At 63.3% G+C, this 52713-nt stretch carries 65 protein-coding genes (2 of these 65 only partly in view); 46 read left to right on the top strand and 19 right to left on the bottom strand.

Annotated elements, in window-relative coordinates; genetic code table 11:
• The 5 genes from EZV60_RS19565 to EZV60_RS12525 form a co-directional block, all read left to right on the top strand.
• On the top strand, window positions 1-471 hold the 3' portion of the coding sequence (locus EZV60_RS19565) for a c-type cytochrome (protein WP_425353571.1). The gene continues 84 nt to the left of window position 1, outside the view; 471 of the gene's 555 nt are visible here — the last part of the coding sequence; its start codon lies off the left edge, out of view; it ends in the stop codon at window positions 469-471.
• A 164-nt stretch (window positions 472-635) separates the two neighbouring features.
• Complete coding sequence (locus EZV60_RS12540) at window positions 636-2585, top strand: extracellular solute-binding protein (RefSeq protein WP_135505937.1); 1950 nt, start codon at window positions 636-638, stop codon at window positions 2583-2585.
• A gap of 9 nt (window positions 2586-2594) precedes the next feature.
• On the top strand, window positions 2595-3680 hold the full coding sequence (locus EZV60_RS12535; RefSeq protein WP_135505936.1) for a microcin C ABC transporter permease YejB: 1086 nt from the start codon (window positions 2595-2597) through the stop codon (window positions 3678-3680).
• A 4-nt stretch (window positions 3681-3684) separates the two neighbouring features.
• Window positions 3685-4791, top strand: a complete 1107-nt coding sequence (locus EZV60_RS12530; RefSeq protein ID WP_135505935.1) for an ABC transporter permease — start codon at window positions 3685-3687, stop codon at window positions 4789-4791.
• Window positions 4788-6377, top strand: a complete 1590-nt coding sequence (locus EZV60_RS12525) for an ABC transporter ATP-binding protein (RefSeq protein ID WP_135505934.1) — start codon at window positions 4788-4790, stop codon at window positions 6375-6377. The genes EZV60_RS12530 and EZV60_RS12525 overlap by 4 nt, the downstream gene beginning before the upstream one ends.
• 93 nt (window positions 6378-6470) lie before the next feature.
• Here the strand turns inward: EZV60_RS12525 and EZV60_RS12520 are convergent, their stop codons facing one another.
• Window positions 6471-6698: a DUF1150 family protein gene (locus EZV60_RS12520; RefSeq protein WP_135505933.1), complete on the bottom strand. Its 228-nt coding sequence runs from the start codon at window positions 6696-6698 to the stop codon at window positions 6471-6473.
• A 5-nt stretch (window positions 6699-6703) separates the two neighbouring features.
• Entirely contained in the window at window positions 6704-7117 is a 414-nt protein-coding gene (locus EZV60_RS12515) for an Hsp20 family protein (protein ID WP_135505932.1), read from the bottom strand.
• Window positions 7118-7284: 167 nt separating this feature from the next.
• On the opposite strand from EZV60_RS12515, the gene EZV60_RS12510 reads away from it, so the two are divergent.
• From EZV60_RS12510 to EZV60_RS12490, 5 genes are all read left to right on the top strand, one after another.
• Entirely contained in the window at window positions 7285-7509 is a 225-nt protein-coding gene (locus tag EZV60_RS12510; protein WP_135505931.1) for a YdcH family protein, read from the top strand.
• A gap of 48 nt (window positions 7510-7557) precedes the next feature.
• Window positions 7558-8046: a 5-(carboxyamino)imidazole ribonucleotide mutase gene (gene purE / locus EZV60_RS12505; protein WP_135505930.1), complete on the top strand. Its 489-nt coding sequence runs from the start codon at window positions 7558-7560 to the stop codon at window positions 8044-8046.
• Complete coding sequence (locus EZV60_RS12500; protein ID WP_135505929.1) at window positions 8039-9109, top strand: 5-(carboxyamino)imidazole ribonucleotide synthase; 1071 nt, start codon at window positions 8039-8041, stop codon at window positions 9107-9109. The genes purE and EZV60_RS12500 overlap by 8 nt, the downstream gene beginning before the upstream one ends.
• A 61-nt stretch (window positions 9110-9170) precedes the next feature.
• Window positions 9171-10373, top strand: a complete 1203-nt coding sequence (locus tag EZV60_RS12495) for an MFS transporter (protein WP_167853524.1) — start codon at window positions 9171-9173, stop codon at window positions 10371-10373.
• Window positions 10374-11225, top strand: a complete 852-nt coding sequence (locus EZV60_RS12490; protein WP_135505927.1) for a DMT family transporter — start codon at window positions 10374-10376, stop codon at window positions 11223-11225.
• Here the strand turns inward: EZV60_RS12490 and EZV60_RS12485 are convergent.
• A complete protein-coding gene (locus tag EZV60_RS12485; protein ID WP_135505926.1) occupies window positions 11222-11662 on the bottom strand; it encodes an NUDIX domain-containing protein in 441 nt (146 codons plus the stop codon). The genes EZV60_RS12490 and EZV60_RS12485 overlap by 4 nt on opposite strands.
• A 63-nt stretch (window positions 11663-11725) precedes the next feature.
• Between EZV60_RS12485 and EZV60_RS12480 the strand changes: the two genes are divergently transcribed.
• Window positions 11726-12457 carry an alpha/beta fold hydrolase gene (locus EZV60_RS12480; RefSeq protein WP_135505925.1) on the top strand — a complete coding sequence of 244 codons (732 nt, stop codon included), beginning with the start codon at window positions 11726-11728 and terminating at the stop codon, window positions 12455-12457.
• Window positions 12454-13599: an alpha-D-ribose 1-methylphosphonate 5-triphosphate diphosphatase gene (locus tag EZV60_RS12475; protein WP_135505924.1), complete on the top strand. Its 1146-nt coding sequence runs from the start codon at window positions 12454-12456 to the stop codon at window positions 13597-13599. Before EZV60_RS12480 ends, EZV60_RS12475 begins: the two co-directional genes overlap by 4 nt.
• Window positions 13600-13619: 20 nt before the next feature.
• Here EZV60_RS12475 and EZV60_RS12470 read toward each other — a convergent pair whose 3' ends face one another.
• From EZV60_RS12470 to rpmB, 3 genes are all read right to left on the bottom strand, one after another.
• On the bottom strand, window positions 13620-14081 hold the full coding sequence (locus EZV60_RS12470; protein ID WP_135505923.1) for a copper chaperone PCu(A)C: 462 nt from the start codon (window positions 14079-14081) through the stop codon (window positions 13620-13622).
• A 46-nt stretch (window positions 14082-14127) separates the two neighbouring features.
• Window positions 14128-14478: a hypothetical protein gene (locus tag EZV60_RS12465; RefSeq protein ID WP_135505922.1), complete on the bottom strand. Its 351-nt coding sequence runs from the start codon at window positions 14476-14478 to the stop codon at window positions 14128-14130.
• A 101-nt stretch (window positions 14479-14579) separates the two neighbouring features.
• The gene (gene rpmB / locus EZV60_RS12460; RefSeq protein WP_135505921.1) at window positions 14580-14870 is read right to left on the bottom strand and encodes a 50S ribosomal protein L28; all 291 of its coding nucleotides are present in this window, start codon (window positions 14868-14870) and stop codon (window positions 14580-14582) included.
• Window positions 14871-15094: 224 nt separating this feature from the next.
• Here rpmB and EZV60_RS12455 point away from each other — a divergent pair, with 224 nt between their 5' ends.
• The gene (locus tag EZV60_RS12455) at window positions 15095-15493 is read left to right on the top strand and encodes a (R)-mandelonitrile lyase (protein WP_135505920.1); all 399 of its coding nucleotides are present in this window, start codon (window positions 15095-15097) and stop codon (window positions 15491-15493) included.
• Window positions 15494-15524: 31 nt separating this feature from the next.
• Window positions 15525-15983 carry a hypothetical protein gene (locus EZV60_RS12450; RefSeq protein WP_135505919.1) on the top strand — a complete coding sequence of 153 codons (459 nt, stop codon included), beginning with the start codon at window positions 15525-15527 and terminating at the stop codon, window positions 15981-15983.
• Here the strand turns inward: EZV60_RS12450 and EZV60_RS12445 are convergent.
• The gene (locus EZV60_RS12445; protein ID WP_135505918.1) at window positions 15970-16689 is read right to left on the bottom strand and encodes a DUF1194 domain-containing protein; all 720 of its coding nucleotides are present in this window, start codon (window positions 16687-16689) and stop codon (window positions 15970-15972) included. The genes EZV60_RS12450 and EZV60_RS12445 overlap by 14 nt on opposite strands.
• 41 nt (window positions 16690-16730) lie before the next feature.
• Entirely contained in the window at window positions 16731-17705 is a 975-nt protein-coding gene (locus EZV60_RS12440; protein WP_135505917.1) for a glutathione S-transferase family protein, read from the bottom strand.
• Between the two features lie 291 nt (window positions 17706-17996).
• Between EZV60_RS12440 and EZV60_RS12435 the strand changes: the two genes are divergently transcribed.
• The 8 genes from EZV60_RS12435 to EZV60_RS12400 all read left to right on the top strand — a co-directional run bounded on the left by EZV60_RS12435 (window position 17997) and on the right by EZV60_RS12400 (window position 25327).
• Window positions 17997-18209: a DUF6732 family protein gene (locus EZV60_RS12435; RefSeq protein ID WP_135505916.1), complete on the top strand. Its 213-nt coding sequence runs from the start codon at window positions 17997-17999 to the stop codon at window positions 18207-18209.
• A gap of 4 nt (window positions 18210-18213) precedes the next feature.
• Window positions 18214-19425 carry a sirohydrochlorin chelatase gene (locus EZV60_RS12430; RefSeq protein ID WP_135505915.1) on the top strand — a complete coding sequence of 404 codons (1212 nt, stop codon included), beginning with the start codon at window positions 18214-18216 and terminating at the stop codon, window positions 19423-19425.
• Between the two features lie 68 nt (window positions 19426-19493).
• Window positions 19494-20132 (top strand): precorrin-8X methylmutase, encoded by a 639-nt coding sequence (locus EZV60_RS12425; RefSeq protein WP_210115089.1) that lies wholly within the window; start codon window positions 19494-19496, stop codon window positions 20130-20132.
• 60 nt (window positions 20133-20192) lie between these two features.
• Window positions 20193-21395 (top strand): precorrin-6y C5,15-methyltransferase (decarboxylating) subunit CbiE, encoded by a 1203-nt coding sequence (cbiE, locus tag EZV60_RS12420; RefSeq protein ID WP_135505913.1) that lies wholly within the window; start codon window positions 20193-20195, stop codon window positions 21393-21395.
• Window positions 21396-21428: 33 nt separating this feature from the next.
• Complete coding sequence (gene cobI / locus EZV60_RS12415; RefSeq protein WP_135505912.1) at window positions 21429-22142, top strand: precorrin-2 C(20)-methyltransferase; 714 nt, start codon at window positions 21429-21431, stop codon at window positions 22140-22142.
• Window positions 22133-23962: a precorrin-3B C(17)-methyltransferase gene (cobJ, locus tag EZV60_RS12410; protein WP_135505911.1), complete on the top strand. Its 1830-nt coding sequence runs from the start codon at window positions 22133-22135 to the stop codon at window positions 23960-23962. The genes cobI and cobJ overlap by 10 nt, the downstream gene beginning before the upstream one ends.
• A gap of 135 nt (window positions 23963-24097) precedes the next feature.
• Window positions 24098-24868 carry a precorrin-4 C(11)-methyltransferase gene (gene cobM / locus EZV60_RS12405; RefSeq protein ID WP_135505910.1) on the top strand — a complete coding sequence of 257 codons (771 nt, stop codon included), beginning with the start codon at window positions 24098-24100 and terminating at the stop codon, window positions 24866-24868.
• Between the two features lie 108 nt (window positions 24869-24976).
• Window positions 24977-25327, top strand: coding sequence for a hypothetical protein (locus EZV60_RS12400; RefSeq protein WP_135505909.1), 351 nt, complete (start codon window positions 24977-24979; stop codon window positions 25325-25327).
• Window positions 25328-25333: 6 nt separating this feature from the next.
• Here the strand turns inward: EZV60_RS12400 and EZV60_RS12395 are convergent, their stop codons facing one another.
• The gene (locus tag EZV60_RS12395) at window positions 25334-26521 is read right to left on the bottom strand and encodes a MalY/PatB family protein (protein ID WP_135505908.1); all 1188 of its coding nucleotides are present in this window, start codon (window positions 26519-26521) and stop codon (window positions 25334-25336) included.
• Window positions 26522-26618: 97 nt separating this feature from the next.
• Between EZV60_RS12395 and def (EZV60_RS12390) the strand changes: the two genes are divergently transcribed.
• Window positions 26619-27137 carry a peptide deformylase gene (gene def / locus EZV60_RS12390; protein WP_135505907.1) on the top strand — a complete coding sequence of 173 codons (519 nt, stop codon included), beginning with the start codon at window positions 26619-26621 and terminating at the stop codon, window positions 27135-27137.
• The gene (gene def / locus EZV60_RS12385; RefSeq protein WP_135505906.1) at window positions 27137-27631 is read left to right on the top strand and encodes a peptide deformylase; all 495 of its coding nucleotides are present in this window, start codon (window positions 27137-27139) and stop codon (window positions 27629-27631) included. The genes def (EZV60_RS12390) and def (EZV60_RS12385) overlap by 1 nt, the downstream gene beginning before the upstream one ends.
• Window positions 27632-27657: 26 nt before the next feature.
• On the opposite strand, the gene EZV60_RS12380 is transcribed toward def (EZV60_RS12385), so the two are convergent.
• Window positions 27658-28083: a VOC family protein gene (locus EZV60_RS12380; protein WP_135505905.1), complete on the bottom strand. Its 426-nt coding sequence runs from the start codon at window positions 28081-28083 to the stop codon at window positions 27658-27660.
• Window positions 28084-28184: 101 nt separating this feature from the next.
• Here EZV60_RS12380 and fmt point away from each other — a divergent pair, with 101 nt between their 5' ends.
• The 4 genes from fmt (at window position 28185) to EZV60_RS12360 (ending at window position 30245) form a co-directional block, all read left to right on the top strand.
• Window positions 28185-29087, top strand: a complete 903-nt coding sequence (gene fmt, locus EZV60_RS12375; protein ID WP_135505904.1) for a methionyl-tRNA formyltransferase — start codon at window positions 28185-28187, stop codon at window positions 29085-29087.
• Window positions 29088-29201: 114 nt separating this feature from the next.
• Complete coding sequence (locus EZV60_RS12370; RefSeq protein WP_135505903.1) at window positions 29202-29645, top strand: YybH family protein; 444 nt, start codon at window positions 29202-29204, stop codon at window positions 29643-29645.
• A 119-nt stretch (window positions 29646-29764) separates the two neighbouring features.
• Window positions 29765-30001, top strand: coding sequence for a hypothetical protein (locus EZV60_RS12365; RefSeq protein ID WP_135505902.1), 237 nt, complete (start codon window positions 29765-29767; stop codon window positions 29999-30001).
• A gap of 64 nt (window positions 30002-30065) precedes the next feature.
• On the top strand, window positions 30066-30245 hold the full coding sequence (locus EZV60_RS12360) for a GlsB/YeaQ/YmgE family stress response membrane protein (protein WP_135506093.1): 180 nt from the start codon (window positions 30066-30068) through the stop codon (window positions 30243-30245).
• A gap of 6 nt (window positions 30246-30251) precedes the next feature.
• On the opposite strand, the gene EZV60_RS12355 is transcribed toward EZV60_RS12360, so the two are convergent.
• From EZV60_RS12355 to ispH, 7 genes are all read right to left on the bottom strand, one after another.
• Window positions 30252-30875 carry a trimeric intracellular cation channel family protein gene (locus EZV60_RS12355; protein ID WP_135505901.1) on the bottom strand — a complete coding sequence of 208 codons (624 nt, stop codon included), beginning with the start codon at window positions 30873-30875 and terminating at the stop codon, window positions 30252-30254.
• Window positions 30872-31336, bottom strand: coding sequence for a ribonuclease HI (gene rnhA, locus EZV60_RS12350; RefSeq protein WP_135505900.1), 465 nt, complete (start codon window positions 31334-31336; stop codon window positions 30872-30874). Before rnhA ends, EZV60_RS12355 begins: the two co-directional genes overlap by 4 nt.
• Window positions 31329-31934: a class I SAM-dependent methyltransferase gene (locus EZV60_RS12345; RefSeq protein ID WP_135505899.1), complete on the bottom strand. Its 606-nt coding sequence runs from the start codon at window positions 31932-31934 to the stop codon at window positions 31329-31331. The genes rnhA and EZV60_RS12345 overlap by 8 nt, the downstream gene beginning before the upstream one ends.
• Window positions 31931-32383: a DUF3429 domain-containing protein gene (locus EZV60_RS12340; RefSeq protein ID WP_135505898.1), complete on the bottom strand. Its 453-nt coding sequence runs from the start codon at window positions 32381-32383 to the stop codon at window positions 31931-31933. The genes EZV60_RS12345 and EZV60_RS12340 overlap by 4 nt, the downstream gene beginning before the upstream one ends.
• A complete protein-coding gene (locus EZV60_RS12335; protein WP_135505897.1) occupies window positions 32380-32994 on the bottom strand; it encodes a LysE family translocator in 615 nt (204 codons plus the stop codon). The genes EZV60_RS12340 and EZV60_RS12335 overlap by 4 nt, the downstream gene beginning before the upstream one ends.
• Before the next feature lie 67 nt (window positions 32995-33061).
• Window positions 33062-33862, bottom strand: coding sequence for a GNAT family N-acetyltransferase (locus tag EZV60_RS12330; protein ID WP_135505896.1), 801 nt, complete (start codon window positions 33860-33862; stop codon window positions 33062-33064).
• 13 nt (window positions 33863-33875) lie between these two features.
• Entirely contained in the window at window positions 33876-34826 is a 951-nt protein-coding gene (gene ispH, locus EZV60_RS12325) for a 4-hydroxy-3-methylbut-2-enyl diphosphate reductase (protein ID WP_135505895.1), read from the bottom strand.
• Window positions 34827-35053: 227 nt separating this feature from the next.
• On the opposite strand from ispH, the gene EZV60_RS12320 reads away from it, so the two are divergent.
• Together EZV60_RS12320 and EZV60_RS12315 are read left to right on the top strand one after the other, a co-directional pair.
• Window positions 35054-35917 (top strand): tyrosinase family protein, encoded by an 864-nt coding sequence (locus tag EZV60_RS12320; RefSeq protein ID WP_135505894.1) that lies wholly within the window; start codon window positions 35054-35056, stop codon window positions 35915-35917.
• A 12-nt stretch (window positions 35918-35929) separates the two neighbouring features.
• Window positions 35930-36457, top strand: a complete 528-nt coding sequence (locus EZV60_RS12315; RefSeq protein WP_135505893.1) for a hypothetical protein — start codon at window positions 35930-35932, stop codon at window positions 36455-36457.
• Between the two features lie 63 nt (window positions 36458-36520).
• Here the strand turns inward: EZV60_RS12315 and EZV60_RS12310 are convergent, their stop codons facing one another.
• Window positions 36521-37093: a LabA-like NYN domain-containing protein gene (locus tag EZV60_RS12310; protein WP_135505892.1), complete on the bottom strand. Its 573-nt coding sequence runs from the start codon at window positions 37091-37093 to the stop codon at window positions 36521-36523.
• A 141-nt stretch (window positions 37094-37234) separates the two neighbouring features.
• Between EZV60_RS12310 and folK the strand changes: the two genes are divergently transcribed.
• From folK to rnc, 11 genes are all read left to right on the top strand, one after another.
• Window positions 37235-37810 (top strand): 2-amino-4-hydroxy-6-hydroxymethyldihydropteridine diphosphokinase, encoded by a 576-nt coding sequence (folK, locus tag EZV60_RS12305; RefSeq protein ID WP_135505891.1) that lies wholly within the window; start codon window positions 37235-37237, stop codon window positions 37808-37810.
• Window positions 37811-37973: 163 nt separating this feature from the next.
• The gene (gene rpoZ / locus EZV60_RS12300) at window positions 37974-38327 is read left to right on the top strand and encodes a DNA-directed RNA polymerase subunit omega (RefSeq protein WP_135505890.1); all 354 of its coding nucleotides are present in this window, start codon (window positions 37974-37976) and stop codon (window positions 38325-38327) included.
• Window positions 38328-38361: 34 nt separating this feature from the next.
• Window positions 38362-40506 carry a RelA/SpoT family protein gene (locus EZV60_RS12295; protein ID WP_135505889.1) on the top strand — a complete coding sequence of 715 codons (2145 nt, stop codon included), beginning with the start codon at window positions 38362-38364 and terminating at the stop codon, window positions 40504-40506.
• A 12-nt stretch (window positions 40507-40518) separates the two neighbouring features.
• A complete protein-coding gene (locus EZV60_RS12290; RefSeq protein ID WP_135505888.1) occupies window positions 40519-41241 on the top strand; it encodes a DUF2062 domain-containing protein in 723 nt (240 codons plus the stop codon).
• A gap of 165 nt (window positions 41242-41406) precedes the next feature.
• Window positions 41407-42159, top strand: coding sequence for a pyridoxine 5'-phosphate synthase (locus tag EZV60_RS12285; protein ID WP_135505887.1), 753 nt, complete (start codon window positions 41407-41409; stop codon window positions 42157-42159).
• A complete protein-coding gene (locus EZV60_RS12280) occupies window positions 42159-42602 on the top strand; it encodes an ABZJ_00895 family protein (RefSeq protein WP_135505886.1) in 444 nt (147 codons plus the stop codon). Before EZV60_RS12285 ends, EZV60_RS12280 begins: the two co-directional genes overlap by 1 nt.
• Window positions 42599-43219: a LysE family translocator gene (locus EZV60_RS12275; protein ID WP_135505885.1), complete on the top strand. Its 621-nt coding sequence runs from the start codon at window positions 42599-42601 to the stop codon at window positions 43217-43219. Before EZV60_RS12280 ends, EZV60_RS12275 begins: the two co-directional genes overlap by 4 nt.
• Window positions 43220-43253: 34 nt before the next feature.
• Entirely contained in the window at window positions 43254-44675 is a 1422-nt protein-coding gene (locus EZV60_RS12270; protein ID WP_210115088.1) for an esterase/lipase family protein, read from the top strand.
• A gap of 13 nt (window positions 44676-44688) precedes the next feature.
• On the top strand, window positions 44689-45141 hold the full coding sequence (gene acpS, locus EZV60_RS12265) for a holo-ACP synthase (protein ID WP_135505884.1): 453 nt from the start codon (window positions 44689-44691) through the stop codon (window positions 45139-45141).
• A 23-nt stretch (window positions 45142-45164) separates the two neighbouring features.
• Window positions 45165-46001: a signal peptidase I gene (gene lepB, locus EZV60_RS12260; RefSeq protein WP_135505883.1), complete on the top strand. Its 837-nt coding sequence runs from the start codon at window positions 45165-45167 to the stop codon at window positions 45999-46001.
• Between the two features lie 19 nt (window positions 46002-46020).
• The gene (rnc, locus tag EZV60_RS12255; RefSeq protein ID WP_135505882.1) at window positions 46021-46704 is read left to right on the top strand and encodes a ribonuclease III; all 684 of its coding nucleotides are present in this window, start codon (window positions 46021-46023) and stop codon (window positions 46702-46704) included.
• Here rnc and EZV60_RS12250 read toward each other — a convergent pair.
• Window positions 46701-48116: a helix-turn-helix domain-containing protein gene (locus EZV60_RS12250; RefSeq protein WP_135505881.1), complete on the bottom strand. Its 1416-nt coding sequence runs from the start codon at window positions 48114-48116 to the stop codon at window positions 46701-46703. The two genes, rnc and EZV60_RS12250, sit on opposite strands and share 4 nt — an antisense overlap.
• Before the next feature lie 317 nt (window positions 48117-48433).
• Here EZV60_RS12250 and EZV60_RS12245 point away from each other — a divergent pair, with 317 nt between their 5' ends.
• From EZV60_RS12245 to EZV60_RS12225, 5 genes are all read left to right on the top strand, one after another.
• Window positions 48434-49612: an acetyl-CoA C-acyltransferase family protein gene (locus EZV60_RS12245; protein WP_135505880.1), complete on the top strand. Its 1179-nt coding sequence runs from the start codon at window positions 48434-48436 to the stop codon at window positions 49610-49612.
• A gap of 61 nt (window positions 49613-49673) precedes the next feature.
• Entirely contained in the window at window positions 49674-50378 is a 705-nt protein-coding gene (locus EZV60_RS12240) for an adenylate kinase (protein ID WP_135505879.1), read from the top strand.
• 29 nt (window positions 50379-50407) lie between these two features.
• Entirely contained in the window at window positions 50408-50668 is a 261-nt protein-coding gene (locus EZV60_RS12235; protein ID WP_135505878.1) for a DUF4212 domain-containing protein, read from the top strand.
• Between the two features lie 18 nt (window positions 50669-50686).
• A complete protein-coding gene (locus tag EZV60_RS12230) occupies window positions 50687-52474 on the top strand; it encodes a sodium:solute symporter family protein (RefSeq protein ID WP_135505877.1) in 1788 nt (595 codons plus the stop codon).
• Window positions 52475-52543: 69 nt separating this feature from the next.
• Window positions 52544-52713, top strand: the start of a protein-coding gene (locus tag EZV60_RS12225) for a DUF294 nucleotidyltransferase-like domain-containing protein (RefSeq protein WP_245306292.1). The gene runs 1651 nt beyond the window's last position; 170 of the gene's 1821 nt are visible here — the first part of the coding sequence; its start codon is at window positions 52544-52546; the stop codon falls past the right edge of the window.

Raw genomic sequence — 52713 nt, 5'->3', positions numbered from 1 at the left:
TCGGAAGAGCCCGCTTCGGAAGAGGCTGCAGCCGAAGAGACCGCACCTGCCGAAGAGGAAATGGCCGCTGCCGAGGACACGGGCGCTGAGGCAGAAGAAGAGCCTGCGGCCGAAGCAGAGCCTGCTGCGGACGAGGCATCAGGCTTTGCCGCGATGGTTGCGGCAGCCGATCCTGCTGACGGTGAAAAGGTTTACCGCCAATGCGCCGCCTGTCACGTGGTCGACGACACGGTGAATCGGGTCGGCCCGCATCTGAATGGTGTTGTCGGACGCGATATCGGATCGGTTGACGGCTTCAACTACTCTGACGCGCTCGCAAGCCATGGAGGTGTTTGGGATGTTGACGCGCTTAACGCGTGGCTGGAGAACTCCAACGACTACATCCCCGGCAACAAGATGAGCTACCGTGGCCTGCGTGACGAGGCAGACCGTGCAGCTGTGATCCGCTATATGCAGTCCGTCGCAGAGTAATCCTGAGCTCAGCTAATTGAAAACCGCCGTTTCCGGAAGGAGTCGGCGGTTTTTTCATGCCTAGACCGACGTGGACCTTTCGCCGCTTGAATCCCCTCGCGCCCCTCCATAGCTTGCCAAGCAGATATTCGGACCCACATCAGGACACGAAAGAGGAGACATCCATGACCCGACCCCAGAGCCGGGCCAAGGCCCGGACGTTTGAGGCCCGACCAGCCCGTATCCTGATCGCCGCCCTGACCGGTTTGTCCATCGCGGTCTTGGTTGCAACGACTGCACCAGCAACTGAGACCGAAGGCAGCGATGGCATGATCCGTAGCCACGGGTATTCCTATTTCGGAGAACTCACCTATCCCGAAGACTACGCGCATTTCGATTACGTGAACCCCGATGCGCCGAAGGGCGGCACAATCTCGATCGCTCAATCAGGCACCTTCGATTCGATGAATCCGTACACCCGCCAGGGTCGCCGCGCGGCGCTGTCATGGATGATGTATGAAAGCCTGCTCGGCGACAGCCCGACCGCCTCGGCCGCCCCTGCGGATGTTCTAGGCGAGCAATACGGTCTTCTGGCTCATACGGTCGAATATCCCGAGGACAAGGCCTGGGTGATTTTCCACATGCGGCCCGAGGCGCGGTTTTCCGACGGCACGCCGGTGACTGCTCATGACGTGGCCTTCTCACACAATCTACTGCTCGACCAAGGTCTGCAAAGCTACGCCGAAGCGGTGCGCAAGCGTATCCCGAAAGTCGAAGTTCTGGACGACCACACCATCAAGTTCTATTTCGCCGAAGGCATTTCCCGCCGTAGCTTGATCGATCAGGTAGGCGGTGTGCCGGTCTGGTCCCAAAAATGGTTCGAGGAGACCGGTGCCCGCATCGATGAGCCGCGTCTGGAGACTTCGCCAGGCTCGGGGCCGTATGTGGTCGACGAGATAGAGGTGAACCGCCGCGTCGTCTATAAGCGCAATCCGGACTATTGGGGTTGGGATCTGCCCTTCAACAAGGGCCGGCACAATTTCGATGAGATCCGGATTGAATATTTCGCCGACGATACCGCTGGGTTTGAAGCATTCAAGGCCGGAGAGGTAACCTACCGCACCGAAAGCGACGCCAAGAAATGGGCCTCTGCCTATGACTTCCCCGCCGTTAACAATGGGTACGTGAAACTGGAGGAAATCCCGGACGGCACGCCGCCTGCCATGCAGGGGATCGTTTTCAACCTCGGCAGTGAGCCTCTTAAGGACAAACGCGTGCGAGAGGCCATTGCGCTTATGTTCAATTTCGAGTGGACCAACAAATCGCTTCTTTACGGTCTTTTCGATCAGCAGCCGTCCTTTTCGACCGGTACAAAACTTCAGGCGACGGGCCTGCCCGAGGGTGAAGAACTTGCGTTCCTGCAATCTCTCGGTGACGTCGTTCCCGAAGAGATCTACACGTCCGAGCCATGGACCCCTCATGAAAGCGATCCTGACCGTTTGACGACGCGCAAGAATCTGCGTGCGGCGCTACGCCTTATGGCGGAAGCCGGCTATGAGGTCGGGGACAACGGCATGATGCGCGACGCGAGCGGCGAGGTGCTGCGCCTCGACTTTTTGTTGAACGCATCTGGGTCGCCAACGGATAAGGCGATTGCCGAAAACTTCGTGCGTAATCTGCAACAACTTGGGATCGACGCTCGGCTGGAGGCGGTTGACGCCTCGCAATACACCAAGCGTGAGCGCGATCGCGATTACGACCTCGTCTTCGATGGCTATCCCGCGATCCTCGGGACCGGCACAGGCCTTTTGCAAAGGCTCGGCTCCGAGGCTGCGGCGTTCAGCCTTTTCAATCCCGCCGGCCTCGCAAGCCCTATGGTCGACGCGATTATCGAGGCCTCGCTTCTCACGGAAAGCCAGGAAGACGAAGACATGACCATGCGCGCCCTTGACCGGGCGCTGCGCTATGAGTTCTTCGTCATTCCAGATGGCTATGCCCCTGATCACTGGGCCGCATATTGGGATATGTACGGCAGGCCCGAGGACATCCCGCCCTTCGCGCTCGGTGTCCTGGATTTCTGGTGGTACGACGCGGACAAAGCTGAGGCGCTCAAGGCCGCAGGCGCGTTGCGGTAACACGACCCCATGGGCGCCTATATCCTCCGACGCTTGCTGCTCGTGATCCCGACGCTGATCGGGATCATGATCATCAATTTCGCGCTGGTGCAGTTCTTGCCAGGCGGTCCGGTGGAACAGGCGATTGCCGAGATCCAGGGTCAGGGAGACGTCTTTGGCGGCTTCGCAGGTGGGCAGAACGACAGCGCTTTGGGCGGTGGTGAGGAAAGCGAAGGATACCTTGGGTCCCGCGGATTGCCGCCCGAATTCATCGCCGAATTGGAGGCGCAGTACGGTTTGGACAAGCCGCCGCTGGAACGCTTTTTCACCATGCTCTGGAACTACGCGCGCTTCGATTTCGGTGAAAGCTATTTCCGCAAGATCACGGTGGTTGATCTTGTGCTTGAAAAGATGCCTGTCAGTATTTCGCTGGGGCTTTGGACCCTTCTGTTGTCCTACCTGATTTCGATTCCTCTGGGGATCCGCAAGGCTGTGCGCGACGGCACGCGCTTTGACACCTGGACCAGTGGGATCATCATCGCGGCCTATGCCATTCCCGGCTTTCTTTTCGCGATCATGCTGCTCGTGCTTTTCGCGGGCGGATCTTACTACCAGATTTTTCCTCTACGCGGTCTGACTTCGGACGGATGGGAGGACTTCACGCTATTGGGAAAGATCGCAGACTACCTCTGGCATATCGTTTTGCCGGTCACGGCGCTTTCGATTTCGGGCTTTGCGACGCTGACATTGCTGACCAAGAATTCCTTTCTCGACGAGATCAAGAAGCAATACGTGATTACCGCCCGGGCCAAGGGATTGGGAGAGCGCAGGGTGCTCTACGGCCATGTCTTCCGCAACGCGATGTTGATCGTCGTGGCCGGGTTTCCGGGGGCATTCATTGCGGTGTTCTTCACCGGCAGCCTCCTCATCGAGACGATCTTTTCGCTCGATGGATTGGGCCGGCTTTTCTTCGAGGCGGCGGTGGGTCGGGATTACCCCGTGATGTTCGCCACGCTTTACCTCACCACGCTGATCGGGCTGGTGGTGCAGCTCATCAGTGATCTGATGTACGTTGCCATCGACCCGCGCATCGACTTCGAACGGCGGGCAGGGTAGGCAGATGCGGCTTTCCCCCCTTAATCAGCGCCGCTGGCGTAACTTCAAGCGCAACCGACGCGCGTGGTGGTCGCTTATTATTTTCTTGATCCTGTTTCTGATCTGCCTGCCTGCCGAGTTCATCGCTAATGACAAGCCGCTTCTGGTCAGCTATCGGGGCGAGCTTTATACGCCAGTAGTCAAATTCTACCCCGAAACGGCTTTTGGCGGCGATTTCCGGACAGAGGCGCCCTATGGTGACCCCGAGGTGGAATGCCTGATCGTCTCGGGCGGGCTCGAAGATTGCTTCGACGATCCCGAAGGCATCATCGAAGACGCGCAGGACGGTGTCGTGAAGGGCGAGTCGATCGAGAAGGGCTGGACCCTCTGGCCGATCATTCCCTACAGCTATGACACGCCCGTGGACCGCCCGGGCGCGGCACCCCTGCCACCCAACGAACAAAACTGGCTCGGCACCGATGGCACCAAGCGCGATGTGATGGCGCGCGTGATCTATGGTTTCCGTTTGTCGGTTCTGTTCGCCTTGATCGTGACCCTGCTCAGTTCGGTCATCGGCGTCGCGGCAGGGGCGGTGCAAGGCTATTTTGGTGGACGGACCGATCTTTTCTTTCAACGCTTCATTGAGGTCTGGGCAGGCACACCGCAGCTTTACGTGATCATCATCCTGTTCGCGATCCTGCCACGAAGTTTCTGGCTTCTTGTCGGCATCACCGTCGCCTTCGGCTGGATGGGCCTGGTGGGCGTGGTGCGCGCCGAATTCCTGCGAGCGCGAAATTTCGAGTATGTTCGCGCGGCCAAGTCGCTCGGGGTCAGCAATATTACGATCATGTACCGGCACATGCTGCCCAACGCGATGGTCGCCACGCTGACTTTCATGCCCTTCATCATCACAAGCACAATCAGCCTTCTTGCAACGCTCGATTTCCTCGGCTTCGGCTTGCCCGCCTCCGCACCCTCTCTTGGGGAACTGACCCTTCAGGCCAAGCAGAATCTGCAGGCGCCCTGGCTGGCCTTCACGGCGTTCTTCACCTTCGCCATTATGCTGTCGCTTCTCGTCTTCATCTTCGAGGGGGTTCGTGATGCGTTCGACCCCAGAAAGACCTTTCAATGAGCCTACTCGAGGTCAAAAACCTGCGGGTGGCTTTCCGCCAGGACGGGGTTGAGAAAGAGGCGGTCCGGGGCGTCTCCTTTTCCGTCGACCGGGGTGAAACCGTGGCCATCGTCGGCGAAAGCGGCTCGGGGAAATCCGTCACCGCACTATCCACCGTCTCTCTGCTAGGCGAGGGCGCGCGTGTGCAGGGCAGTGTGACCTATGACGGCAAGGAAATGATCGGTGCCTCGGAACAGCGCCTGCGAGAGGTGCGTGGCAACGACATCTCTTTCATCTTCCAGGAACCGATGACCTCGCTCAATCCTTTGCACACGCTGGAAAAGCAACTGCGAGAGTCGATTGAGCTGCATCAGGGCTTGCGCGGGCCGGCCGTGCGCGAGCACATCCTCGACCTCATGCACCGGGTCGGGATCCGCGACCCCGAAAGTCGGCTTGGCGCCTATCCCCACCAGCTTTCGGGTGGCCAGCGCCAGCGCGTCATGATCGCGATGGCACTTTCGAACAAGCCAGATATCCTAATTGCAGACGAGCCCACAACGGCGCTGGACGTCACGATCCAGGCGCAGATCCTGCAGCTTTTGGCGGATCTCAAGCGAGACGAGGACATGGGCCTTCTTTTCATCACGCATGATTTGGGGATCGTGGAAAAGATCGCCGACCGTGTGTGTGTGATGAAGGACGGTGAGATCGTCGAGACAGGGCCCACGGCGGAGATCTTTTCCAAACCGGCGCACGCCTACACGCGCAAGCTTCTGGGCGCATCTCCGACCGGATCACCGCAGCCCCTGGAAAAGTCGGCGCCGCGACTTGTCGAGGCCGAGCATCTCAAGGTTTGGTTTCCGATCCAGAAAGGTCTGCTCAAGCGCACCGTGGGTCACGTCAAGGCTGTCAACGACGCCAGCTTTACCCTCCATGCCGGCGAAACCCTGGGCATCGTCGGGGAAAGCGGGTCCGGCAAGACGACCCTGGCGCTCGCGTTGATGCGGCTTATTCAGTCCGAGGGCCGGATGTTCTTTGAAGGTGAGAACATGCGCGGCTGGTCGACCGGAACGCTGCGCCGCCGCCGCGCAGATATCCAGATTGTCTTTCAGGATCCCTATGGCAGCCTAAGCCCCCGAATGACCTGCGAGCAGATCATCGCCGAAGGTCTGGGCGTGCACGGCAACACGAGCGGGCGCAGCGCGCGCGACCTTGTGGCCGAGGTCATGCAGGAGGTCGAACTACCTCCCGAAACGATGGATCGCTATCCGCACGAATTTTCCGGCGGGCAGCGGCAACGGATCGCCATCGCCCGGGCCATGATCCTGCGTCCCAAGCTTGTTGTCTTGGACGAACCGACAAGCGCGCTGGACATGACAGTGCAAGTCCAGATCGTCGACCTTTTGCGCCGCTTGCAGGTGAAATACGGTCTCGCCTACCTGTTTATTTCCCACGATCTGAACGTGGTGCGGGCCATGAGCCATCAGGTAATGGTGATGAAGGAAGGCGATATCGTCGAGATGGGCCGTGCCGAAGATATTTTCGAGCGCCCGCAGACGCCCTACGCCAGAACGCTTTTGCAGGCTGCCTTAGATTTCGCAGTGTGATCGGCCTGTCTTGTCCTAGAGTATTTCTGGACAGTTTGAGGGGCGACGCCCCTCAATTCCGTTCTGCGCGTGCGGCTTAGGTCAGACTAATGATCAGTGGACAGTCACCGGCGTCATGTCGTTTTGGCGCGCCAGAAGGAAGGCCAGCTTGCGGTCCTTGACCAACGCCAGGCGCTCGCCCTCGGCGGTATGGACCGCGTAAAGCGTCTCCAGCCCGCCCACCTGTTCACGAACGTCTTCGGGCAGATCCTCTGCTTTGACGGCGCGCACATATACGATCGGGCGATCCATTTCGGTGTTGAATGAGTACTTGGTTTCCATGTCGCTTACCCCTTATTGATCTTGATCCGCTGCACCACGGTTTCAGGCCGCGCACGGGTCAAGTCTACGTGCAGCAAGCCGTTTTCCATGATCGCCTCGCCTACTTCGACGCCGTCCGCGAGGACGAAACTGCGCTGAAACTGTCGCGCGGCGATGCCACGATGCAGGAACACGCGCCCGTCGCTGTCATCGCGCTGCCGGCCCCGGATCACCAGCTGGCGGTCTTCCAGCGTGATGTCGAGATCGTCTTCGGCAAAGCCTGCAACGGCCAGCGAAATGCGGTAGGAGTGCTCGGAGGTCTGTTCGATGTTGAAGGGCGGATAGCCTTCGTTTCCAGATTTCGCGCTGCGTTCCAGCAGGCGCTCAAGTTGTTCGAACCCCAGCATGTAGGGATGCGACCCCAGGGATATCTTGCTCATGGGCGTGTCCTTGTTACGTCAAAGCGACAGTCCGTTTTCGTGACACCCCCGAAGGCTGCGTCACGAAGGTAACATGGGGGCGCATACCCCGCTGTGCAAGGTCTTTGCGCCCGGCGGCAATGCGGGTATATCTTGTGCTCTCTGATGAAAAAGGGAATCGGATCCGCATGAATATGTTTCGCGATCTGTCCATGGCCTCCGACGAAGTTTTGCGCTACGAATTGGAGGAGTTTCGTCGCCAGCACCGCGATCTTGACGAGGCAATCACAGCGCTTGTCGAAAAGGGCACCGCCGATACACTGACGATCAAGCGTCTCAAGCAACAGAAACTGCGTCTGAAAGACCGCATTTCCTGGATCGAGGACAGGCTCTATCCAGACATTATTGCGTAAGCCCGCGCGTTGCGTATAGTGCGCCTTCCGTGAAGAGAAGGGCGCGATATGGGCAAGGTTGAGGTCGGCATCATCATGGGCAGTCAGTCCGATTGGCCGACGATGCGCAAGGCTGCGAATATCCTCGAAGAACTCGGCATTCCTTACGAGACCCGTATCGTGTCGGCTCACCGCACGCCTGACAGGCTTTGGGAGTACGGACGCGAGGCGGCGGGACGTGGATTGAAGGCGATCATCGCCGGCGCGGGCGGGGCCGCGCATCTGCCCGGCATGATGGCCTCAAAGACCCGTGTACCAGTGATCGGCGTGCCGGTGCTGACAAAGGCCCTCTCTGGCGTCGACAGCCTGTATTCCATCGTACAGATGCCCAAGGGATTTCCCGTCGCTACCATGGCCATCGGCGAGGCGGGCGCCGCTAATGCCGGGCTGATGGCGGCCGCGATCCTTGCGACGCAGGACGCCGAACTGGCGGAGCGGCTCGACCGATGGCGTGCGGAACTTGCCGCCTCGATCCCTCAGGAGCCCGGCGATGAGTGAGCCTTTACAGCAGGGATCTGTGATCGGGATCCTTGGCGGCGGTCAGCTGGGCCGCATGCTCTCGGTCGCGGCAAGTCGTTTGGGCTTCAAGACCTGCATTTTCGAGCCTGGCGCTGATTGCCCGGCAAGTCACGTGGCGAATTTTCATCTGAAAGCCGAATACACAGACGAGGATTCTTTGCGCAAATTCGCAGGCGCCGTTGACGTGGTGACTTATGAGTTCGAGAACATTCCGACCTCCGCGCTCGACCTGCTGGAAGGCGAGGTGCCGATCCGCCCGGGCCGTGAGGCGCTTCGGATCAGTCAGGACCGCCTGACCGAAAAAACCTTTCTGCGCGACCTCGGGCTCGCGACCGCGCCCTTTGCCGCCGTCGACGATCTCGACGCGCTAAGCGCCGCGATCCACAAGATCGGCCTGCCTGCAATCCTCAAGACGCGGCGTTTCGGCTATGACGGCAAGGGACAGACGCGGATAACCGAGGCGTCGCAGGCCAAAGCCGCAATGGACGATATGTCGGGCGCTCCCGCGATTCTCGAAGGATTTGTGGATTTTACACACGAAGTGTCTGTCATCGGGGCACGCGGCGCGGACGGCGCGGTGGCCTGTTTCGATCCCGGCGAAAACGTGCATCGCGACGGTATCTTGCGCACGACCACGGTGCCTGCGCGCTTGAATGCGACCCAGCGAGCCGACGCGGTGCTGCTCACGGGTCAGATTCTCAACGCACTCGATTACATCGGCGTTCTGGGGGTCGAACTTTTCGTGACGTCCGGCGGGCTTATCGTGAACGAGATTGCACCGCGCGTGCACAATTCCGGCCACTGGACGCAGCAGGGCTGTGCCGTGGACCAGTTCGAACAGCACATCCGCGCGGTGGCGGGCTGGCCGCTTGGCGATGGGTCGCGTCATACCGATGTGACTATGGAAAACCTGATCGGACGGGATATGGATCAGGTGCCCCGGATTGCCGAAGAGCCGGGAGCGAGCCTGCATCTTTATGGCAAGGCCGAGGTTAAGGCCGGACGCAAGATGGGACATGTGAACCGCGTGAAAGCGCCGTAACGCGTGGATGCACCGCCTGACCGCGCAGCATTGCGGACAGGATGTTTGGAAAGGACCGCAGATGCAGCGTTGGGCGATTCTGCTGGCTTTGACGCTGGCGCGCATCTCAATGGGGGTGCAGTTCCAGTCCATCGCGGCTCTGGCGCCGCAGATCAGTACGGCCACCGGGTTCAGTCTTGCGGCCATTGGGGCGTTGATGGGTGCGTATCTGCTGCCGGGCGCGGTTGCGGCACTTTTCGGCGGGTGGGCCGGTCAGAAAATCGGCGATATCCGGACCGCGCAGGCGGGTCTTGTTCTGATGGTGATCGGCGGCATGGCCGGGGCGCTTTTGCCCGGGTTCGACGTACAACTTGTCGCGCGATCTCTGGCCGGGCTCGGCGCGGTTGCGCTTAATGTGATGCTCAGCAAGATGGCGGGAGATTGGTTCCAGGGCCGGTCGGACTTGCCGCTTGCCATGGGGCTTCTGGTGTCCAGTTGGCCGGCGGGTCTGGCTTTGGCTATGCTGCTGCTTCCCATCCTGGCTCAGGATCTGTCCCTTCAGACCTTGCGACTGTTGCCAGCCGCGCTTTGCGCGGTATCCCTTGTCCTGCTGACAATTGTTTGGCGTGCGCCCAGTGCCGTGACACCGGCAGGCGGCGCTGGCCGTCTTGGCGCTGCCCGCTTGTCTCGCTCCGAGGTGCTGCTCGTCGGCATGGCCGGTATTCTTTGGGGGTTTTACAATGTGGCCTTCATTGCCGCGATCAGCTGGAGCGCGGACCGGCTTGCCGCAGGCGGCGCGGAGGCTGTTGAGGCCGCCACCGCAGGAAGCCTTGTCGGCTGGGCGGCGATCATTTCGGTGGCGGGCGGCGGTTGGCTTGCACGGGGGCTCACGCGACCCGATTTGGCGGCGCTCGGTTGTTTCGCGGTCTCAGGACTTGCCTTAAGCTTCTTCGCCCTGGGCGCGGACGGGCTTGTGGGCCATCCCGCCTTTCTCGTGACGCTGGGCTTGTGCCTCGGACCGGCCGCGGCGATGATCATGACCTTGCCTGTCGAAGCTGCGCGACCGGAAGTTCGGGCACTCGCGATGGGGATCTATATGGCGATATACTATGCGCTAATGGGCCTTGCGCCTCCGATCCTGGGTGCGGTGCGCACAGCCACGGAAAGCGCCGCGGCACCGCATTTGTCCGCAGCGGCGATTATGGCCGCATGCATCTGCCTTTGGATCGGGTTCCGCTATGTGCAGCGTCAGGCAAAAATTGGCGCGTCGAACGGACGGTCATGAATGCGGCTTTTCCTCCTCACTAGCCTGACCATGATTGCCTTCGCGGCCAATTCCGTTCTCAATCGTATGGCGTTAGCCGGCGGACATATCGAGGCGGTTCAATTCGGTACGATCCGCCTGGTCGCCGGGGCGGTCATGTTGGCGGCGCTGTGCCTTCTGATGCGAGGAGCGCTCCGGTTCACCGGTACGGGGCAAGCGATCGGCGTTGCCGCATTGGTGACGTATATCTATGGATTTTCGCTGGCCTATGAGGCGCTTGATGCGGGTCTTGGGGCGCTGATCCTGTTCGGTATGGTTCAGATCACCATGTTCGCCAGTGCCGTGCTCGGCCGAGAAATCATTCCTCTGCGCCGATGGATCGGGGCCGGCCTCGCTCTGGCGGGCCTCGCGTGGCTGATGTGGCCAGGGGCAGGTGCACATGTCAGCCTTCTACACGGTGCGCTCATGGCGCTCGCCGGCATTGCTTGGGGCGTCTACTCGCTGGTAGGGCGCGGTGCTGTTGACGCGTTGGGTGCAACGGCGGCGAATTTCGTACTCGCGGTTCCTGTTGGACTTTTTGCCTTCCTGGTGCTGCCCGCCGCGCCCGACGCAGCGCGGGCGACAATGCCGGGTGTCGGACTGGCGACCCTTTCGGGCGCCGTAACGTCGGGACTTGGCTATGCACTTTGGTATCTGGTGCTCCCCCGGCTGCAAGCTTCGGTGGCGGCCGTGGCGCAGCTTACTGTGCCAGTGATCGCGCTGACCGGTGGGGTCGTGTTTCTGGACGAGACGGTGAGCTTGCGCATCGCGCTGGCCTCAGCGCTTGTGCTTGGGGGCGTTGCGCTTTCGGTTCTCTGGAAACGCGGCGCTTAACCCGGAAGGATAACCTCCAGCGGATCATACCCGAACCCTCGTCCGAAGGCGACATGGGACAGGCTGTCGGGTTTGACGCGCAGCTTTGCCATCTCGTCGCGTGTCACGAACCGACGTTGCGTCACCACGTTTTCCGGATCCTGCCAGTCGGTGCTCAGGCGACCCGAGAGAAGCGAGCAGCGAAAGAAGAGATCGACCTGATGATAGCCGCTGTCCGGATCGTGGAACTCGTTGATCAGGCAAGGCGGACCGACCTTGATCTCCAGCCCGGTTTCTTCGTGCACCTCGCGCCGCAAATTGTCGGGCAGCGAGGCGCCCGGCTCTGCCCCGCCGCCGGGCGCGCACCACAGATCGCTGGTGCCGCCGGGAAAGGCATTGACCAGCAAAAGGCGGCTTTCGTGGACAAGAACGGCACGCGTGGCAAGGCGGATCGGCATGTAGGTCCTCTAGCTGGCGATAGGGGCTGTCATAGCGTGGCTTTTGCGCCTATCTCAAGAATTATGAAAGCTATTCTCGGTCTTCTCCTTGCTGCTGGCTTCAGCTGGTCCGCCGCACCGGCAAGAGCCGATTGCGTGGTGCTGCTTCATGGTCTGGCCCGAACCGACACATCGATGATCGTGATGGAGGAGGCGCTTCTGGCGCAGGGCTACACGACGTTCCGGCCGGATTACCCGTCGACCGAGCTGCGGATCGCACAGTTGGCTGAGGATGTCTTGCCTTACGCCCTGCGGGTCTGCGGCGAGGCCGATATTCATTTCGTCACCCATTCGATGGGCGGCATCCTGTTGCGGTTTTGGTTGCGAGATAACAGGCCGGAGCGGCTTGGCCGGGTGGTGATGCTCAGCCCGCCGAATCACGGCTCGGAACTGGTCGACGAATTAGGCGGACTCGAACTTTTCGAATGGATGAATGGCCCTGCAGGCATGCAGCTAGAGACCGGGGCGGACGGCTTTGTCGAGCAGTTGCCCCCGGTCGATTTTCCGTTGGGAGTGATCGCGGGATCGCGCTCGCTCAACCCCTATTTCTCGGCGTTGATCGACGGACCGGACGATGGCAAGGTTTCCGTTGCGTCCACGCGGGTCGAAGGGATGGCAGATCACATCACTCTGCCTGTCAGTCACACTTTCATGATGAACAATCCTCTGGTGATCGCGCAGGTGCTCGCGTTTCTCAAGACCGGAGCGTTCGATCATGATCTGGACATTGGCGATTTGATCTGGGGTGGTGAATGATCCCGGACCTGCGGCTGACCGGTGCCAAGGTCTTGCGACCGGGCGGGCTGTCGGATGCACCTTTGTCCCTCGCAAACGGGCGGGTTGCCGACGCAGGGGGACGCGAGATCGACCTGTCTGGCTATCTCGTTCTTCCGGGGATCGTCGATGCACATGGTGATGCGTTCGAAAAGCATCTCGCACCGCGGCGCGGCGCCATGAAAGACCTAGACCAGGGGCTTCTTGCAGCCGAGGCCGAAGTGGCCGCCAATGGCATCACCACGGCGACGCTTGCGCAATTCTATAGTTGGGAGGGCGGCATGCGCGGCGCGGATTTCGCCCATCGCGTTTTCGCCGCGCTTGATGAGGTCCGCCCAAGGCTTGGGACCGATTTGCGTGTGCAACTCCGCTTCGAACTCTCGATGGTCAACGACTATGATGCCGTGGCCGACATGGTCGACCACTTCGCCATTCCCTACCTTGTCTTCAACGATCACCTGCCGCACGTGGCGCTGGCGATGGGCAAACGCCCGCCGCGCCTGACCGGGCAGGCCTTACGCATCGGAAAGAATCCCGAAAAGCACCTCGCCGATCTTCAGGCGCTTTACGCGGGCCTTGCGGCGGTGCCCGCCGCGCTTGATTGTCTGATCCCGCGGCTGGCCGCTCGTGGCGTTCTGCTGGGAAGCCATGACGACCGCAGCCGCGACGACCGGGCCGGCTGGCGCGCGCGGGGGGTACGTGTGGCCGAGTTTCCCGAAACCCTCGAGGCGGCGGAGGCCGCAAAAGCCGACGGAGACCCCGTCGTCCTCGGCGCTCCCAATTTGGTGCGCGGCGGATCGCACAAGGGCAATGTCTCCGCGCTCGATCTGGTGGCGATGGGCCTTTGCGACGCCTTGGCCTCGGATTACCACTACCCGTCGACGCGAAGAGCTGCGTTCCTTCTGGCGGATGCTGGCGTTTTGCCGTTCGAAGGCGCTTGGGGACTGATCGCGGACGGCCCGGCCCGGATGCTCGGCCTAAAAGACCGTGGCCGGCTGGAGCCCGGAATGCGCGCCGACGTCGTTGTGCTCGACGAGGTCAGCCGCGATATCTGCGCCACCTTCGCCGGGGGGCAGGTCACCTACATGAAAGGCGACGTGGCGGCGCGTTTTCTGGCCCGCTAGTTCGCCTCGCCGACTGTTGATTAGTTGCTGTGGCCCCCGCCGGTGGGCATCCGCGTAAGGTCGACCGGAACTTCGATCTCCATCTTGCCGGCCGTTTCGAACATGAGCGTCAGCGGGACCGTGTTTCCCTGTTCGAATGGATTGGTCAGCCCCATGAACATCACGTGGTCCCCGCCGCGCGACATGGCGATCCGCCCGCCTTCGGGCAAGGCAAAGCCCTCTTCGACATGGCGCATTTTCATGATGCCGTCTTCCTCGATATGCGTGTGCAATTCGACCCGGGCGGCCGCGGGTGAGGCGACACCGACCAGCCGATCCGAAGGTCCGCTGTTTTCGATCACGAGAAATGCCGCACCGGTTTTTGCTGCGGGTGAGGCGGACCGCGCATAGGCATCAGTCACGGTTATATCACCGGCCAGAGCGGCGGTGGCGGACACGGAAAGGGCGGTGAGGGCGACAATCGCCCGGAGTTTCGTGAACATGCTTCTGTCCTGTCGTAGATGTGATTTGGGAATATCGGAATGTGACTCACTCTTCGACAGGCGGCGCGCGGGCGCGGGAAAAGAAAAGGATGTTACCCTCCGGCAGAGGCTTTCGGGCGTTCATCCTGACGATGCAGGGATGAGCAAGTCGGCGTGGTAACTCCACCTTGCCTGGCAAGCTTGCCTCGAAAAGCCCTGTGGCGCAGTCGGGGCAGACATGCACCGCGTCCATCGGCACACCGTCCTCGTCCACCAGGACCCGCACCGGCCCGTCGCCCGTGCACACGACCATACTGCCCGATGGACCGGGGGCGGTGCGTGCGATCGCCATGCTCTGACCGGTGACGATCAGAAGGAGCGAAACGATCAATGCAAACGTGGGACGCAGCCAAGCCATGGGATCGGTATAATCAGGCACGGAATTGCGGACATCGCGACAAAACGCAACAGCCCCGCCGGTTCGGGCGAGGCTGTGAAACGGGGCGCGAAACGAAAGGATCAGGCGGTTGCGGCCTGCGCCTTCATGATTTCCTTCTTCACTTTCAGCGCATTCGCCGAGAGCTCGGAATCCTTGGCTTTCGCAAGGTAGCCGTCCAGCCCGCCACGGTGATCCACCGAACGCAGCGCAGCTGCTGTAATGCGCAGCTTGATGCCACGGTTCAGCGTTTCCGACTGCAGCGTCACGTCGTTCAGATTCGGCAGGTAGCGACGCTTGGTCTTGTTGTTGGCGTGGCTGGAGTTGTTGCCAACCATCGGCCCTTTTCCGGTCAGTTCGCAGCGGCGCGACATTGGTTCATTCCTCGTCCTGGGCGGGGCGCGGTCTGGCCCCTCTCAATACAAACGGGCACCGCCATAGGCCGTGCCCCGAAATCCGTTTGCGGTCTTTACGGCGTCAGGTGCAGGGCGTCAAGGGATTCGCACCCGAAAAGATGGGTGTACAAGAGGTGCTTTTCGCGCTCGACTTGGGCAGAGACGGCCAGCGATGGCGCGAAAAGACGGAAAGGAACATGCCGATGCGGATATTCAAGGCGGCAACGCGGCAATCCAAGCTGGCGAATGCCGATTATTTCACGGGCCGCGTCTGGCAGGAGCCCGTGGTTGAAGCCGAAGCGCCGGCACGCTTGCGTGCGCTTCGCGTGACATTCGAACCCGGCGCGCGCACAGCGTGGCACACCCATCCCTTGGGACAGACTTTGCACGTACTTTGGGGAACTGGTCTTGTGGCCTTGCGCGGTCAGGCGCCGCAGACCATTGGCGCCGGCGACACCGTCTGGATCCCGCCGGGCGAGGAGCATTGGCACGGTGCGGGTCCTGATACGCAGATGTGTCATCTCGCCATGCAGGAGGCCGATGAGGCCGGTCGCGTCGCCGACTGGTTGGAGCAAGTCTCGGAGACCGACTACTCCGGCTAGTCCAAGCCGCGTTCCGGAATGGGAGGAAAAGATGAAAACGATCAGAACCATCACATGGGCCGCGTGCTTTGTTAGCGGCGCGTTTCTTTCCGGGTTTGTCAGCGCGGACGATCAGGTATCCGGCAAGATCGGCGCCGGCAAGCCCGAGGATATTTTCCTTGAAATCACACGTGCGGCCGATGGCGGCGTGGCTTTGTCGCAGACTGAACTTCGGCTGGCGCTTGGCGGGTATTATCGGCTCAACGTGGTCTGCCCAGAAGATGTGAAGCCCGAAACCGGGTTCCATTTCGAAGCGCCGGAGCTATTGGCGAACGCCGAGAGCGAGATGGAGTTCTACATGCAGGGCCTGAGCTTCCGCGCGATCCAATGCGATGGAAAAGGCAGCGCAAGGTTCAGCTTTCATCCCATGCGTAAGGGCAGCTACTCTTTCGTTGCACGCGATCATGCGGAGCCGCCGAAAGAGACTCGTGGCACGATCATTGTCGACTGACGCGTTGGGCTATCCTGGCGTCCGGGATCTCGCCCGAGATCTCTAGAATGAGTTTGCGCCGGATCGCCCGCGCGAGGTCATTCTCGTCGGCGGCAGCCACGACAAAGGCGCCCGGCCCGCCGATGATGCGGTCCGCATAAATCTTGTCGAGATCCGGAAACCGCGCAAAACTGTCGCAAAAGCGGCAAAGGATCGGCAGCGCGTTGATCGTTATACCGGCCGCCACGACAGCGTCGCGAGCCTGCTCTATCGGAGGACCGGAGAAGTTATTCGGGCTGTCGCCTGAAAAGTCGATGACCTTGCGCCAACCTTCGTAGCCATTCGTCTCAATCAATCGCTTGCCATCAAGCAGCGCCCCGCCGATGGCATTATTTCCGTAGGCCTGACGCGGTGGCACCAATAGCGCCTGCGCGAAGACCGCTGCACTTTCAGCCCCGTCGATGAGGTGCCAGTCAACCACAGGTGCAGTATGCGCGGCCCATTCAACATAGGTCACGGCGATGACGCCGTAGGCTGTGTTCTCGATCGCCCATAGCACATCGGGGTGCGTGATCGCGGCGGCGTACCCCTCACGCTGGAACCGGATTTCCTCGTCCGAAATGGAACCGGACGCGTCGGCGAGCAATACAAGCTCAAGCTCCACCATTTCCGCTGCGGCGGCTTTGGTGACCGTTAGCAAAGCCAGAACGAGAATCAGACAGCGCATCCCAGCATTCTACCCCGATTCGGTACTACTCTCGGCAGGCTCTAACCGCGACCATGCGGCGCAGACAGGTCGAGCGCCGGACCTATCGGGATAATCCTGTTCGGACTCACCATGTCGTGGCTGTAGTGGTAATGTCGCGTGATGTGGTCGAAATTCACCGTCTCTGCCACACCCGGGCATTGGTAGAGCTCGCGCAGGTAGCCCCAAAGGTTGGGAAAATCCACAACCCTCGCGCGGTTGCATTTGAAATGCCCGTGATAAACCGTGTCGAAACGGATCAACGTGGTGAACAGCCGCCAGTCGGCTTCGGTCAACCTGTCGCCCATGAGATACCGACGCTCGTTCAGCCGAACCTCCAGCCAGTTCATCGTCTCGAAAAGCGGTTGAACCGCTTTGTCGTAAGCCGCCTGGCTTGTCGCGAAGCCGGCCTTGTAGACCCCGTTGTTGAGGGTCTCGTAGATGCGCGCGTTGACTGGCTCGATTGCGTCACGCATCGCCTCCGGCCAGTAATCATCGGTATTTCCGGTCATCTCATCGAAGGCGGAATTGAACATGCGGATGATTTCCGCGGATTCATTTGACACGATGGTTTCGCGCTTGATGTCCCACAGGATCGGCACGGTCACACGACCGGATATCTTGGGATCTGCCTTGAGGTAGATATCCCGGGCAAAGGGGAACCCGTACAGCCGGTCTCCGGTCGCGCCCGGATAGCTGTCATCAAACGTCCATCCGTCGCCCAGCATGTCGGGGTGCACGACCGAGACGTCGATATGATCCTCCAGCCCCTTGAGCTTTCGGAATACGAGCGCGCGATGGGCCCAGGGGCAGGCAAGGGCCACATAAAGGTGATAGCGCCCGCTTTCGGCGGGAAACCCGCCTTCGCCGGATGGCCCGGGTGCGCCATCGGACGTGATCCAGTTGCGGAATTTCGTGGTGGAGCGCTGAAACTCGCCGCCGGTACTGTCCGTGTCGTACCAGTCGTCGTGCCAGACGCCGTCGATGAGTTGGCCCATGGATAATCTCCTTCGGCCATTAACATGACGCGATCCGCTCGGGTTCCAAGGCAAAGGCGATGTGCGCGCGTGCACATGTCGCAATCGCTGGCCGGGGCGGCGATTCTCCGTTTGCGCAGTTCAGGCGCCATGCCTATAGAGGCAGGGACGATGCCCCTCAGGGGCCGGAAAGGTGCAGGATGGCGGGCCGACCCAAACAGGGGGTCGCGTATCTCTGGATCGTCGGGCGATCGCCATGTGCGGCGGTTCCTGCCGGCGGCCTGACCGGTTGCAAAAGGAAAGGAACGCCGCATGAGACTGATCCTGTGCTTTGCCATGATCCTGCCCGGGGCCGCCACGGCCCATCCCGGTCACCTCGCCGAAGTGGCCGGCCATGGCCACTGGCTTGGGGCGGCAGCCATCGGGGCGGCGATCGCGATCGGCCTGTGGGCCAAGGCGCGTGGACGCAAGACCGCCGAAACCGAGGCCGAGGATGCGACCGAAGACGAACCACAGGAGGCTTGAGGCCATGGTCAAGACCGGTGTGATGATCTGCGGGCATGGCTCGCGCAGTCAGGCGGCAGTGGACGAATTCTCGACGCTGGCCGACAAGCTGCCCGCCTATCTGCCGCCGGAGTGGGAGATGGAGTACGGGTATCTCGAATTCGCCAACCCGGTGATCCGCGACGGTCTGGACAGGCTGCGGGAGAAAGGATGTGATCGCATTCTGGCGGTGCCGGGCATGCTTTTTGCGGCAATGCACTCAAAGAATGACATCCCTACGGTGCTGAACACCTACGCGGAAACGCATGGCGTCGAGGTCAGCTATGGCCGCGAGCTGGGCGTCGACCCCAAGATGATCGCCGCAGCCGGCGCGCGCGTGGCAGAGGCCGTGGAGCGGGCCAACGCAGAGCGGGGCGAGGTGTCGCTGCATGATACGTGCCTGGTGGTGATCGGGCGCGGCGCGTCCGACCCCGACGCCAATGGCAACGTCGCCAAGATCGCCCGCATCCTCTGGGAAGGCATGGGCTTTGGTTGGGGCGCGGTGGGCTATTCCGGCGTGACCTTTCCGCTTGTCGAACCCTGCCTCAGCCACGTCTCGAAGCTCGGCTATAAGCGCATCGTTGTTTTTCCCTACTTCCTGTTTTCCGGCATTCTGATCGACCGGATCTACGGCTTTACGGATCAGGTCGCCGCAGAGCATCCCTATATCGAGTTCGTAAAGGCAGGCTATCTTGGCGATCATCCCAAAGTGCTTGAAACCTTCGCGGAACGGGTCCGCGAACAGGCCGGCGCAAACCCGCCGCCGAATTGTGGCACATGTCCTTACCGAGCGCAGGTTCTCGCGATAGAGGGGGGCAATCCCATCGAGATCCCGGCCGCCGCCCGCAAGGGTCACCCGGCGTTTGGCGACGTGCCGCCACCCACCTGCGTGCTGTGCAAATACCGAACCGCGGTCCTGGGCTTCGAGGCGGAAGTGGGCGCGGTGCAAGAAAGCCATCATCACCACGTGGAGGGACAGGGCGCATCGGCTCCGGGCTCTAACGTGGCAGACTGCACACTTTGCGGCACCTTCTGTACAGGTTTGTGCCGGCTCGAGGCAGCAGGGCACGCGCATCATCACCATCATCACCACCACGGTCACGATCACGATCATCATGACCACCATCATCATCACGCGACCTATCCACACGCCGACCATCCTCTTGGCCCCGAGAGTGCCCGCAAGGGCAAGGCCTGACAGGTTCGTGGTGATAGCACCAGAACCGGAGGAACAAGCCGCCGGCCCTGCAAACAAAGGCCCGAATTTTGCGCCCCTATGAAAAAGACCCTGCCGCGATCTACGCCGAGAGCTTCGCCACCGTGCGGCGCGAGGCGCGGCTCGATAGATTCGGTCCGGGGATGGAAGATCTGGCGATCCGACTGATCCACGCCTGCGGTATGGTCGAGGTGGCCGACCGGGTGGCATTTTCCGACAATGCCTTTTCGGCCGGGCAGAGCGCCCTTCAAGCTGGTGCCCCGGTACTATGCGATTGCGAAATGGTCGGCGCGGGGGTCATCCGCCGCTACCTGCCGCGCGGCAACGATGTGATCGTCACGCTGAATGACGACCGGGTCCCGGATCTTGCCAGAAAGATTGGCAACACTCGCTCCGCTGCTGCGGTCGAACTTTGGGCCGATCGGCTGGCCGGTGCGGTCGTGGCCATCGGCAATGCGCCCACGGCGCTGTTTCACTTATTGGAATTGATCGAGAGCGGTGCGCCCAAACCTGCGGTGATCCTTGGGTTTCCGGTGGGCTTCGTCGGTGCGGCGGAAAGCAAAGCCGAATTGGCCGAACGTCCGCGTGGCTGCGAATTCGTGGCGCTGCGAGGTCGTCGCGGCGGATCGGCTATGGCGTCGGCGGCGGTCAACGCGCTGGCGGCCGGTATCCCGGAGGGTCGGGCATGAGGCGCGAAACTCTTCCCGAAAGAATTGACATGACTTTTTCGAGAAGCCGCGGTGACGCGTATGTCTGACCCTTGGCTGCATATCGTCGGGATCGGTGAGGATGGCATGGCCGGACTCTTGCCCGCGACGCGTGCCGTCGTGGAGGCTGCGGAAGTCATCATCGGTGGAGACCGGCATCACCGCTTGTCGGAGGCTGTTACAGCAGATCGCGTCGCCTGGCCCAGCCCGTTTGACGCGCTGATCGACACTCTTAAAGGCTATAAGGGACGCCGGGTTGTCGTGTTGGCCACCGGCGATCCACTGTGGTTTTCCGTGGGAGCGCGGATCGGGCGAGCGCTTGACCCGTCCGAGATCGTCTATCACCCGCAGCTATCGGCCTTTCAGCTGGCTGCGGCGCGCATGGGATGGTCCTTGCCGGATGTCGAAACCCTGACGGTACACGGTCGTCCCGTCGAACAGATGATCGCCTTTATCCAGCCGGACGCGCGGCTTTTGATTCTGACCACGGGCGCCGAGACGCCTGCGCGGATCGCGCGCTTCCTGACCGAACGCGGCTTCGGTGCTTCTAGGATGACCGTGCTGGCCGCGATGGGCGGCAAGGACGAAGCGCGGATTGACGGCGTTGCGGAAAGCTGGGACGCCCAGGTTCCCGCCTTCAACACGCTTGCGGTGAAATGCGTTGCCGCACCGGATGCCGCGCTCCTGCCAAGAGTGCCGGGCTTGGCAGACGCGCTTTTTCAGCATGACGGCACCATGACCAAACAGGAGGTGCGTGCGGCCACTCTGGCGAAGCTCATGCCCATGCGCGGAGCGCTTTTGTGGGATATCGGCACCGGGTGCGGGTCTGTCGCGGTGGAGTGGATGCGCGCCGCACGCTATGCCCGCGCCGTCGGGATCGAGCCGCGAGATGACCGTCGCGCGATGGCAGCGCAAAACGCGCTGGCGCTTGGCACGCCAAAGCTTGAACTGATCGAGGGTCGCGTGCCCGAGGCACTGAACGGACTGGAACCACCCGATGCCGTCTTCATCGGCGGAGGACTGAGCGTTGAGGTCTTTGACGCCGCGTGGGCCGCGCTGCGCCCGCTCGGGCGGCTTGTGGCCAATGCCGTCACGCTCGAAAGCGAGGCGGTGCTTATTGACCTGCACAAGTATCACGGCGGGCAGTTGATCAAATTGCAAGTCAACCGCGCCGAGCCAGTAGGCGCAATGACCGGTTGGCGACCCCTGATGCCCGTCACACAGTGGAGCCTGGTAAAGCGATGAGCGGTCAGGGAGCGATGAAAGGCGGGGCGCACCATGGCCCGTAACGGCGCCGGCAAGCTTTGGGGCGTAGGGCTGGGACCCGGGGATCCGGATCTGATGACCCTGCGTGCGCATCGGCTGATTTCAAGAGCAGAGGTTCTGGCCTATCCGGCGCTGGCCGGGGCCGCAAGCTTTGCCCGCTCCATCGCGGCGGACGCGATCGCCCCGGAAGCGCGCGAAATCGTGATGGACGTGCCCATGACCACCGCACGCGATCCGGCGCAGGCGGCCTATGACCGTGGTGCGACGGAAATCGCCGCAACGCTGGAGGCAGGCCAGGACGTGGTCTGCCTGTGCGAAGGCGATCCGTTTTTCTATGGCTCCTTCATGTACCTTTTCGCGCGGCTTTCAGACCGCTTCGAGGTTGAGGTTGTGCCGGGCGTGACCTCGATCGCGGCATGCGCTGCTAGGGCGGGCCGCCCGCTTGTTGCGCGCAACGAACGGCTGACCGTGCTGCCGGGCCCGCTACCAGAGGACGAACTGCGCTTTCGGATCGAGGGCGCCGAGGCCGTGGCGATCATGAAAGTGGGCCGCCACCTGCCCAAGATTCGTGGCGTCATAGACCGGCTTGGTCTGACCGACCGCGCTGTTTATGTCGAACGCGCCAGCCTTCCCGACGAGGTCGTGTGCCCTCTGGCCGACGCACCGGAGAAGGCACCGTACTTCTCGATGATTTTGCTGACGAAAGGGGCCGATCCATGGCTGTGACACCGGTTGTTCTGGCGCTGAGCCGTTCTGGCGAGACGGTGGCCCACCGCGTTGCCGCGTGCCTGGGCGCGCAGGTTCACGGACGCGCAGGACGCGTAGAGCGTTCGGATGCAGTTTTCGACAATGCGCTCGATCACGCACGCGATCTCTTTGCCGCCGGTACACCGGTGGTAGGCATCTGCGCCAGCGGGATCCTCATTCGCGCGGTCGCGCCACTTTTGGCAAACAAAAAGACCGAACCGCCGGTCGTGTCGGTCAGCGATGACGGCGCGGTGGTGGTGCCGCTTTTAGGGGGGCATCGCGGCGCGAACCGCCTTGCGGCGCGCATTGCCGAGGGTCTCGGTGCGACAGCGGCCATCACGACGGCGGGCGACGTGGCGATGGGCGTGGCGCTCGATGAGCCACCTGCGGGTTGGCGTCTGACCGGTGGTGAGGCGGCGAAGTCGATTATGGCAGGGCTGCTTTCGGGAGAGCGCTACGTGTTGCGGGGACGCGCCGATTGGCTTGCAGAGCTTGAAGAAATGGACAACGTCTCTGTCGAGCCTGGTGCCGACGGGCGCGTCACTCTGATCCCCGAGGCCGGGGGCGAGGCGTTGATCTGGACGCCGCAGACCGATGTGCTCGGGCTGGGGTGCGCGCGTGACACCGCGCCGGAGGCAATGCTGGAGCATGTCTTTGAAACCTTCCAGAAAGAAGGCGTGGATCCTTTGGCAATTGCCTGCATCGCGACACTAGACCTCAAAGCTGATGAACCGGCCATGCATGCTCTGGCGCGCGAGTTGGACGTGCCGATCCGGTTCTTTGACGCAGCCGAACTAGAGGCGCAGGCGGACCGGCTGGCCAATCCTTCGGAGGTCGTGTTCGCCGAGGTGGGCTGTCACGGTGTCGCCGAGGGCGCGGCACTGGCGGCGGCTGGTCCGAAGGCGGTTCTGGACGTGCAGAAGCGCAAATCTTCGGACTGTACCTGCGCATTGGCGCGGGCCGAGGCGCCAGTGACACATCTGCCGGGCCGGGCGCGCGGTCGGCTGTCGGTCGTGGGTATCGGCCCGGGGCAGGCCAGCTGGCGCACACCAGAGGTAAGCCGCCTTGTCGCCGAGGCCGAGGAACTGGTGGGCTATGGACTATATATCGACTTGCTCGGTCCGCTTGCGAGCGGCAAAAAGCGGAGCGATTTTCCTCTGGGAGGTGAAGAGGCGCGCTGCCGCTACGCGCTGGAGCGCGCAGGCGAGGGACGCAACGTAGCGCTCGTTTGCTCGGGTGATGCCGGGATCTACGCCATGGGCGCGCTTGTCTTCGAACTGCTCGACCGCGGCCCCGAGGCTGGAGGCGTGAGTGATGCGGCGCGCCGTACAGAGGTGATTTGCAGTCCGGGCGTCAGCGCGCTGCAGGGGGCCGCAGCGCGCGCGGGCGCGCCGCTCGGGCATGATTTCTGCACCATCTCGCTGAGCGATCTGCTGACGCCGCGGGCGGATATCCTGAGGCGTCTGCAGGCGGCCGCCGAGGGCGACTTCGTAATCGCGTTCTATAACCCGGTCAGCAAGACGCGGCGCACACTTCTGGCAGAGGCGCGGGCGATCTTGCTGCGTCACAGACCGGCAGATACGCCGGTGATGCTTGCCAGCAATCTGGGCCGTCCCGAGGAAAATCTGCGATATCGCCGGCTTGACGCGTTAGAGGTCGATGAGGTGGATATGCTGACGGTGGTTCTAGTGGGATCCAGTAACACCCGGCTTGCACGGCTGGGAGAGGGGCCGCGGATGTTCACGCCGCGCGGGTATGCGCGCAAAATCGACGGGGACCTGGCACATGGGCGGGGATGACGCGCGACGCTCTTTGCGCGGTGGCGCAAATTCGCCCCGCCCGCCCTCCCACAGGTCCGAAATGAGGCCGAAAGATTTTCGTTTCAGGCGCTGGATCGGACTAGGGCAAACAAGAACGGCCAAGGGGAACTCGGCATGACGGTCTATTTTATTGGCGCGGGTCCTGGCGATCCAGAGCTTCTGACGTTGAAGGCGGCGCGGCTGATAGGGCGCTGTCCTGTCTGTCTTTATGCCGGAAGCTTGGTTACATCCGAAGTGGTTGCGCTTGCGCCCGAAGGGTCGCATGTACGCGACACCGCACCGATGACGCTGGACGAAACCCATGCAGAGATCGTTGCAGCCCATGAACGTGGCGAGGATGTGGCGCGTGTGCATTCCGGCGACCCGTCGCTTTACGGGGCGATCGCAGAGCAGATCCGGCGGCTGCAGGCGGCGGGTATTGGTTTCGAGATCGTGCCGGGAGTTCCAGCCTATGCGGCAGCCGCGGCGGCTCTCGGGCAGGAACTGACCGTGCCCGAGGTGGCGCAATCCATCGTACTGACACGAATGGCGATGAAATCGACATCGATGCCGGAAGGCGAGACACTGGAGAATTTCGCACGTACCGGGACGACCCTGGCCATTCATCTCGGTATCCGGGCCCTGCGCGAGATCGAGCGGGTTCTGGTACCGTATTACGGATCGGAGTGTCCGGTGGTTGTGGCCTACCGGGTCGGCTGGCCGGATCAGACGTTCCTGCGCGGCACACTTGGTGATATCCGCGAGAAAGTCCGCGCGGCCAAGATCACACGCACGGCGCTGATCCTGGTCGGGCCTGTGCTCGGAGAGATTGGCGAAATCACGGAAAGCGCGCTTTACGATTCGGCGAAGCCGCATGTGCTTCGGCCAAAGGCGACGGCGCGCTGATATTGCGCTGCGGCGGATAATTGTTGCGCTGCAGCGGGGATTTTTACGTGACTGTCATGACTTAGACCTAAATGATCGCCCATCGGAAACGAGTCGCTGGGGGCGGTTATGACCACGTATTTGCCGAAAGAGGTGCAGGATGGGCTGGATGCGGCTCGGCTGCAGGCCAAGCGCCGCAAAAGCCGTTTGCGCGTGGAGACCGGCGCGCAGAGCTTCGCGGTGCTGCGTTCCTGGGAGGGCGGCTTTGCCCTTCCCTCGGATGGTGGCCCGCATCTGCGGGGCCTTGTGGATCTTTACGACGGCACGCGCCATCTGTCGCGCTGCCTGATCGTGGCCTCCGAGGAAGAGGCCGGAGAACGCCGCTACGATTTGAAGCTGGTCAACCAGACGGGCGGAAGTCAGCCGGTGGATTTCGAGCGCTTAGAAGACCTGCCGGTCGCCCTGATTGGACGGGTCTGACGCAGGTTACTGCAGATCGCTGAACGCATCCTGGAGCCGGGAAATCGCTGTGTTTATCCGGGCGCGCGTCGTGCCAATGTTGAAGCGCAGGAACATCTCACCCCCGCTGCCGAATTCGTCACCCACGGACGGTGCGATACGCGCGTCGTTTCTTACCCGGCGCAGGATCTCGGACATCTCCATGCCGGTATTCGTGAAGTCGACCCACGCGAGATAGGTTGCCTGCATCGGCATTGGGCGCAGGCCCGGAATCTGGGCCACGGCGTCGAGAAACGCCGAGCGGTTGCCATCCAGATAGCGCGTCAACTGGTCCACCCATTCCGCGCCACGCGGGCTGTAGGCCGCACACGTCAGAACGCAACCAAGAAGATTAGCCTGAAGATTCAGGGCCTTGAGCGCATGCCCAAACCGCTGTCTGAGGTCCGCGCCGGGGACGGTCACTGTGCCAAGGCGCGACCCCGCGGTGTTGAAGGTCTTTGAGGATGAGGTCAGCATGACCAGCCGTTCCGCAACTTCGGGGGCGGCAACGGGCATCGGCACATGGGTCTGGCCGGGGAAGGTCAGGTCGTGGTGGATCTCGTCTGAGACCAGGATCAGGTCGTGACGGATACAGAAAGCGGCGAGGGCTTTTTGCTCCTCGACCGTCCAGACCCGGCCCGCCGGGTTGTGCGGTGAGCAGAAGAGCAGCATTTTTTCCTTGCCAGACAAAGACTTGCCAAGGGCATCGAGATCCATCCGGTAAAGGCCATCCGCATCTATTACGAGCGGGCTTTCTTTCACCACGCGGTCGGCGTTGACGATCTTCTTGGTGAACTCGTGATAGACCGGCGTGAAGATGATCACCTCGTCGCCGGGGTCGGTAAATGTCTGAATACAAATGGCAATCGCGTTTCCAAGACCGGCGGTGGAGAACATATGGCGGGGGTCGGGAGACCAGCCGTGGCGGGTTTCCATCCACCATGCGACGGCGTCCTTCATCTCGGGCTCGCCGGTGAAGTATCCGTAATTCGCCTTTTCAATCAGGCTCTTGGTGGCCTCTTGCAGGACATCCGGGGCCTCGAAATCCATGTCGGCCACCCACATGGGGATGCCGTCGGAGGCAGGAACACCGAAGGCGGGCTCCATCAAGTCCCATTTTGTACAATTTGTGCCAACTCTTTCGATGGGTTTGTCGAAATTGTACAAAACTGTCATGCGGTCCTCCGGCTGCAACCTGAGGCGGAAGCTAGCGGAAAGCGGGGCGGGTGCAAGGGCGTTGCGCCGCGCCGGACGATCGCCTAAATGACCACCCATGAAACGGCCCATCCTGATCCATCCCGACCCACGCCTGAAAAAGGTCTGCGATCCCGTCGCCGATCTGAGCGACGAACTGCGCGCGCTGGCCGAGGATATGCTGGAGACGATGTACGACGCGCCCGGCATTGGGCTAGCCGCGCCGCAGGTTGGCGACCTCAACCGGCTGATCGTCATGGACTGCGCCAAGGACGAAGGCGCCGAGCCGCGCCCAATGGTCCTGTTCAATCCCGAGATCGTGGCGTCCTCGGACGAGAGCAACGTCTATGAGGAGGGCTGTTTGTCGATCCCCGAGGAGTTCGCGGAAGTGACCCGGCCCAAGGTGGTCGACGTGCGCTGGATCGGTCTTGACGGCGAGGAGCACGGCGAGACCTTCGACGGGCTTTGGGCGACCTGCGTGCAGCACGAGATCGACCACCTGAACGGCAAGCTTTTCATCGACTACCTGGGTCCGATGAAACGGCAGATGATCACGCGGCGGATGCAGAAGCGCAAGCGCGAGATGGCGCGCGGATAATGGCGGTGCGGCCTTGCCTGCCTTGGCCGGACAAGCGTCTGCGGACGCCGGCGGCGCAGGTCGAGGCGATCACCGACGAGATCCGCGCCACTTGGGACGACATGATCGACACGATGGAGGCGATGCCCGGCGTGGGTCTCGCCGCGCCGCAGATCGGCGTGATGCAGAGGCTGGCTGTGGTCGATGCCTCGGACGAACGCGGCAAGGCGGTGAGGATGGCGAACCCGGAAGTGCTGCATGCCTCGGTCGAGATGCGCGACCACGAGGAGGCGAGCCCGAACCTTCCCGGGGTCTATGCCAAGATCAGCCGGCCCCGCGCCGTCACGGTGCGGTTTCTCAACGAGGCTGGCGAGATGGAGGAGCGCGATTTCGTCGGGCTCTGGGCCACCAGCGTGCAGCACCAGATCGACCACCTGGCGGGAAAGATGTATTTCGACCGTCTGAGCAAGGTGAAACGCGACATGCTGATCCGGCGGGCGAAGAAGCTGCGCTGAAGCCTGGGCCTTACGGACGGTTCGGATCAATCGGGTAGGTGGACGTTCCCGTCGTCGTCGAGCTGGAACATAGGGTTCCATGCGACTTCCCACAGATGACCATCGGGATCATGAAAATATCCTGAATAGCCGCCCCAGCTTGCCTCGGTCGCGGGTTTGACGATCTCGGCGCCGAGTTCTGCCACCTTTGCCAGAACCGTGTCGACCTCGGGTTTTGTGCGGGTGTTGTGGGCAAGCGAGATGCCGGAAAATCCACTGCCATCTTCCGAGATACCCGCGTCCTTCGCCAGATCGGAACGCGGGAAGAGCGAGATCGCGCAGCCGCCGCATTGAAAGAAGCTGACGCCCTTTGCGTCCCGGACGGACCGCCGCCAGCCGAGGCTTTCGTAAAAGGCCGTGCTGCGCGGCAGGTCGCGCACGCCGAGCGTGATGAGAGTGAACCGCTGTTCCATATGCGAGGCTTAGCATGCTGCGCCCGGCCTTGGGTGGAAATCGATTCACCGTCCGTGGAAAATGCTCTAGGACCGGGGCAACAACGAACGTGAGGGCAGCGATGCGGGTCATCTTCATGGGGACACCGGAGTTTTCCGTGCCGGTGCTGGAGGCGCTGGTTGAAACCGGACACGAGGTGGCCGCGGTCTACTGTCAGCCGTCGCGCCCTGCGGGACGGGGCAAGAAGCATCGCCCAAGCCCCGTGCAGGCGCGGGCCGAAGAGCTGGGCCTTTCGGTGCGGCATCCGGAGTCGCTAAAGGGCGAGGCGGAGCAGGCGGAGTTTGCCGCGCTTGAGGCGGATGTGGCGGTGGTGGTGGCCTACGGTCTGATCCTGCCGCAGGCGATACTGGATGCGCCCAAACACGGGTGCCTCAACATTCATGCCAGCCTTTTGCCGCGCTGGCGCGGGGCGGCGCCCATTCACCGCGCGATCATGGCCCGGGATGACAAGACCGGCGTGTGCATCATGCAGATGGAGGCGGGGCTGGATACCGGGCCGGTACTTTTGCGGCGCGAGACCGAGATCGGCCCGGAAGAAACCACCGGCGCGCTGCATGACCGGCTGTCGCGCATGGGCGCCTCGGCGATCATCGACGCGCTGGCCCGGCTGGACAAGCTGGTGCCCGAGGCGCAACCCGAGACCGGTGTGATCTACGCCGAGAAGATCGACAAGGCCGAGGCGCGCATCGACTGGAACAGGCCCGCCGAGGAGGTCGACGCGCATATCCGGGGGCTGTCGCCTTTTCCTGGCGCGTGGTGCGAGGCGGGCGATATCCGGTTGAAGCTTTTGGCGTCATCCCTTGCCGAGGGGGCGGGCGCGCCGGGCGAGATCATCGCGCCGCCGCTTACCGTGGCCTGCGGACAATCGGCTGTGCGCATCCTGATGGCGCAGCGTCCGGGCAGGGGCCCGATGCCGGCGGACGAACTGGCGCGCGGGATGGCATTGCCTGCCCGTCTGACGTGACCGACGCCTAACCGGCGCAGCCTAAATATCTGAAAAAAAGCCCCCTTCATGTGGTAGACTGCCGGGGTGCCAGGCGAGTTTTTTCTTTGGTTGAATTTGAAAATCGGAGGGGAAATGAAACATCATCATATTGCATATGTCGTGTTGTCGGCGGGCCTTATGGCGCCTGCGGCTCTGGCGGACACAGCCAGTGAGATTGCCGCCCGCAGCGCCACCTTCGAGGCGGCGTTCAACAGCGGGGACGCTGCGGGGGTTGCGGCGCATTACACGGAAGACGCGGTTATTCTTGCCCCTGACACGGACCGGATCGATGGCCGCGAAGCGATCGCCGGCCTTTGGCAGGCCTTTATAGATGCCGGGGTTGTCGACCTTGACCTGGTGACCACCGAGATTGAAGCGATGGGCGAGACCGCCAACGAGATTGGCGCATATACCCTGAAGGCGCCTGACGGTAACGGCGGTATGGTCGAGGCGGCAGGAAAGTACATCGTGATCTGGCGACGTGGTGCGGATGACCAGTGGTACCTGGATTGGGATATCTGGAATTCCAACCCCTGACGTCGCGCGTGCCGATCGATTAGCTCTTGCACCGGGTGCGCCGCGGCGCGCAGGATGAGCGGGAGTTTTTGCGCGGGCTGCCCTTGTCGCCCGGTATGCGGTTCGGGGAAATGTAAGATATGTTCCTGCAACTATTCGGCACGGTCGTGATCGCCGGGATCGTGGGCTATGCCAGTGAGCGCAGCGGATTTACCCATAACGGGTATATCCCGTCGATCATCATCTGCGTAGGCGGTGCGTTCCTGTTTTACTTCGTCCGGATCATGTTCGGTCTGCGGTTTGGCAGTCCGGGGCTTGATGCGATCGTGTCCTCGATCGGCGCGCTGATCATCGTGCCGACCCATTGGCGGAGGTGACGTGACCTACGCGATTTACTTGCTCATCATCGGGGCCGCGGCGGGGTTCATCGCCACCCGGCTGATGAACGTCCGCACCGGGATGTTGCAGACGATCCTGATCGGGATCGCGGGCGCGCTGATCGGCGGGCTGGTGCTGCGCCTGCTGCTGACGGCGATGGGGCTTCTGGGCGGTTTTGTGGGCGCGGTGCTGGGCGCGGTCGTCCTGATCTGGCTTTGGCAGATATACCAGGACCGCAAATAGGCCCGGTCAGCGGCGCGGCGGACGGGTCCGGTAGACCGGCAGCCGCCAGCCGAAGGCGAGCGAGCCCGCGCGCAGGATCCAGGTGAGCGCGGCGCAGGCGATGAGGGCCACCGGCGCGGGCTGACCTATCCCGAAAAGCAGCGCCGCCGCCAGCGCCCCGGCAAAGGCCGCCGAGACGTAGAGCTCTCCCTGGGTGAGCACCAGCGGCACCTCGTCGACCACCACGTCGCGCATCAGCCCGCCCATGCAGCCTGTCACCATGCCCATGATCACGATGATCGGGCCTGGCTGGCCCATGCTCATCGCCGCGCCGGCGCCGGCGGGCACCGCCACCGCCAGCGCGAGGCTGTCGAGCCATTGCAGCCAGCGATAGCGGCTTTCGGCAAGATGCGCGGTGAAGAAGATAAGGAGCGCCGCCGCGCAGGCGGTGAAAAGGAAGGATGGATTGCCGATCCAGAAGACCGGGTTGCGGTCGAGAAGCACATCGCGCAGCGTGCCGCCGCCCACCGCCGTCAGGCAGGCGAGAAAGGCAAAACCGACGATGTCGAGCTGGGCGCGCGAGGCCACCAGCGCGCCGGTCAGCGCAAAGACCAGCACCGAGGCGTGGTCGAGCAGATTGAGCAGCGTCATGCTGATTTGCCGGACTTGAAGGGCGCCATGCCCGCGCGGGCAAGCTCATCGGCGCGCTCGTTCTCGGGGTGGCCCGCGTGGCCCTTGACCCATTCCCAGGTGACGTCGTGGCGGGCCTGCGCGGCATCAAGGCGCTGCCAGAGTTCGACGTTCTTCACAGGCTTTTTGTTGGAGGTTTTCCAGCCGTTGCGTTTCCAGCCGTGGATCCATCCCGTCACGCCGTTCTTCACATAGGCGCTGTCGGTGACGATGGTGAGGTGCGAGGGCTTGGACAGGGTTTCGAGTGCCGCGATCGCGGCGAGAAGCTCCATCCGGTTGTTGGTGGTCTCGGCCTCGCCGCCGCTGAGCTCGCGTTCCTTGACGACGGTCTCACCCTCTTTGGCCTGCAAAAGCACCCCCCAGCCGCCGGGGCCGGGATTGCCGGAACAGGCGCCGTCGGTATAGGCGAAAAGCTCAGGCATCGGCGGGCTTTTCCGCGGTGATGGCGACCCAGGGGGCGAGTTTGCCGTCAAGCCCCTTGTCCGCGCCTGTGGTGGTGGCGACGGGTGTGAGACCCGCGTCGCTCAGAAGCTGGGAGAGGCCGGTCTCGGTCACGTAGGTATAGTGCCGGCCGAGATCGTCGCGATGCGCGCCTTCGCCGGTTTTCATCGCTACATGCAGCCGCCCGCCGGGTTTCAGGGCGTGCGCGAGGGCCGTTAAGTGGCGCGGCAGCGCCTGCGGCTCGGCATGCAGGAGCGAGAAATTGGCCCAGACGCCGTCATAGAGTGCGTCGCCGGTGATGTCGTCGAAGGTAGCCACCTGCGCCGTCACGCCGGGGTGACGGGCCGCGAGCGCGACCATTTCGGGGACCGCGTCCGTGGCGGTGACAGCCAGGCCCGCCTCGGCCATCGCCGCGGCGGCGTTGCCCGGGCCGCAGCCCAGATCGAGCACGGCGGCGCCTTGTGGCATAGCCTCGATAAAGGCGTGCAGCAGCGGATCCTCGGCGGCCTTACGCGTCAGATGCGCGTAATCCTCGGCTCGGGCGGCATAGACCGCGAGGGTGTTTTTGTCGCCGCTCATGACGCCAGAAGCGTGACGGTAAGGCATGTCACCACGATAGCGGTGATCATCAGGCGCAAATTCATCCACCAGCCCGGCGCAGCGCCGTCGCGCCAGAACATCCAGTCGAGCGCGAGGATGCCGGCAAAGCCGACGATCAGAAAGAGCGTCGCACGGTCAGAGCCGCCGCCCACAGTGAAGAACGTCCAGAGCGCCGGGATCACCGACAGCACATAGCCGGTGGTGGCGTTGCCGCCGGTCATCTTGGTGGCGAAGCCCCAGAGCACGCCGGACATGAAGCTGAGGATCACCGCGCCGTAAAAGATGCCCACATAAGGACCGATGAAGCGCGGGCCGATCGCCTGCGTCGTCAGGGCCGCGAGATCGGGGGAAAGCACGGTCAGCGCGCTCCAGATAAAGGGGAGCGTGCCGGCAAGGCCAAGGATCAGGGGCGTGCGGGGGATATTCATGCGGCGCGCTCCACCGCGAGGCGGGCGGCCAGACCGGCGAAGACCGCCGCGAAGCCGCGGCTGAGCCAGCGCATTGCGCGGCGCGAGGCCAGGAGCCTGTCGCGCGCGGCGGCGGCGAAGGCCCCGTAAAGGGCGAAGACCACGAAGGTCAGCGCCATAAAGATCGAGCCCAGTCCGATCATCTCGGCGGTGGCAGTGGCCGGGTCACCTGACAGGAAAGGCGGCAAAAGCGCCAGAAAGAAGAGCGAGAGCTTTGGGTTCAGGATGTTTATCAGCGCCCCGCGCCGGGCAATTCGGATCCCGGCCTCGGGCGACGGATCCGGGCGCAGGCTGAGCGCGCCGTCGGTTTGCAGCGCCTGCCAGGCCAGCCAGAGCAGATAGAGCACGCCTGCGATCTTCACGGCCTGAAAAAGCAGGGCCGAAGTGTGCAGAAGCGCCGCCAGACCCAGCGTGGCGGCAAGAAGATGCGGCACGATCCCGATTGTGCAGCCCAGCGCGGCCCAAAGGCTTGCACGGCGGCCGCGGCCCAGACCTATGGCCAGCGTGTAGATGACGCCGGTCCCCGGCGCGATGACGACGACAAGGGCGGTGAGAAGGAAATGCAGGCTCATCTTGTCCCATGTCCTGTTCGGGTCGGGCCTTAGAGGGGCCATAGCCGGGCCGGGCTGTCAAGCGGGCTTATTTGGTCATGCGCCCGCCCGGCATCTGACCGGGATCGGCGGTGGAGAGGACTGAGGCGTCCTCGCGGACGAGCCCCATGCGGGCGCAGACCGCCTCGGAGGCCGCATTGCCCGGCTCGATGCCGGTAAACACGCGGGTGAATCCGAAGCGCTGCGTGATATCGAGGAGCACCTCGGCGCCGACGCGCAGGGCGAGCCGCTGGCCGCGCCGGGTGGGATCGGTAGAAAGCATGCCCCACCAGCATTCGCCGCCGTCGCGGTCGGGGTGCAGATAGGCGGCGGCGCCCGCGCTGGCGACCGGGACGCCGGCGGCGTCGACCGCAACAAAGCCCGTTCCGGGCCGGGTGATCCCGCGCAGGACCGGGCCAGTGATGGGCAGCACGCCGCAGGCAAGCGAGACCTCGGCCAGTTTTTCGAGCGTGTCCGGCGGGCTGTCGGCGTCGATGCGGTGCAGGGTCAGATCATCGGGCAGGGGCACGTCGCGGCACCAGGCGCGCGCGGCCCGGATGGCCGCGGCCCCGCCCGACCAGCGGGCGTAGTGAGTGACGGAAAGACCTTCGTCCTCAAGCTGAGCACGCAAGCTGGGCATATCCTGATCAGGAATGCGTGCGATGCTGCCGACGCCTTGAAGCCGTGTCAGCGCCGTGACGAGGCCAAGCGTATCGCGTTCCGGCGCGGCAAGGCCCACGGCACGGCCATAATAGCTGAAGCGGGGATCGTCGCGCAGGATCCTAAAACACGCGTGGCCCCGGATCAGAAGCGCCTGTTGTGCAGCGCTTCCGAACACTTCCTCGGTCACAGGGCCAGCTCGGTCACGCCGGTTCGCGCAGAACGCGCGGCACCTTGAACTCGACGTTTTCCTGCGCGGTTTCGACCACGTCCACGGTGACGTCATAGCGGGCGCGGAAGGCGTCGATCACCTCGTTGATCAGCACTTCGGGGGCCGAGGCCCCGGCGGTGATGCCGATGGAGGAGATGCCGTTCAGCGCGCGCCAGTCGATATCGTCTGCGCGCTGCACAAGCTGGGCATAAGCGCAGCCGGCGCGCGCGCCGACCTCGACCAGTCGCTTGGAGTTGGAGGAGTTGGGCGCGCCTACCACCAGCATCGCGTCGGCCTTGGGCGCCATGGCCTTGACCGCCTCCTGCCGGTTGGTGGTGGCGTAGCAGATATCTTCCTTGTGCGGCCCGACGATGGCGGGAAAGCGCGCCTGAAGTGCTGCGACGATATCCGCCGTGTCATCGACCGAGAGAGTGGTTTGCGTCACGAAGGCAAGTTTCGCGGGGTCGCGGACCTCGACCGTGGCCACATCCTCGGGTGTTTCGACGAGCAGCACGTCGCCCGGAGGCAGCTGGCCCATCGTGCCGATCGTCTCGGGGTGGCCGGCATGGCCGATCATGATGATCTGAAGGCCGTTATTGGCGTGACGCTCGGCCTCGATATGGACCTTGGACACCAGCGGGCAGGTGGCGTCGACATAGACCATCTCGCGGCGGGCGGCCTCGGCCGGGACGGCCTTGGGCACGCCGTGGGCAGAGAAGATCACGGGCCGGTCGTCGGGGCAGTCTTCCAACTCCTCGACAAAGATCGCGCCCTTGGCGCGCAGATCGTCGACCACGTATTTGTTATGGACGATCTCGTGGCGCACATAGACCGGCGCCCCCCATTTACCGAGCGCCATCTCGACGATCTTGATGGCGCGGTCGACACCGGCGCAGAAGCCGCGTGGCGCGGCAAGATAGAGCGTGAGGGGCGGTTTGGTCATGGGCGTCTCTCCTGACCCCCAGAGGTACGCATTCGGGGCGGAGACGTCCAGAGGGCGCTGGGCCGAATTCTTCTGGGGCCGCGTGACAGGGCTGGCGCGCGCGATGACGGAGCCGGTCAAGCCATGTCTGCGGCAGGACAGCCGGAGCGCGCTCCGCGCGGAGTTTCCGTAGGTTGAAATCGCGTCATGTGGTATGCTCTCGCGTGTCGGATCAGGGGAAAGGACACATGGCGGTCCGTTTGCGCATCCAGTCGATCGAGGCTCAGCCTTCGGCGCTGTCGCTCTTTCGCGACGCCTTCGCGCGGCTGAAATCGCAGGGCGACGACCGGGGCTTCGACTTCTTTGCCTCGCTGCACGGGCTTGCGCTGCCGTTCTGGTGCGAGCACGGCTCGCCGCTCTTCCTGCCGTGGCATCGCGCCTATCTCTACTATTTCGAGCTTGCGCTGCAGACCCGGCTGGGTCCGCGCTTTACCGAGATCACGCCGCAAGTCCAGGAATTCGCCGAGATCGGCCTGCCCTGGTGGGACTGGGCCAGTCCGCAGGCCCATAGCGTCGGCCTGCCGCCGTCCTATGCCGAGGCGGAGGTCGACGGCGTGGCCAACCCGCTGCATGCGACCGAGGTGGCGGCCTGTCCGGGCCAGGGCGCGGTCACCGGGATCTGGGCCGCCCCGCTGGTCGAGCTGGTGCGCCAGCAACTGCCGGGTGTGATCAGCGCCACCGGCGCGCCCGTCACGCAACGCGATCCGGATGCGCCGGACGAACTTCCGACGCAGGCCACGCTTGACACGCTGGTGCTGACGCAATCGACCTACGGGGATTTCAACACCAGCCTCGAACAGGTGCATGGCGACGTGCATGTCTGGGTGGGCGGCGCGATGAGCCAGGTGCCGGCGGCGGCCTACGATCCGATCTTCTGGTCGCATCACGCGATGATCGACCGACTGTGGTATCTGTGGCAGAACAGCGCGCTGGGCCGCGACCCGCCGCCCGACCTTCTGAATGCGGTGCTGGCACCCTTTCCGATGACCGTGGCGCAAGTGCTGGAGATCGACAGGCTGAACTATGGCTACGCCATGGCCGCGGTGGCGTGAGGGAGGGCTGCGATGCTGGGATTTTCCGCCGATGAAAGGGTCAGCGAGGACGACCGCGAGGGTGTGAGCCACATGCCGTTGACCTTCGACATGACGGCCGAGGAGTGGCGCGCGGTCAAGCGTGCCGATCTTGTCTTCGAGGGCGTGGGCCATCTGGGCATGAGCTATGAGGTGCGCGCGTTCTTCAACAACCGCGATGCGGGTCCGGACACGCCCCGGACCGCGAAGGAAGGCTATGCCGGGCGCTTCGTGGTATTCGGACATGGCGATTGCTTCGGACAGGAAGGCCATTGCGTGGCCGAAAGCGTGGTGACGCGCAGCCGCGTGGAAAGCGCGGTGACCCAACTGGCCCACCCGGCGCGTCCCCACCGGCGGATCCTGACCGTGACCGAGGCCTTTCGGCGCGTGATGAAACGATATCGCAAGGGGATTCATACCGTGACGCTGGTCACGACGCTCAAGGCGCCCCGCCGTGCCGATTGCGTGCCGCGTTCCGGGATCTTCCGCGCCAGCCGCGTGTCGATCCAAGTCTACACCTGAAACTACGAAGGGCGGGCAAATTGCCCACCCTATCAAGGTCGCTGCCATAGGCGCCGCGGCGCGTCAGTCGTTGTTGACGGCCATCCGGGCGCGGTCCGGCGCGTCTTCGCGCGGCGGACGTCCGATCACTTCTTTGAGATCTTCGAGCTCGATGAAATTGTCGGCCTGCCGGCGCAGGTCGTCAGAGATCATCGGCGGCTGGCTGCGGATGGTCGACACGACCGAAACGCGCACGCCCGAGCGCTGAAGGCTTTCGACCAGCGGCCGGAAATCGCCGTCACCGGAAAAAAGCACGATATGGTCCACCCGCGGCGCGAGCTCCATCGCGTCGACGGCCAGCTCGATATCCATGTTGCCCTTGACCTTGCGGCGGCCTTGGCTGTCCGTGTATTCCTTGGCCGGTTTCGTGACCATCGTGAACCCGTTGTAGTTCAGCCAGTCGACCAGCGGTCGGATCGGCGAGTATTCGTCGTTTTCCAGAAGCGCGGTGTAGTAGAAGGCGCGCAGAAGCTTGCCACGGCGCATGAATTCGGCTCTGAGCAGCTTGTAGTCTATGTCGAAGCCGAGCGCCTTGGCGGCGGCGTACAGATTCGAACCATCGATGAACAGCGCAAGCCGTTCGTCCTTGTAAAACATCAATAATCCTTCCAAATCTGGCAGTCCCGGCCCGTGAGTGGTGATTGTTGCGTAAATTTTAATCAGACGGGACTGGCGAGTGTACTTAAAAGTTTAGTACGCAGACGACAAGTGTCTAGGCATGCCTCTTTAGGATAGGTGATGGGAGCAAAGTATCAATCTTTCTTGATCGCGATGGGCGGAAACATGCAATCCAAGGTGGGATCGCCCACCGAGACATTACGCGCTGCGGTTGAAGAATTGTCCCGCAATAGCGCCAAAGTGTCGCAGGTCAGCCGTTTCTACTCGACGCCGTGCTTTCCCGCCGGGGTGGGGCCGGATTACGTAAACGCAGCCGCCGAAATCGGCTTTGACGGCGGCCCCAAGGCGGTTCTGGCGCTGTTGCACCGCGTCGAGGCGCTGTTCGCGCGGGCGCGTGACAAACGCTGGGGTCAGCGCACGCTCGACCTCGATCTGCTGGCCGCGGGCGATCTCGTGCTGCCCGATGCCGAAACCCAGGCGCGTTGGCGCGACCTGCCGCTGGACGTGCAGATGCGCGAAGCGCCCGAAGAGGTCCTTGTTCCGCATCCGCGCCTGCAGGACCGCGCCTTCGTTCTGGTGCCGCTGGCGGAGATCGCTCCGGACTGGGTGCATCCGCTTCTGGGGCGCAATGTCGTCGAGCTGCGCGATGCTCTCGATCCCGGCGATCTGGCGGCGGTCCGCCCGATCGAGCCCTGATCGGCGATCATTCCGGGGCCCTGCGGGTTGGCCCGGGTTTGGCGGCGGTTCACGTTCGTCACGGCAAGCAGAAAGGCCAACGGGGGCCGGAAACCCGCTTGTAATTTTTCCCGATAGCCGCTAGGAGGCACTTTTCGCAGCCCCTATCCCGTCTGGAGGTCTCATGGCCCGCGTCACCACCGAAGATTGCGTCGACAAGGTTCCGAACCGTTTCGAGCTTGTTTTGCTTGCCGCCCATCGGGCGCGCGAGATTTCCGCCGGCTCTCCGATCACGGTGGACCGCGATAACGACAAGAACCCGGTCGTGGCCCTGCGCGAGATCGCCGAGGAAACCCAGCCGGCCGACGAGCTGCGCGAACGCCTGATCGAATCGAACCAGAGCCAGATCGAGGTCGACGAGCCGGAAGAGGATTCCATGGCGCTGCTGATGGGCGACGAGGGCGAAAAGCCTGCCGAGGATGATATGTCTGAAGAGAAACTGCTGCGCGCGCTTATGGAGGCGCAGGGCCAGGGCTAAGCCCGGGCCGTGGATGTGACGGGAACCGGGCCGGATGATTGGTGCAGATGACCTCGTTGGCCTGGTCCGCAAGTACAACCCGAAAACCGACGAGACGATGCTGCGCGCGGCCTACGAGTTTGGCCGCGAGATGCATGACGGGCAGACACGCCATTCCGGCGAGCCCTATTTCAGTCATCCGGTCGCGGTCGCCGCGATCCTGACAGAGCAGCAGCTGGACGATGCCACCATCGTCACGGCGCTTTTGCACGACACGATCGAGGATACGCGCGCGTCCTACAACGCCGTGGCCGAGCGATTCGGCAGCGAGGTGGCCGATCTTGTGGACGGGGTCACCAAGCTGACCAACCTGCAGCTCAGCAGCACCGAGACCCAGCAGGCCGAAAACTTTCGCAAGCTCTTTATGGCGATGTCCAAGGACATGCGCGTGATCCTTGTGAAGCTTGCCGACCGGCTGCACAACATGCGCACGATCAAGGCGATGCGTCCCGACAAGCAGCTGAAGAAAGCGCGCGAAACGATGGATATCTTCGCGCCGCTGGCGGGCCGGATGGGCATGCAGTGGATGCGCGAGGAACTCGAGGATCTGGCCTTTCAGGTGATCAATCCCGAGGCGCGGATTTCGATCATGCGGCGGTTCATCACGCTGCAGCGCGAGGCCGGAGACGTGATCGAGCGGATCACCGGCGACATGCGCCACGAGCTTGATGAGGCGGGCATAGAGGCCGAGATCCTTGGCCGCGCCAAGAAACCTTATTCGATCTGGCGCAAGATGCAGGAAAAGCAGATGGGCTTTTCCCGGCTGTCGGACATTTATGGCTTTCGGGTCATCACCGAGGGCGAGGAAGACTGCTATCGCGTGCTCTGGGCGATCCACCACCGCTGGCGCGCCGTTCCGGGGCGTTTCAAAGACTATATCAGCCAGCCCAAATCGAACGGATACCGTTCGATCCACACCACGGTTTCGGGCCGTGACGGCAAGCGCGTCGAGGTGCAGATCCGCACGCGGCAGATGCACGAGGTGGCCGAGACCGGCGTGGCCGCGCATTGGTCTTATCGCGATGGTGAGCGGGCGGAAAACCCCTTTGCCGTGGACCCCGCCAAGTGGATCGCCTCGCTGACCGAGCAGTTCGACGAGGAGGATCACGACGCCTTCCTGGAGGCGGTGAAGCTGGAGATGTATGCCGACAAGGTGTTCTGCTTTACGCCCAAGGGTGACGTAGTGAAGCTGCCGCGCGGCGCGACGCCCATCGATTTCGCCTATGCCATCCATACCCGGATCGGACATGCCTGTGTCGGCGCCAAGATCGACGGAATGCGCGTTCCGCTGTGGACGCGGATCAAGAACGGCCAGTCGGTGGAGGTGATCACCGCCGACGGCCAGACACCACAGGCCACATGGCTGGATATCGCGACCACGGGCAAGGCACGGTCCGCCATACGGCGCGCGCTGCGCGAACTCGACCGCGACCGGTACATCCGGCTGGGCCGTGAACTGGCGCGGTCGGCCTTCGAGCATGTGGGCAAGAAACCGACTGACAAGGCGCTTGATCGCGCCGCCAAGACGCTCCGGCTCAAGAACCGGGGAGAGGTTCTGGCGCGGTTGGGCTCTGCGGAGCTGACGGCGGCGCAGGTTCTCAATGCCGTCTACCCCGATCTTGCGCCGGAGACCGGGCAGGAGGTGGGCCGCGACCGCGCGGTGGTGGGCCTGGCCCCGGATCAACGCTTTGAACGCGCGCCCTGCTGTCAGCCGCTTCCGGGCGAGCGCATCGTCGGGATCACCTATCGCGGCAAGGGCGTGGTGGTGCATGCCATCGACTGCGAGTCGCTGCAGGCCTTCGAGGATCAGCCAGAGCGCTGGATCGATCTGCACTGGCACAGCGGACGGCACGCGGCGGTCTATGTGGTGACCCTTGACGTGACGGTCGGCAACGATGCCGGGGTGCTGGGACGGATTTGCACATTGATCGGAGAGCAGAAGGCCAATATCTCGGACTTGACCTTCGTGGACCGCAAGCCAGACTTTTACCGGCTTCTGGTGGATATCGAACTGCGCGACGCCGAGCATCTGCATGGGCTAATCTCGGTTCTGGACGCCGAAAGCGATGTGGCCGCGATTGAGCGCTTCCGCGATCCCGCGCAGGGAACCGTGGGAGCGGCAGAACCGAGCCTAGCCTAGGAGCCGCGACAGGTGGTTTTCAAACGCCGAGACAGACTGCCCTGGTGGAAAGCCACGCTGCGTGTATTCTGGCCGAAAAGCGGGTGGTCGCGCGCGTTCCAATACGTCAAGCACCGGGTGCGCCGTTTGCCCGATCCGCCGCATCGCATCGCGCGGGGCATCTTCGCGGGCATCTTCGTGACCTTTTCGCCGCTCTTCGGGCTGCATTTCTTCCTTGCCGCAGGTCTTGCCTGGGTGATGCGCGGCAATGTGGTGGCCGCGCTTTTGTCGACCTTCGTCGGCAATCCGCTTACCTTTCTGCCCATCGCGGCGATGTCGCTGCAGACCGGGCACGCCATTTTCGGTATGCGGGGCATGATCGAACATCAGGTTCAGGGCACGCTGGGCGGCACTTTTGTCGATGCGGGCCGCGACCTGAAGCAGAATATCTGGGCGCTCTTCACCGACGCGCCGTCCGACTGGTCGCATCTGCGAATCTTTTTCGACGAGGTCTTCCTGCCCTATCTTGTTGGCGGGCTTGTGCCCGGGGCTTTCTTCGGTCTTTTGGGCTATTACGTCAGCCTGCCGGTGATTCAGGCCTACCAGAACCGCCGCAAGGGCACGATCAAGGCCAAGCTTGCCGCGCTCAAGGAAAAGGCGGCGGCCAAGGCCGAAGCCAAAGCTGAGGCCAAGCAGGAAAAGAAAGAGGCGCGCGCGGCGCGCAAGAGCGACGACAAGGCGGACGGAAAGATCTGACGGGACGCACGCGCCGGGGCTTTGCACCGGGGGCGGCAGCAAGCCGAGAGACGCGGGGCGGTCACGCAGGCGGCGTGGCATTTCGCGAAAATCCGGATTTCAGGTTTTCCGTGAAACGCTCTAGGTTGCCGGACAGACCAGAAGTATCGGGAAGGAGCCGTCATCATGAGCGAGGCCGGAAAACTGCGGCTTGGGGTGAACATCGACCACGTCGCGACGCTGCGCAACGCGCGGGGGGGCGCGTATCCCGATCCCGTGCGGGCCGCCAAGCTGGCCGAGGACGCGGGCGCCGATGGCATTACCGCGCATCTGCGCGAGGACCGGCGGCATATCGTCGATGCCGATATCGATGCGCTGATGGCCGCCCTGCGCGTGCCGCTGAATTTCGAGATGGCCGCGACGGAAGAGATGCAGGCGATTGCCCTGCGTCACAAGCCGCACGCGGTCTGCCTTGTTCCGGAAAAGCGCGAGGAGCGCACGACCGAGGGCGGGCTTGACGTGGCGCGTGATCAAGCGCGACTGGCGGATTATGTCGCGCCCCTGCGCGAGGCGGGCTGTCGGGTGAGCCTGTTCATCGCCGCCGATGCCGCGCAGATCGAGGCCGCGAAGGCCGTGGGCGCAGAGGTGATCGAATTGCACACGGGCGGGTATTGCGACGCCCATGCCGAGGGGCAGTTCGACGCCCGCGACGCCGAACTGGAAAGCCTGCGCGAGATGGCGGGCTTTGCGCACGGGCTGGGACTTGAGGTGCATGCGGGGCACGGGTTGACCTATGACACGGTGACACCGATCGCTGCCTTTCCCGAGGTGATGGAGCTTAATATCGGACATTTCCTGATCGGCGAGTCGGTCTTTCGCGGGCTTGGCCCGGCGATTTCCGAGATGCGCCGGCTTATGGACGTGGCGCGCGGTCTCTGATGGTCTGGCTGCGCTACGCCTTTGTTTTCCTAGCTGTCGCCGTGGGCGTGGCGCAGGTCGTGCTGTGGCTCGACCGGGATCCGGGGCTATCGTTCGGCGGCGCGCTTCAGCTCATGGTACCGGCGATGATTGCGGCGCTGATCGAGGGCGGGCAGCTGGCCAAACGAGAACGGGCGCGGCCATCGTCGGCGCGGGCGTGGCGTTTTGCCGGGGTTGCGGCGGGGATCGCCACGTTGCTCAATCTCGCGCTGGCGTTCGCCGGGCCACAGGTGGCGCCCGAGTTCGCCAAGCTTGCGATTGCGCCGGTGGACGGGCGGCAGTTCTGGCTGCTGCTGGCGATTTACGCGGGCGGCTATTTCATCGTGAACCGGTTCTTCTACGGGCTTGGTGCGGGGAACACGATCAGCCGTCTGAAAGCGCATGAAGAGAGGGAGCGCGGATGATGGGCTGGTGGGACGTTGCAACAATGACATCGGTCGTCAGTTTCGCCTTTGCCGCCGGATCGCCGGGTCCGGCGACCCTTGCCGTTGCGGGGATCGCGATGGCGCGGGGGCGCAGGCAGGGTGTGGCGATGGCGCTTGGCCTGGCCGGCGGGTTGGCCCTCTGGGGCGTTCTGGCCGGGATGGCGCTGGGCCTTTTGATTGCGCATTTCGCGCCGGCGCTATTGGCCCTCAAACTGATTGGGGCGGCCTATCTCTTCTATCTCGCATTTCTATCCGCCCGCTCCGCGATGCGATCCGAAGGCGAGGAGGATTCTTCTGCAAGTGTGCGCGACGAAAGCGGACTTCGGATGGTCCGGCGCGGTTTCTTGCTGAACGTCCTGAACCCCAAGGCGGTGCTCGCGTGGGTCGCGGCCTTGGCGCTGGGAGCCGGGAATGTAGTGACCATCGGCCTCTGTGCGGGCCTCGGGCTTGGCATCTATCTTTTCTACGCGAGCGTCTTTTCGCTGCGTCGTGTCCGAGCAGCGTATGGGCGCGCAAGACGGGCTATAGAGATATTTTTCGCCGGATTCTTCGCATGGGCCGGCGTGAGGCTTTTACTTTGGAGAGCGACGCCTTGAGGGCGGGCGCTGGCTTTGCAGGGGCCGATCCGGCGTGAGCGTCCGGCGACGGCACTGGATTGCGGTGATCTCCGCGCTGGTGGCGGTCTGGGCCGTCTGGCTTCTGGAAGGGGCGCGGTGGGGGATCTCGTTCGAGCGGTTCGACCTGCGCGAGACGCCGGCCGTGCGGATGAGCGACGGAACCGGAGGGCCGGTTGTGGTGCTGGCGCATGGCTTTGCCGGATCTTGGCAGATGATGCAGGGCTACGGGCTGGTACTGGCGCAGGCCGGTTATGACGTCTACGCCTTTGATTTTCTGGGTCACGGCCAGCATCCGGTGCCGATGTCGGGCGACGTGACGGCGGTGGATGGCACGACCCGGCTTTTGGTGGACCAGACGATCGAGGTGATCGAGGCGGTGCGCGGCGCGAGGCCGGTGGCGTTGGTGGGCCATTCGATGGCCACCGATGTGCTGGTGCGCGCCGCGGCGCAGGCCGAGGGGATTGGACCGCTGGTGCTGTTGGCGACCTTTTCCGGCGCGGTGACGCCGGAATTTCCCGACGACATGCTGCTGATCACCGGCGCGTGGGAGCCGCGCCTGCAGGGCTTTGCCAATGACGCCGTGGCCGAGGCGGCAGAGGGCGTGCGCCGCAAGGCGATGATTGCGCCCGCGGTGGAGCATGTGGCGATCCTGCACTCGCGCGCCGGGCGCGCGGCGGCCTTGGCGTGGCTCAACGAAAGCTATGGGCGCGAGCAGACCGCGCCGGTGCCGCAGACAGGATGGGCGTTGCTGGGTCTTTTGGCGGCGATTACCGTGCTCTTCGGACCGGTGGCGCGGGCCTTTCCAGCGCGGCCGGTCGAGACGGTGCCGCTGTCACCCAGAGGATTCGCGCTGGCCGTGGTGGGGCCGATGCTTGCTGCGCCGCTGCTGGCCTGGCCGGTGGAAACCTCGGTGCTGCCGGTTCTGGTGGCCGATTACCTGGCGCTGCACCTGGCGTTATACGGCGTGCTGCAGTTGGCTGTCCTCTGGTGGCTTTGCGGGCCGCCCGGGCGGATCAGCCCGCTTGGTGCGGCGCTTGTGCTGATATGGACCATCGGCGTCTTCGGTTTCGCGCTGCATCGGTACGGCGCCAATTTCTGGCCGAGCCCGGAGCGGCTGGCGATCATCGCGGCGCTGAGCCTTGGTGCGGTGCCCTTCATGCTGGCCGATAACTGGCTTGTGCATGACGCGCGGATGGGGCGGCGGGTGCTGGCGCGGCTGGGCTTTCTGGTGTCGCTGGCCATCGCCGTGGCGCTGGATTTCGAGGGGCTGTTTTTCCTGATCCTGATTGCGCCGGTGATCGTGCTTTTCTATGTCAGCTTCGGCCGGGTGGGCCGCGTGAGCGCCGCGCGCTATGGTGCGGGCGGTGCGGGGCTTGCCCTGGGGCTGGCGCTGGCCTGGGCGCTGGGCGTCAGTTTTCCGTTGTTTCAGGCCTAAGGGAGGTACGCAGATGATCCTTGGCGTCGGCACCGATCTAGCCAATATCGAGCGCATTTCGGGCACGCTGGCGCGGTTCGGCGACCGGTTTCGCAACCGCGTCTTCACCGAAACCGAGCAGCGCAAGGCCGAACGGCGTAAGGATGTGGCGGGCACCTACGCCAAGCGCTGGGCCGCGAAAGAGGCCTGTTCCAAGGCGCTGGGCACGGGACTGCGCATGGGCATAGCGTGGCGCGACATGGCGGTGGCCAATATCGAGACCGGCCAGCCGGTCATGACTGTCACCGGCTGGGCCGCCGAGCGGCTGGCCGAGATGACGCCAGAGGGGCACGAGGCAGTCATACATGTCAGCCTGACCGACGATCATCCCTGGGCGCAGGCCTTTGTGGTGATCGAAGCGCATCCCGTGGAAGACCTGCCCGGCCATCGGCCCGCCTTGACACCCGGACGCCCGCCCCGCATGTAGCGGCGAGGCAAGCGGAGAGCGACATGGCCGGCGAAGGCAAGACATCGAGCACGATCTGGGAAACCATCAAGACAGTGTTCTGGGCGCTGGTGATCGCGGGCATCTTCCGCACGATCTTCTTTCAGCCGTTCTGGATTCCATCCGGGTCGATGAAGGACACCTTGCTGATCGGGGATTTCCTGTTCGTCAACAAGATGGCGTATGGCTATTCCTACGCGTCGTGCCCGAACGTGCGCCTGCCCAGTTTCGGCATCGACATCGACGCGCAGAAGATCTGCGGGTTTCTGGATGGCGACAACACGCGTCTTCTGGGCGGAGAGCCCGAGCGCGGCGATATCATCGTCTTCCGTCATCCGGTGAACGGCACGGACTATATCAAGCGGGTCGTCGGCATGCCGGGCGACACAGTGCAGATGCGCGATGGCGTGCTGCACATCAACGGCACTGCGGTCGAGCTGGAACCGGCGGGGACCTTCACCGAGGTGATGGAACGTCAGGGTCCGCTGGGCCGCACGCCGCAATGCGAAAACGGGGCGGTGGGCATGGGCGCGATCTGCGAAAAGTCGCGCTTTATCGAAACCCTGCCCAACGGTCTGTCGCACAACATCCTCAACATCACCCGCCAGCGGTATGACAACACCGGCATCTATACCGTGCCCGAGGGTCATTATTTCTTCATGGGCGACAATCGCGACAATTCCACCGACAGCCGGGCGCCTCTGACAGCGCAGGGCGTGGGATACGTGCCCTACGAGAACCTTATCGGGCGCGCCGACCGCGTGATCTTTTCGTCGGCGGGACGGTCTATGCTGTTCTTCTGGACGTGGCGCGGCGACCGGTTCTTCGAAAAGCTGGACTGACCGAAAGGACAGCGCGACCGTGAAACTATCGGCGGAGATGAAGGCCTTCGAGACGCGGCTCGGCCATACCTTTGCCAAGCCGGAGCTTTTGGTGCGCGCGGTCACACACAGTTCCATGGCCTCGCCCACGCGGGACGACAACCAACGGCTGGAATTTCTAGGCGACAGGGTGCTGGGCCTGGTGATCGCCGAGGCGCTTCTGGATTATGACCGCGGCGCGGCCGAGGGGCAGCTTGCGCCCCGGTTCAACGCGCTGGTGCGCAAGGAAACCTGCGCCGAGGTGGCGCGCGCGGTCGATCTTGGCGCGGTGCTCAAGCTCGGGCGGTCCGAGATGCTGTCGGGCGGGCGGCGCAAGCAGGCGCTTCTGGGCGACGCAATGGAGGCGGTCATCGCGGCGGTTTACCGCGATGGCGGTTTCGACGCGGCGCAGGCGATGATCCTGCGTCTTTGGAGCGCGCGCATCAGCTCGGTCGAGGCCGACGCCCGCGACGCCAAGACCGCGCTGCAAGAATGGGCGCAGGCCAAGGGGCTGAAACCGCCGGTCTACCGCGAGCGCGACCGCACCGGGCCGGACCACGCGCCGCAATTCACCATCGAGGCGCAGCTGGAGAACGGGCAGGCCGAAGCGGCCACCGCAGGGTCGAAGCGGCAGGCCGAGCAGGCGGCGGCCAAAGCGCTTCTGTCGCGTCTCGAACGCCGCTAATCGTCGATCTGGAAAGGCACCGCCCGGCGGGCATTGTGGTCGATGCGAATGCGCCGCGCGATGGGCGGCACCGCGCGGTGACTGCAATCGCCCCGCTCGCAGATCCGGCAGGACGTGCCAATGGGATCGAACCGCGCGGGATCCGAGGTGTCGAGCGTGTCGGCGTAGACGATGCGATCCGCATGGCTGATCTCGCAGCCCAGACCGATGGCGTATTTGCGCGGCATCTCGGTCGCGCTGGTGCGGGGCGCGGATTTGGCGAAGGCGAGACAGAGATAGCCCATGCCGTCGGGCGTGGTGGCCAGCTGGGTGAGGATATCCTGATTCGACTCGAAGGCCTGATGCACGTTCCAGAGCGGGCAGCTTCCCCCGAAGCGAGTGAACTGAAAGCTTGTGGCGCTGTGGCGCTTCGTCACGGTTCCGGCGCGGTCGACGCGCACGAAGAAGAACGGCACGCCCTTTTGGCCGGGCCGCTGCAGCATCGACAGGCGGTGACAGACCTGTTCTCGGCTGGCCCCGAATTCCAGCGCCAGGCGGTCGAGATCGTGGCGCAGGGCCGCCGCACGGCTGGCAAAGCGGGCATAGGGCAGGATCACCGCGCCGGCAAAGTAATTGGCGAAGGTCATGCGGCACACTTCGCGCGCGTCGGGGGTGTGAAAGCCCGCGCTGTCGAGTAGGTTTTCCATCAGCCCGGCCTGTTCGAGCAGCCCGACCTGATAGGCCATCTGGAAGAGCCGGGTGGCGCGGCTTGACCCGACGTTGAGGTGCAGCTTGCGCGTGGAGGTCTCGAAGCTGCGCAGCGAGGGCCCGTCGCCCAGCGCGATCTGCACGCCGTGCCGATCCTGCAAATGGGCCGCGATGGCATCGACGCGATCCGCCCGGGACCGCCCCAGGCTTTCGGTAAAGCTTTCGGCGGCGAGGTCCAGCTCGTCTATGTAATTGTCCTTGCGATGAAAATAGTCGCGAACCTCCTCATAAGGCAGGGGCGCGACGGAGCTTTCGCTGCCGGGCAGCGCGTTGTCGACCTGACCGAGCTGGGTGCGGGTGCTCTGGAAGACCTTGTAGAGGTGGAGAAAGGCCTCGGTCAGGTTCGGCGTGTTGTTCGCCGCGACCTTCAATTCCTGCCGCAGCACCTTGAGATCGGCGAAGACGGGGTCGCTCAGAACGTCCTGAAGTTCGACCGCGATTTTGCCGCTGTCGTCGAGAATGAGGCCGGAGAGATTGAAATCGAACTGGTCGACCAGCCCCAGGATGACGGCGGCGGAGAGCGACCGCTGATTGTTCTCAATCTGGTTGATATAGCTGGTCGAGATGCCGAGTTTCTGCGCCAGCTGCGCCTGCGTCAGACGCTGGCTTTGCCGCAGATGGCGGATATGCGCGCCAGCGAAAATTTTCTTGGGACCGTCGGCCATGGTGGTGATCCTGACTTACACAAGTTCACAATTCGTGATTAACAAATTGTATTTGTGCACATGGTAACAGTTTCAGTGGTATCTGGACCAGCGCTTTTACGGTATGCGATTGTCGACAATGGGTCGCGCTCCGGGTTTTTTTGAGTACGAGCGATTTGGTGATTGCCCGGGGTGCGGCCCGCCGGACCGGCACTTTCTTCGCGAAAGGAGACCGCGCAGGTTGCTCTTTGGTTGAGTCCTGTGTTCTGGTTTCGGAACAGATGATACGCCCGGGCGTTACGAGGAGTAACCGCACTGGCGGAATGGAGGGGGATAGAATGAAAGACGTTGTTATTCTAGACGGCGTGCGCAGCGCCATTGGAACGTTCGGCGGATCACTGTCGGGCATTGCGCCCACGGATCTTGCCGCGGCGGTTTCGAAAGAGGCGATCGCGCGCAGTGGCGTCGACGCCGCCGAAATCGGCCACGCCGTATTCGGCCATGTGATCAACACCGAACCGAAAGACATGTATATGGCGCGCGTCGCCGCCGTGAACGCGGGTGTGCCCGAGGCCGCGCCGGCCCTGACGGTCAACCGGCTCTGCGGCTCGGGCGCGCAGGCTATTGTCTCTGCCGCGCAGCACGTGATGCTGGGCGATGTGGATTACGCGCTGGCCGGCGGGGCGGAAAGCATGTCGCGGTCGCCGCATTCGACGCAAAGTGTGCGCTCGGGTGTGAAGATGGGCGATTTCGCCATGTCCGATATGATGATCGGCGCGCTCAGCGATCCCTTTGGCGTGGGCCATATGGGCGTGACGGCTGAAAACGTGGCCGAAGAAAACCAGATTACCCGTGAAGACCAGGACGCCTTTGCCGTGGAAAGCCAGAAACGTGCGGTGGCGGCCATCGAGGCGGGCTATTTCAAGAGCCAGATCCTGCCCTTCGAGGTGCGGGTGAAGCGCGATACGGTCAATTTCGACACCGACGAGCATCCCAAGGCCGGCACGACGATGGAGAGCCTTGGCAAGTTGCGCCCCGCCTTCAAGAAAGACGGCACCGTCACGGCAGGCAACGCGTCGGGCATCAACGATGGCGCGGCGGCGATGGTGCTGGCCTCGGCGGAGGCCGCCGAAAAGGCCGGTCTCAAACCCAAGGCGCGGCTTCTGGGCTATGCCCATGCCGGGGTGCGCCATGAGGTAATGGGTATCGGGCCGGTGCCGGCGGTGACCAACCTGCTGGAAAAGATCGGCATGAGCGCCGACGAGTTCGACGTCATCGAATCGAACGAGGCCTTCGCCGCACAGGCCTGTGCCGTCAATGCCGGGCTTGGGCTGGACCCCGCGAAGGTGAACCCCAACGGCGGCGCGATTGCGCTTGGTCATCCGGTGGGCGCCACCGGCGCGATCCTGACGATCAAGGCGATCTACGAGCTTGAACGCACCGGCGGGCGCTTTGGCCTTGTGACCATGTGCATCGGCGGCGGGCAGGGCATCGCGCTGGCGGTGGAACGCTTGTAAGCGGGCTAGGACCGGGCCGCGCTGAAGCACGGCCTACGGCAACGACCGAGGGACAGAAAAGATGACGAAATCCAGTGAACAGCATGGGAACGGTCTGCCCGTTCTCATCCTGCTCGGACCGCCGGGCGCGGGCAAGGGTACGCAGGCCAAGAAGCTTGAAGAGCGCTTTGGCCTCGTGCAGCTTTCGACCGGCGATCTGTTGCGCGATGCCGTGGCGCGCGGCACCGAGGCCGGCAAGGCGGCCAAGGATGTGATGGAGGCCGGCGGACTGGTGGGCGATGACATCGTTATCCAGATCGTGGCCGACCGGCTGGAGGCCCAACATTGCGCCCAGGGCGTGATCCTTGACGGCTTCCCCCGCACCACCGCGCAGGCTCGCGCGCTTGATGATATCCTTTCGCAAAAGGGCACGGGGGTGGACGCCGCCATCAGCCTTGAGGTAGACGACGCCGCGATGATCGAGCGGATCTCGGGGCGCTACACCTGTGCGGGCTGCGGTGAAGGCTATCACCAGAGCTTCAAGACACCCGAGCGCGACGGTGTCTGCGACAAGTGCGGTGGCACCGAGTTCAAGCACCGGGCCGACGACAATGCCGAGACGGTGCGCAGCCGGCTGGAGGCGTATCACGCCGATACAGCGCCGCTGATCGAGTTTTACGACGCCAAGGGTGCGCTGCACCGCGTCGACGCCATGCAATCCATCGCGGGGGTCGAACGATCTCTGACAGACCTTGTCGCGCCGATCACCGGCGTCGCGGTCGCGTAAGAAGACAACTCTAAGAGGAGGAGTGAAACGTGAGAAAAGAGAGTAAAGACGCGGCCTATTGGAAGGCCAATATCCGTCTGATCGGCATCAGCTTGGTCATCTGGGCCCTGGTGTCGTTCGGTTTCGGCATCCTGTTGCGGCCAATGCTGTCGGGCATCGCCGTGGGCGGCACCGACCTGGGCTTCTGGTTCGCGCAGCAAGGCTCGATCCTTGTCTTCCTGGCGCTGATCTTTTTCTACGCCTGGCGGATGAACAAGCTCGACGCCCAACACGGCGTCAACGAAGAATAAACCCCGAGGGACAGAACCATGGACCAGTTTACAGTTAACCTGATCTTCGTGGGCGCGTCCTTCGCGCTCTATATCGGGATTGCCATCTGGGCGCGCGCGGGATCCACGTCGGATTTCTACGCCGCCGGACGTGGCGTGCATCCCGTCACCAACGGCATGGCCACGGCGGCCGACTGGATGTCGGCGGCCTCGTTCATCTCGATGGCCGGTCTCATCGCCTTTACCGGCTATGACAACTCGACTTTCCTGATGGGCTGGACCGGGGGCTACGTGCTTCTAGCGCTGCTGCTTGCGCCTTATCTGCGCAAGTTCGGCAAGTTCACCGTGTCGGAATTCATCGGCGACCGCTTTTACAGCCAGACGGCGCGCATGGTCGCGGTGATCTGTCTGATCGTGGCTTCGACCACCTACGTGATCGGCCAGATGACCGGCGTCGGCGTGGCCTTCGGCCGTTTCCTTGAGGTGGACAACACCACCGGTCTTCTGATCGGCGCCTGTGTGGTTTTCGCCTATGCGGTCTTCGGCGGCATGAAGGGCGTGACCTATACGCAGGTCGCGCAGTACTGCGTGCTGATCATGGCCTACACCATTCCGGCGATCTTCATTTCGCTGCAGCTGACCGGCAATCCGATCCCGGCGCTTGGCCTTTTCGGCGAGCACCAGGCGAGCGGTGAGCCGCTTCTGGCGAAGCTCGACCAGATCGTGACGGAATTGGGCTTCAACGCCTATACCGCGCATCACGGCGATACGCTCAACATGGTGCTTTTCACGCTCTCGCTGATGATCGGCACCGCCGGTCTGCCGCACGTGATCATGCGCTTCTTCACCGTGCCGCGCGTGGCTGACGCGCGCTGGTCTGCGGGCTGGACGCTTGTCTTCATCGCGCTGCTCTACCTGACGGCCCCGGCCGTGGGCGCGATGGCGCGTCTCAACATCACCGAGCTGATGTGGCCCAACGGCACCAACGGCGAGGCGGTTTCGGTCGAACAGATCGCGAATGCGCCCGAATACGACTGGATGGCCACGTGGGAGCAGACCGGTCTTCTGGGTTGGGAAGACAAGAACGGCGACGGCCGGATCCAGTACTACAACGACGCCGATGCCGATATGCAGCAGGTGGCCGCCGAGCGGGGCTGGGAAGGTAACGAACTGACCAACTTCAACCGCGACATCCTGGTGCTGGCGAATCCCGAGATTGCCAACTTGCCGGGCTGGGTGATCGGCCTTGTGGCCGCTGGCGGCCTAGCCGCAGCGTTGTCGACGGCGGCGGGTCTGCTGCTGGCCATCTCTTCGGCGGTCAGTCATGACCTGATCAAGGGCGCGATCAATCCGGGTATCTCGGAGAAGGGCGAGCTCATGTCGGCGCGCGTGGCGATGGCCGTGGCCATTGCGGTCGCGACCTACCTGGGGCTCAACCCGCCGGGCTTTGCCGCGCAAACCGTGGCGCTGGCCTTTGGTATTGCTGCCGCCTCGATCTTCCCGGCGCTGATGATGGGAATCTTCTCGACCCGCATCAACAACAGCGGGGCCGTGGCGGGGATGCTGGCCGGTCTGCTTGTGACGGTGATCTACATCTTCCTGCACAAGGGCTGGTTCTTTATTCCTGACACCAACACCTTCACGGATGCCGATCCTCTGCTGGGGCCGATCAAGTCGACTTCGTTCGGCGCCGTCGGGGCGATGATCAACTTCATCACCGCCTATGTCGTGGCCGGTATGACGAAGGAGCCGCCGGAAGAGATCCAGGACATGGTCGAAAGCATCCGCGTGCCCCGCGGGGCGGGCGCTGCCGCCGCCGACCATTAAGCCAAAGCACAGACCGGCGCCGCCTTCCCGCGGCGCCGGTTTTCTTTCCAGCCTACGCAAGGACGCGACGTGACCCGCCAGCCTGACGACATTCCCGCCCTGCTGCGCAACACCACGCCCTATACCGTCCTGCCGCCCGAGCGGCTTGAGGCCTGCGCCGCGGCGATGACGGCGCAGAGCTTTGCCGAAGATGAAATCATTTACGACCGCGGCCAGCCACTTGACGGGCTCTACCTGAT

It is taken from the genome of Roseovarius aestuariivivens, from assembly GCF_004761875.1.
Taxonomy (GTDB): domain Bacteria; phylum Pseudomonadota; class Alphaproteobacteria; order Rhodobacterales; family Rhodobacteraceae; genus Roseovarius; species Roseovarius aestuariivivens.
This window is presented reverse-complemented; position numbering and strand designations above follow the sequence as displayed.

What these genes read in the sequence shown, in the direction of transcription:
- EZV60_RS12540 (WP_135505937.1), top strand. Translation starts at nt 636, where the DNA reads ATGACCCGACCCCAGAGCCGGGCCAAGGCCCGGACGTTTGAGGCCCGA.
- EZV60_RS12535 (WP_135505936.1), top strand. Translation starts at nt 2,595, where the DNA reads ATGGGCGCCTATATCCTCCGACGCTTGCTGCTCGTGATCCCGACGCTG.
- EZV60_RS12530 (WP_135505935.1), top strand. Translation starts at nt 3,685, where the DNA reads ATGCGGCTTTCCCCCCTTAATCAGCGCCGCTGGCGTAACTTCAAGCGC.
- EZV60_RS12525 (WP_135505934.1), top strand. Translation starts at nt 4,788, where the DNA reads ATGAGCCTACTCGAGGTCAAAAACCTGCGGGTGGCTTTCCGCCAGGAC.
- EZV60_RS12520 (WP_135505933.1), bottom strand. Translation starts at nt 6,698, where the DNA reads ATGGAAACCAAGTACTCATTCAACACCGAAATGGATCGCCCGATCGTA.
- EZV60_RS12515 (WP_135505932.1), bottom strand. Translation starts at nt 7,117, where the DNA reads ATGAGCAAGATATCCCTGGGGTCGCATCCCTACATGCTGGGGTTCGAA.
- EZV60_RS12510 (WP_135505931.1), top strand. Translation starts at nt 7,285, where the DNA reads ATGAATATGTTTCGCGATCTGTCCATGGCCTCCGACGAAGTTTTGCGC.
- purE (WP_135505930.1), top strand. Translation starts at nt 7,558, where the DNA reads ATGGGCAAGGTTGAGGTCGGCATCATCATGGGCAGTCAGTCCGATTGG.
- EZV60_RS12500 (WP_135505929.1), top strand. Translation starts at nt 8,039, where the DNA reads ATGAGTGAGCCTTTACAGCAGGGATCTGTGATCGGGATCCTTGGCGGC.
- EZV60_RS12495 (WP_167853524.1), top strand. Translation starts at nt 9,171, where the DNA reads ATGCAGCGTTGGGCGATTCTGCTGGCTTTGACGCTGGCGCGCATCTCA.
- EZV60_RS12490 (WP_135505927.1), top strand. Translation starts at nt 10,374, where the DNA reads ATGCGGCTTTTCCTCCTCACTAGCCTGACCATGATTGCCTTCGCGGCC.
- EZV60_RS12485 (WP_135505926.1), bottom strand. Translation starts at nt 11,662, where the DNA reads ATGCCGATCCGCCTTGCCACGCGTGCCGTTCTTGTCCACGAAAGCCGC.
- EZV60_RS12480 (WP_135505925.1), top strand. Translation starts at nt 11,726, where the DNA reads ATGAAAGCTATTCTCGGTCTTCTCCTTGCTGCTGGCTTCAGCTGGTCC.
- EZV60_RS12475 (WP_135505924.1), top strand. Translation starts at nt 12,454, where the DNA reads ATGATCCCGGACCTGCGGCTGACCGGTGCCAAGGTCTTGCGACCGGGC.
- EZV60_RS12470 (WP_135505923.1), bottom strand. Translation starts at nt 14,081, where the DNA reads ATGTTCACGAAACTCCGGGCGATTGTCGCCCTCACCGCCCTTTCCGTG.
- EZV60_RS12465 (WP_135505922.1), bottom strand. Translation starts at nt 14,478, where the DNA reads ATGGCTTGGCTGCGTCCCACGTTTGCATTGATCGTTTCGCTCCTTCTG.
- rpmB (WP_135505921.1), bottom strand. Translation starts at nt 14,870, where the DNA reads ATGTCGCGCCGCTGCGAACTGACCGGAAAAGGGCCGATGGTTGGCAAC.
- EZV60_RS12455 (WP_135505920.1), top strand. Translation starts at nt 15,095, where the DNA reads ATGCGGATATTCAAGGCGGCAACGCGGCAATCCAAGCTGGCGAATGCC.
- EZV60_RS12450 (WP_135505919.1), top strand. Translation starts at nt 15,525, where the DNA reads ATGAAAACGATCAGAACCATCACATGGGCCGCGTGCTTTGTTAGCGGC.
- EZV60_RS12445 (WP_135505918.1), bottom strand. Translation starts at nt 16,689, where the DNA reads ATGCGCTGTCTGATTCTCGTTCTGGCTTTGCTAACGGTCACCAAAGCC.
- EZV60_RS12440 (WP_135505917.1), bottom strand. Translation starts at nt 17,705, where the DNA reads ATGGGCCAACTCATCGACGGCGTCTGGCACGACGACTGGTACGACACG.
- EZV60_RS12435 (WP_135505916.1), top strand. Translation starts at nt 17,997, where the DNA reads ATGAGACTGATCCTGTGCTTTGCCATGATCCTGCCCGGGGCCGCCACG.
- EZV60_RS12430 (WP_135505915.1), top strand. Translation starts at nt 18,214, where the DNA reads ATGGTCAAGACCGGTGTGATGATCTGCGGGCATGGCTCGCGCAGTCAG.
- cbiE (WP_135505913.1), top strand. Translation starts at nt 20,193, where the DNA reads ATGTCTGACCCTTGGCTGCATATCGTCGGGATCGGTGAGGATGGCATG.
- cobI (WP_135505912.1), top strand. Translation starts at nt 21,429, where the DNA reads ATGGCCCGTAACGGCGCCGGCAAGCTTTGGGGCGTAGGGCTGGGACCC.
- cobJ (WP_135505911.1), top strand. Translation starts at nt 22,133, where the DNA reads ATGGCTGTGACACCGGTTGTTCTGGCGCTGAGCCGTTCTGGCGAGACG.
- cobM (WP_135505910.1), top strand. Translation starts at nt 24,098, where the DNA reads ATGACGGTCTATTTTATTGGCGCGGGTCCTGGCGATCCAGAGCTTCTG.
- EZV60_RS12400 (WP_135505909.1), top strand. Translation starts at nt 24,977, where the DNA reads ATGACCACGTATTTGCCGAAAGAGGTGCAGGATGGGCTGGATGCGGCT.
- EZV60_RS12395 (WP_135505908.1), bottom strand. Translation starts at nt 26,521, where the DNA reads ATGACAGTTTTGTACAATTTCGACAAACCCATCGAAAGAGTTGGCACA.
- def (WP_135505907.1), top strand. Translation starts at nt 26,619, where the DNA reads ATGAAACGGCCCATCCTGATCCATCCCGACCCACGCCTGAAAAAGGTC.
- def (WP_135505906.1), top strand. Translation starts at nt 27,137, where the DNA reads ATGGCGGTGCGGCCTTGCCTGCCTTGGCCGGACAAGCGTCTGCGGACG.
- EZV60_RS12380 (WP_135505905.1), bottom strand. Translation starts at nt 28,083, where the DNA reads ATGGAACAGCGGTTCACTCTCATCACGCTCGGCGTGCGCGACCTGCCG.
- fmt (WP_135505904.1), top strand. Translation starts at nt 28,185, where the DNA reads ATGCGGGTCATCTTCATGGGGACACCGGAGTTTTCCGTGCCGGTGCTG.
- EZV60_RS12370 (WP_135505903.1), top strand. Translation starts at nt 29,202, where the DNA reads ATGAAACATCATCATATTGCATATGTCGTGTTGTCGGCGGGCCTTATG.
- EZV60_RS12365 (WP_135505902.1), top strand. Translation starts at nt 29,765, where the DNA reads ATGTTCCTGCAACTATTCGGCACGGTCGTGATCGCCGGGATCGTGGGC.
- EZV60_RS12360 (WP_135506093.1), top strand. Translation starts at nt 30,066, where the DNA reads ATGAACGTCCGCACCGGGATGTTGCAGACGATCCTGATCGGGATCGCG.
- EZV60_RS12355 (WP_135505901.1), bottom strand. Translation starts at nt 30,875, where the DNA reads ATGACGCTGCTCAATCTGCTCGACCACGCCTCGGTGCTGGTCTTTGCG.
- rnhA (WP_135505900.1), bottom strand. Translation starts at nt 31,336, where the DNA reads ATGCCTGAGCTTTTCGCCTATACCGACGGCGCCTGTTCCGGCAATCCC.
- EZV60_RS12345 (WP_135505899.1), bottom strand. Translation starts at nt 31,934, where the DNA reads ATGAGCGGCGACAAAAACACCCTCGCGGTCTATGCCGCCCGAGCCGAG.
- EZV60_RS12340 (WP_135505898.1), bottom strand. Translation starts at nt 32,383, where the DNA reads ATGAATATCCCCCGCACGCCCCTGATCCTTGGCCTTGCCGGCACGCTC.
- EZV60_RS12335 (WP_135505897.1), bottom strand. Translation starts at nt 32,994, where the DNA reads ATGAGCCTGCATTTCCTTCTCACCGCCCTTGTCGTCGTCATCGCGCCG.
- ispH (WP_135505895.1), bottom strand. Translation starts at nt 34,826, where the DNA reads ATGACCAAACCGCCCCTCACGCTCTATCTTGCCGCGCCACGCGGCTTC.
- EZV60_RS12320 (WP_135505894.1), top strand. Translation starts at nt 35,054, where the DNA reads ATGGCGGTCCGTTTGCGCATCCAGTCGATCGAGGCTCAGCCTTCGGCG.
- EZV60_RS12315 (WP_135505893.1), top strand. Translation starts at nt 35,930, where the DNA reads ATGCTGGGATTTTCCGCCGATGAAAGGGTCAGCGAGGACGACCGCGAG.
- EZV60_RS12310 (WP_135505892.1), bottom strand. Translation starts at nt 37,093, where the DNA reads ATGTTTTACAAGGACGAACGGCTTGCGCTGTTCATCGATGGTTCGAAT.
- folK (WP_135505891.1), top strand. Translation starts at nt 37,235, where the DNA reads ATGGGAGCAAAGTATCAATCTTTCTTGATCGCGATGGGCGGAAACATG.
- rpoZ (WP_135505890.1), top strand. Translation starts at nt 37,974, where the DNA reads ATGGCCCGCGTCACCACCGAAGATTGCGTCGACAAGGTTCCGAACCGT.
- EZV60_RS12295 (WP_135505889.1), top strand. Translation starts at nt 38,362, where the DNA reads ATGATTGGTGCAGATGACCTCGTTGGCCTGGTCCGCAAGTACAACCCG.
- EZV60_RS12285 (WP_135505887.1), top strand. Translation starts at nt 41,407, where the DNA reads ATGAGCGAGGCCGGAAAACTGCGGCTTGGGGTGAACATCGACCACGTC.
- EZV60_RS12280 (WP_135505886.1), top strand. Translation starts at nt 42,159, where the DNA reads ATGGTCTGGCTGCGCTACGCCTTTGTTTTCCTAGCTGTCGCCGTGGGC.
- EZV60_RS12275 (WP_135505885.1), top strand. Translation starts at nt 42,599, where the DNA reads ATGATGGGCTGGTGGGACGTTGCAACAATGACATCGGTCGTCAGTTTC.
- acpS (WP_135505884.1), top strand. Translation starts at nt 44,689, where the DNA reads ATGATCCTTGGCGTCGGCACCGATCTAGCCAATATCGAGCGCATTTCG.
- lepB (WP_135505883.1), top strand. Translation starts at nt 45,165, where the DNA reads ATGGCCGGCGAAGGCAAGACATCGAGCACGATCTGGGAAACCATCAAG.
- EZV60_RS12250 (WP_135505881.1), bottom strand. Translation starts at nt 48,116, where the DNA reads ATGGCCGACGGTCCCAAGAAAATTTTCGCTGGCGCGCATATCCGCCAT.
- EZV60_RS12245 (WP_135505880.1), top strand. Translation starts at nt 48,434, where the DNA reads ATGAAAGACGTTGTTATTCTAGACGGCGTGCGCAGCGCCATTGGAACG.
- EZV60_RS12240 (WP_135505879.1), top strand. Translation starts at nt 49,674, where the DNA reads ATGACGAAATCCAGTGAACAGCATGGGAACGGTCTGCCCGTTCTCATC.
- EZV60_RS12230 (WP_135505877.1), top strand. Translation starts at nt 50,687, where the DNA reads ATGGACCAGTTTACAGTTAACCTGATCTTCGTGGGCGCGTCCTTCGCG.